53 protein-coding genes, 2 pseudogenes and 2 riboswitches (1 of these 57 cut by a window edge) are annotated in these 57,671 nt (G+C 36.8%); of the genes and pseudogenes, 22 read left to right on the forward strand and 33 right to left on the reverse strand.

The annotated features are described in order from the left end of the window. The first annotated feature begins 21 nt into the window (after positions 1–21). From V179_RS0115960 to V179_RS32500, 4 genes and pseudogenes are all read left to right on the forward strand, one after another. Positions 22–1,122 (forward strand): ABC transporter permease, encoded by a 1,101-nt coding sequence (locus V179_RS0115960; RefSeq protein WP_028392367.1) that lies wholly within the window; start codon positions 22–24, stop codon positions 1,120–1,122. Further along, the gene (locus V179_RS0115965) at positions 1,122–1,808 is read left to right on the forward strand and encodes an ABC transporter ATP-binding protein (protein ID WP_028392368.1); all 687 of its coding nucleotides are present in this window, start codon (positions 1,122–1,124) and stop codon (positions 1,806–1,808) included. Before V179_RS0115960 ends, V179_RS0115965 begins: the two co-directional genes overlap by 1 nt. Positions 1,809–2,218: 410 nt before the next feature. Then, positions 2,219–2,514: pseudogene (locus V179_RS31765) on the forward strand (D-serine ammonia-lyase); the annotation flags it as partial. 393 nt (positions 2,515–2,907) lie between these two features. Beyond that, on the forward strand, positions 2,908–3,258 hold the full coding sequence (locus V179_RS32500; protein ID WP_268745207.1) for an RsiV family protein: 351 nt from the start codon (positions 2,908–2,910) through the stop codon (positions 3,256–3,258). Between the two features lie 293 nt (positions 3,259–3,551). Here V179_RS32500 and V179_RS0115975 read toward each other — a convergent pair whose 3' ends face one another. The 3 genes from V179_RS0115975 to bioB all read right to left on the reverse strand — a co-directional run bounded on the left by V179_RS0115975 (position 3,552) and on the right by bioB (position 7,600). Next, a complete protein-coding gene (locus tag V179_RS0115975; protein WP_028392370.1) occupies positions 3,552–4,418 on the reverse strand; it encodes a YitT family protein in 867 nt (288 codons plus the stop codon). 493 nt (positions 4,419–4,911) lie between these two features. Beyond that, entirely contained in the window at positions 4,912–6,105 is a 1,194-nt protein-coding gene (locus V179_RS0115980; protein ID WP_028392371.1) for a NupC/NupG family nucleoside CNT transporter, read from the reverse strand. Positions 6,106–6,388: 283 nt separating this feature from the next. After that, a riboswitch (purine riboswitch) is annotated at positions 6,389–6,490 on the reverse strand. Between the two features lie 114 nt (positions 6,491–6,604). After that, the gene (gene bioB, locus V179_RS0115985) at positions 6,605–7,600 is read right to left on the reverse strand and encodes a biotin synthase BioB (RefSeq protein WP_028392372.1); all 996 of its coding nucleotides are present in this window, start codon (positions 7,598–7,600) and stop codon (positions 6,605–6,607) included. Between the two features lie 116 nt (positions 7,601–7,716). Between bioB and V179_RS0115990 the strand changes: the two genes are divergently transcribed. The 4 genes from V179_RS0115990 to V179_RS32505 all read left to right on the forward strand — a co-directional run bounded on the left by V179_RS0115990 (position 7,717) and on the right by V179_RS32505 (position 11,377). Beyond that, a complete protein-coding gene (locus V179_RS0115990; protein ID WP_028392373.1) occupies positions 7,717–8,277 on the forward strand; it encodes a biotin transporter BioY in 561 nt (186 codons plus the stop codon). A gap of 3 nt (positions 8,278–8,280) precedes the next feature. Continuing rightward, entirely contained in the window at positions 8,281–8,994 is a 714-nt protein-coding gene (gene bioD, locus V179_RS0115995; protein ID WP_028392374.1) for a dethiobiotin synthase, read from the forward strand. Continuing rightward, the gene (gene bioA, locus V179_RS0116000; protein WP_028392375.1) at positions 8,981–10,342 is read left to right on the forward strand and encodes an adenosylmethionine--8-amino-7-oxononanoate transaminase; all 1,362 of its coding nucleotides are present in this window, start codon (positions 8,981–8,983) and stop codon (positions 10,340–10,342) included. Before bioD ends, bioA begins: the two co-directional genes overlap by 14 nt. Positions 10,343–11,152: 810 nt before the next feature. Then, positions 11,153–11,377 carry an SDR family NAD(P)-dependent oxidoreductase gene (locus V179_RS32505; RefSeq protein ID WP_152534779.1) on the forward strand — a complete coding sequence of 75 codons (225 nt, stop codon included), beginning with the start codon at positions 11,153–11,155 and terminating at the stop codon, positions 11,375–11,377. A gap of 78 nt (positions 11,378–11,455) precedes the next feature. On the opposite strand, the gene V179_RS0116010 is transcribed toward V179_RS32505, so the two are convergent. Then, a complete protein-coding gene (locus V179_RS0116010; protein WP_051404981.1) occupies positions 11,456–11,812 on the reverse strand; it encodes a winged helix-turn-helix transcriptional regulator in 357 nt (118 codons plus the stop codon). A 129-nt stretch (positions 11,813–11,941) separates the two neighbouring features. Here V179_RS0116010 and V179_RS0116015 point away from each other — a divergent pair, with 129 nt between their 5' ends. Next, on the forward strand, positions 11,942–12,559 hold the full coding sequence (locus tag V179_RS0116015) for a nitroreductase family protein (protein ID WP_235179051.1): 618 nt from the start codon (positions 11,942–11,944) through the stop codon (positions 12,557–12,559). 525 nt (positions 12,560–13,084) lie between these two features. Here the strand turns inward: V179_RS0116015 and V179_RS0116025 are convergent. From V179_RS0116025 to V179_RS0116060, 8 genes are all read right to left on the reverse strand, one after another. Beyond that, entirely contained in the window at positions 13,085–13,543 is a 459-nt protein-coding gene (locus V179_RS0116025) for a DinB family protein (protein ID WP_028392379.1), read from the reverse strand. Between the two features lie 221 nt (positions 13,544–13,764). Further along, positions 13,765–15,450: a glycoside hydrolase family 13 protein gene (locus V179_RS0116030; RefSeq protein ID WP_028392380.1), complete on the reverse strand. Its 1,686-nt coding sequence runs from the start codon at positions 15,448–15,450 to the stop codon at positions 13,765–13,767. 30 nt (positions 15,451–15,480) lie between these two features. After that, entirely contained in the window at positions 15,481–16,302 is an 822-nt protein-coding gene (locus V179_RS0116035) for a carbohydrate ABC transporter permease (protein WP_028392381.1), read from the reverse strand. Then, positions 16,302–17,162 (reverse strand): carbohydrate ABC transporter permease, encoded by an 861-nt coding sequence (locus V179_RS0116040; RefSeq protein ID WP_028392382.1) that lies wholly within the window; start codon positions 17,160–17,162, stop codon positions 16,302–16,304. The genes V179_RS0116035 and V179_RS0116040 overlap by 1 nt, the downstream gene beginning before the upstream one ends. A gap of 85 nt (positions 17,163–17,247) precedes the next feature. Continuing rightward, positions 17,248–18,477: an ABC transporter substrate-binding protein gene (locus tag V179_RS0116045; protein WP_028392383.1), complete on the reverse strand. Its 1,230-nt coding sequence runs from the start codon at positions 18,475–18,477 to the stop codon at positions 17,248–17,250. Between the two features lie 75 nt (positions 18,478–18,552). After that, positions 18,553–19,563, reverse strand: a complete 1,011-nt coding sequence (locus V179_RS0116050; protein ID WP_028392384.1) for a LacI family DNA-binding transcriptional regulator — start codon at positions 19,561–19,563, stop codon at positions 18,553–18,555. Between the two features lie 671 nt (positions 19,564–20,234). After that, the gene (locus V179_RS0116055) at positions 20,235–20,807 is read right to left on the reverse strand and encodes a competence protein ComK (RefSeq protein ID WP_028392385.1); all 573 of its coding nucleotides are present in this window, start codon (positions 20,805–20,807) and stop codon (positions 20,235–20,237) included. A gap of 869 nt (positions 20,808–21,676) precedes the next feature. Further along, positions 21,677–22,597, reverse strand: coding sequence for an EamA family transporter (locus tag V179_RS0116060; RefSeq protein WP_028392386.1), 921 nt, complete (start codon positions 22,595–22,597; stop codon positions 21,677–21,679). 353 nt (positions 22,598–22,950) lie between these two features. Between V179_RS0116060 and V179_RS0116065 the strand changes: the two genes are divergently transcribed. Both V179_RS0116065 and V179_RS0116070 read left to right on the forward strand, forming a co-directional pair. Further along, a complete protein-coding gene (locus tag V179_RS0116065) occupies positions 22,951–23,169 on the forward strand; it encodes a DUF1659 domain-containing protein (RefSeq protein WP_028392387.1) in 219 nt (72 codons plus the stop codon). Positions 23,170–23,198: 29 nt separating this feature from the next. Further along, the gene (locus V179_RS0116070) at positions 23,199–23,417 is read left to right on the forward strand and encodes a DUF2922 domain-containing protein (RefSeq protein ID WP_028392388.1); all 219 of its coding nucleotides are present in this window, start codon (positions 23,199–23,201) and stop codon (positions 23,415–23,417) included. Between the two features lie 310 nt (positions 23,418–23,727). Here V179_RS0116070 and V179_RS0116075 read toward each other — a convergent pair whose 3' ends face one another. The 5 genes from V179_RS0116075 to V179_RS0116100 form a co-directional block, all read right to left on the reverse strand. After that, positions 23,728–24,540: an urease accessory protein UreD gene (locus V179_RS0116075; protein ID WP_235179122.1), complete on the reverse strand. Its 813-nt coding sequence runs from the start codon at positions 24,538–24,540 to the stop codon at positions 23,728–23,730. After that, positions 24,537–25,211 carry an urease accessory protein UreG gene (gene ureG / locus V179_RS0116080; RefSeq protein WP_034301257.1) on the reverse strand — a complete coding sequence of 225 codons (675 nt, stop codon included), beginning with the start codon at positions 25,209–25,211 and terminating at the stop codon, positions 24,537–24,539. Before ureG ends, V179_RS0116075 begins: the two co-directional genes overlap by 4 nt. Positions 25,212–25,454: 243 nt before the next feature. Further along, entirely contained in the window at positions 25,455–26,171 is a 717-nt protein-coding gene (locus tag V179_RS0116090; RefSeq protein ID WP_028392392.1) for an urease accessory protein UreF, read from the reverse strand. 10 nt (positions 26,172–26,181) lie between these two features. Further along, positions 26,182–28,224: an urease subunit alpha gene (gene ureC / locus V179_RS0116095; protein WP_028392393.1), complete on the reverse strand. Its 2,043-nt coding sequence runs from the start codon at positions 28,222–28,224 to the stop codon at positions 26,182–26,184. A 176-nt stretch (positions 28,225–28,400) separates the two neighbouring features. Continuing rightward, positions 28,401–28,709, reverse strand: a complete 309-nt coding sequence (locus V179_RS0116100; RefSeq protein WP_028392394.1) for an urease subunit gamma — start codon at positions 28,707–28,709, stop codon at positions 28,401–28,403. 553 nt (positions 28,710–29,262) lie between these two features. On the opposite strand from V179_RS0116100, the gene V179_RS0116105 reads away from it, so the two are divergent. Then, entirely contained in the window at positions 29,263–29,481 is a 219-nt protein-coding gene (locus V179_RS0116105) for a DUF1659 domain-containing protein (RefSeq protein WP_028392395.1), read from the forward strand. 29 nt (positions 29,482–29,510) lie between these two features. Then, complete coding sequence (locus V179_RS0116110) at positions 29,511–29,729, forward strand: DUF2922 domain-containing protein (protein ID WP_028392396.1); 219 nt, start codon at positions 29,511–29,513, stop codon at positions 29,727–29,729. A 126-nt stretch (positions 29,730–29,855) separates the two neighbouring features. On the opposite strand, the gene V179_RS0116115 is transcribed toward V179_RS0116110, so the two are convergent. The 3 genes from V179_RS0116115 to V179_RS0116125 all read right to left on the reverse strand — a co-directional run bounded on the left by V179_RS0116115 (position 29,856) and on the right by V179_RS0116125 (position 34,049). Further along, positions 29,856–31,208 (reverse strand): FAD-binding oxidoreductase, encoded by a 1,353-nt coding sequence (locus V179_RS0116115; RefSeq protein WP_028392397.1) that lies wholly within the window; start codon positions 31,206–31,208, stop codon positions 29,856–29,858. Between the two features lie 40 nt (positions 31,209–31,248). Further along, positions 31,249–32,622 carry a YjiH family protein gene (locus V179_RS0116120; protein WP_235179053.1) on the reverse strand — a complete coding sequence of 458 codons (1,374 nt, stop codon included), beginning with the start codon at positions 32,620–32,622 and terminating at the stop codon, positions 31,249–31,251. Positions 32,623–32,744: 122 nt separating this feature from the next. Beyond that, the gene (locus tag V179_RS0116125; protein ID WP_028392399.1) at positions 32,745–34,049 is read right to left on the reverse strand and encodes an aspartate aminotransferase family protein; all 1,305 of its coding nucleotides are present in this window, start codon (positions 34,047–34,049) and stop codon (positions 32,745–32,747) included. 491 nt (positions 34,050–34,540) lie between these two features. Here V179_RS0116125 and V179_RS0116130 point away from each other — a divergent pair, with 491 nt between their 5' ends. Further along, on the forward strand, positions 34,541–34,759 hold the full coding sequence (locus V179_RS0116130; RefSeq protein ID WP_028392400.1) for a DUF1659 domain-containing protein: 219 nt from the start codon (positions 34,541–34,543) through the stop codon (positions 34,757–34,759). A gap of 29 nt (positions 34,760–34,788) precedes the next feature. Next, entirely contained in the window at positions 34,789–35,034 is a 246-nt protein-coding gene (locus V179_RS0116135; protein WP_028392401.1) for a DUF2922 domain-containing protein, read from the forward strand. Between the two features lie 162 nt (positions 35,035–35,196). Here V179_RS0116135 and V179_RS0116140 read toward each other — a convergent pair whose 3' ends face one another. Together V179_RS0116140 and V179_RS0116145 are read right to left on the reverse strand one after the other, a co-directional pair. Beyond that, positions 35,197–36,222, reverse strand: a complete 1,026-nt coding sequence (locus V179_RS0116140; RefSeq protein ID WP_028392402.1) for a polysaccharide deacetylase family protein — start codon at positions 36,220–36,222, stop codon at positions 35,197–35,199. Between the two features lie 794 nt (positions 36,223–37,016). Beyond that, a complete protein-coding gene (locus V179_RS0116145; protein WP_028392403.1) occupies positions 37,017–40,103 on the reverse strand; it encodes an efflux RND transporter permease subunit in 3,087 nt (1,028 codons plus the stop codon). Positions 40,104–40,204: 101 nt separating this feature from the next. Here V179_RS0116145 and V179_RS0116150 point away from each other — a divergent pair, with 101 nt between their 5' ends. After that, the gene (locus V179_RS0116150) at positions 40,205–41,038 is read left to right on the forward strand and encodes a TetR/AcrR family transcriptional regulator (RefSeq protein WP_028392404.1); all 834 of its coding nucleotides are present in this window, start codon (positions 40,205–40,207) and stop codon (positions 41,036–41,038) included. Between the two features lie 105 nt (positions 41,039–41,143). Here V179_RS0116150 and V179_RS0116155 read toward each other — a convergent pair whose 3' ends face one another. From V179_RS0116155 to V179_RS29200, 4 genes are all read right to left on the reverse strand, one after another. Continuing rightward, positions 41,144–41,533, reverse strand: a complete 390-nt coding sequence (locus V179_RS0116155; protein ID WP_028392405.1) for an SRPBCC family protein — start codon at positions 41,531–41,533, stop codon at positions 41,144–41,146. A gap of 219 nt (positions 41,534–41,752) precedes the next feature. Further along, entirely contained in the window at positions 41,753–42,136 is a 384-nt protein-coding gene (locus V179_RS0116160; protein ID WP_028392406.1) for a DUF1761 domain-containing protein, read from the reverse strand. Positions 42,137–42,150: 14 nt separating this feature from the next. Further along, the gene (locus V179_RS29195; RefSeq protein WP_051404983.1) at positions 42,151–42,357 is read right to left on the reverse strand and encodes a hypothetical protein; all 207 of its coding nucleotides are present in this window, start codon (positions 42,355–42,357) and stop codon (positions 42,151–42,153) included. Continuing rightward, on the reverse strand, positions 42,333–42,863 hold the full coding sequence (locus V179_RS29200) for an AraC family transcriptional regulator (protein WP_084552388.1): 531 nt from the start codon (positions 42,861–42,863) through the stop codon (positions 42,333–42,335). The genes V179_RS29195 and V179_RS29200 overlap by 25 nt, the downstream gene beginning before the upstream one ends. Before the next feature lie 626 nt (positions 42,864–43,489). Here V179_RS29200 and V179_RS0116170 point away from each other — a divergent pair. Continuing rightward, positions 43,490–44,278 (forward strand): histidinol-phosphatase HisJ family protein, encoded by a 789-nt coding sequence (locus tag V179_RS0116170; protein WP_028392407.1) that lies wholly within the window; start codon positions 43,490–43,492, stop codon positions 44,276–44,278. Positions 44,279–44,470: 192 nt separating this feature from the next. Here V179_RS0116170 and V179_RS0116175 read toward each other — a convergent pair whose 3' ends face one another. Continuing rightward, entirely contained in the window at positions 44,471–46,777 is a 2,307-nt protein-coding gene (locus V179_RS0116175; RefSeq protein WP_028392408.1) for a glycoside hydrolase family 2 protein, read from the reverse strand. A gap of 207 nt (positions 46,778–46,984) precedes the next feature. On the opposite strand from V179_RS0116175, the gene V179_RS0116180 reads away from it, so the two are divergent. Next, a complete protein-coding gene (locus V179_RS0116180) occupies positions 46,985–48,217 on the forward strand; it encodes a helix-turn-helix domain-containing protein (RefSeq protein ID WP_034301262.1) in 1,233 nt (410 codons plus the stop codon). A gap of 348 nt (positions 48,218–48,565) precedes the next feature. Here the strand turns inward: V179_RS0116180 and V179_RS0116185 are convergent, their stop codons facing one another. Both V179_RS0116185 and V179_RS30770 read right to left on the reverse strand, forming a co-directional pair. Next, positions 48,566–49,903, reverse strand: coding sequence for an amino acid permease (locus V179_RS0116185; protein WP_028392410.1), 1,338 nt, complete (start codon positions 49,901–49,903; stop codon positions 48,566–48,568). 378 nt (positions 49,904–50,281) lie between these two features. Continuing rightward, on the reverse strand, positions 50,282–50,425 hold the full coding sequence (locus V179_RS30770) for a hypothetical protein (protein ID WP_152534746.1): 144 nt from the start codon (positions 50,423–50,425) through the stop codon (positions 50,282–50,284). 162 nt (positions 50,426–50,587) lie between these two features. Continuing rightward, a riboswitch (cyclic di-AMP (ydaO/yuaA leader) is annotated at positions 50,588–50,731 on the forward strand. A gap of 156 nt (positions 50,732–50,887) precedes the next feature. On the opposite strand from V179_RS30770, the gene V179_RS0116195 reads away from it, so the two are divergent. Together V179_RS0116195 and V179_RS0116205 are read left to right on the forward strand one after the other, a co-directional pair. Next, positions 50,888–52,714: an APC family permease gene (locus V179_RS0116195; RefSeq protein ID WP_028392411.1), complete on the forward strand. Its 1,827-nt coding sequence runs from the start codon at positions 50,888–50,890 to the stop codon at positions 52,712–52,714. Positions 52,715–53,024: 310 nt separating this feature from the next. Further along, positions 53,025–54,224 (forward strand): MFS transporter, encoded by a 1,200-nt coding sequence (locus V179_RS0116205; RefSeq protein WP_028392412.1) that lies wholly within the window; start codon positions 53,025–53,027, stop codon positions 54,222–54,224. A 178-nt stretch (positions 54,225–54,402) separates the two neighbouring features. Here V179_RS0116205 and V179_RS28120 read toward each other — a convergent pair whose 3' ends face one another. The 3 genes from V179_RS28120 to V179_RS0116220 all read right to left on the reverse strand — a co-directional run bounded on the left by V179_RS28120 (position 54,403) and on the right by V179_RS0116220 (position 55,835). Next, the gene (locus tag V179_RS28120; protein WP_051404985.1) at positions 54,403–54,708 is read right to left on the reverse strand and encodes a nuclear transport factor 2 family protein; all 306 of its coding nucleotides are present in this window, start codon (positions 54,706–54,708) and stop codon (positions 54,403–54,405) included. Between the two features lie 139 nt (positions 54,709–54,847). Next, entirely contained in the window at positions 54,848–55,042 is a 195-nt protein-coding gene (locus tag V179_RS0116215; RefSeq protein ID WP_028392413.1) for a hypothetical protein, read from the reverse strand. Between the two features lie 208 nt (positions 55,043–55,250). Further along, positions 55,251–55,835 (reverse strand): LysE family transporter, encoded by a 585-nt coding sequence (locus V179_RS0116220; protein ID WP_028392414.1) that lies wholly within the window; start codon positions 55,833–55,835, stop codon positions 55,251–55,253. A gap of 117 nt (positions 55,836–55,952) precedes the next feature. Here V179_RS0116220 and V179_RS0116225 point away from each other — a divergent pair, with 117 nt between their 5' ends. After that, the gene (locus tag V179_RS0116225) at positions 55,953–56,507 is read left to right on the forward strand and encodes a helix-turn-helix domain-containing protein (protein WP_028392415.1); all 555 of its coding nucleotides are present in this window, start codon (positions 55,953–55,955) and stop codon (positions 56,505–56,507) included. 242 nt (positions 56,508–56,749) lie between these two features. Here the strand turns inward: V179_RS0116225 and V179_RS0116230 are convergent, their stop codons facing one another. Next, positions 56,750–57,235: a GNAT family N-acetyltransferase gene (locus V179_RS0116230; protein WP_028392416.1), complete on the reverse strand. Its 486-nt coding sequence runs from the start codon at positions 57,233–57,235 to the stop codon at positions 56,750–56,752. A 190-nt stretch (positions 57,236–57,425) separates the two neighbouring features. Between V179_RS0116230 and V179_RS28125 the strand changes: the two are divergent. Continuing rightward, positions 57,426–57,671, forward strand: a pseudogene (locus tag V179_RS28125) (IS1595 family transposase); its annotated part runs 426 nt beyond the window's last position; the annotation flags it as partial.

Genomic DNA, 57,671 nt, shown 5'->3' on the forward strand with positions numbered 1-57,671 from the left:
TGAATGGAGATGAACAGAAGGATGTTTCTCGCTTTAAGGGAAATGAAACACGCTAAATTACGCTATGTATTAATAGGATTCATTATGGTATTGCTTATCTGGTTGGTCCTGTTTGTTTCCGGATTAGCCAACGGACTGTCGTCAGATAACGCATCGTCCATTCAAAACATGAACACGAATTACTTAGTTCTCCAGCAGGATTCAGACAATCGCTTAACTCGTTCCACCTTATCTGATAAAAATCTGCAGGATGTGCGCCAATATACCGAAGAGGGTGAGGCTACACCACTTGGCGTGCAAATGACAACCATCACGAAAAGTGGGGCTACAAAAAAATTGGATGTTACGTTTTTCGCAATTGATGTAAACAGCATGCTTGCTCCTACAATAAGCGAAGGAAAAATGATCAATCAAAGAACAGCCCATGAAATAGTAGCCGATCGCTCCATACAACTTGAAGGATTAAAGCTCGGAGATGAAATAGAAGATTTGGCATCAGGAGAAACTTTTAAAATCGTCGGTTTCACAGAAGGTCAATCTTTCAGTCATACTCCTGTTGTCTATATGAATTTCAACGGTTGGTCGACCATTTCACATCAACAAACTCCGAATCAGGAAATATTTAATACGATTGCTTTAAACATTTCGGCAAATCAAGCGAAACAAATTGAGAAAAATCTACCGAACGTTGACGTGATTAGTAAAGATCAAGCCCTTCAAGGTATTCCAGGCTATAAAGAAGAACAAGGCTCACTGATAATGATGATTGCATTTCTATTCGTAATTTCTGCTTTTGTATTAGCCGTATTTTTCTACGTTATGACTATTCAAAAAATGAATCAATTCGGTGTCTTAAAAGCAATTGGCGCCAAATCAGCGTACTTGGCACGAACCATTATATTTCAAGTACTATTCATTACGATTGTAAGTTTACTAATCAGTATCTCACTTACTATTGGCGTGTCATTCATTTTACCAGATAGTATGCCTTTTAACCTTAGTACTTCATTAGTATTCGGTTGCTCGATTCTTTTCTTAGTAGTATCGATGATCGGCGCGTTACTATCGCTATATCGGGTATCGAAAATTGATGCAATCGAAGCAATTGGGAGGGCTGTATAATGGAAGATTTATTACTTCTCGAGCAGATCAGTAAGGTTTATGGCGATGGCGATACGTCTGTCAAAGTATTGGATGATGTATCATTACAAGTAAAAGCGGGTGAATTCGTCGCCGTTGTCGGCCCATCTGGATCTGGAAAAAGTACCTTTCTTTCCATTACAGGTGCTTTATTATCGCCAACGAGCGGGCGGATGATGATTGGCGGTAAGGAGATTCACAAGCTTTCTCCGAAAAAAATGAATCAGCTCCGATTAGAAAAAATCGGCTTCATCTTTCAATCGTCTAATTTAATTCCCTATTTAACCGTTCAAGATCAATTGCTACTCATTCCCGAGTTAAGTGGAATGCATCATACAAATGCAAAAAAAAGAGCCCATAATCTACTTGATCGACTTGGCTTAATGCATAGAAAGAATCATTACCCAGAAAGCTTATCCGGCGGTGAGCGGCAACGTGTTGCCATCGCTCGCGCCTGGATGAATAACCCTGATATTATTTTAGCAGATGAACCAACAGCAAGCCTTGATTCCGAACGAGGACGAGCTGTCGTGCAAATGCTCGCAGATGAAGTGAAACTGCACCAAAAAGCAGCGATCATGGTTACCCATGACAAGCGCATGCTTGATTTATGTGATCGTGTCGTCTATATCGAGGATGGAATACTGTCAGAAAAGAAAAAAAAATAGAAGACTAGTAGCAAAGCGGGTGGCCTCAAACGAAGGGTCAGACACCATACCCATCAAGTTAAGAAATTCATTGATCCCCAAAACTAAAAAATTTTATCTTCCCATGGAAAACTATGGGAAGATAAAATTTCTCGTTTTGGGGATCCTTCAAAATATTTGTTTGATGGGCATGTAACAGTACCCCTATATGAGATTCATAATCGGGTGGCAGGTTATCTTAATGAGATGAATGAAGATATTGGTGATTGTGCCTTAGCAGATCATCGAGATCACGTACACTGCCAGATTTGTTAAAGCAGGTAGGTTCAGGAGCTAAAAGGCTTCTTTTTTTTGTTGAAGAAAATTATTAAAATTTGTTATAAGGTCAAGGACGTTCAATAGAGATTTCGGGCGGCAGCACTACATCATGTAATCCAAATATCGAAAAATTTCAATCGGGAATTAAAAAATCCCCCTTACTCAAGAAGATGTAAGAGATGCAGAGGAAAGGTTGAAACGTTTTGCTCCATATATAGCCAAGGTTTCCCCTGAAACAAAAGGGACAAATGATAACATAGTATCTCCTTTAGTGAGAGTCCCTGCCTTGAAACAATCCTTCGAACAGAATTATCAACAACCTATATTAGGGGAATTATTACTAAAATGTGATAGTCACCTTCCTATCTCAGGAACTAGTAAAGCAAGAGGTGGGATTTATGAAATTATAGGAATTGCAGTTGCAGCTATTTTATTTATTTCGAGTGTGAACACAAGTTCAACTATTGCATATGCTTTTTCTGATATTCCGGTTTTAGGTAAAATGGTAAACTTAATTACGTTTAGAGAGTATAGAGTTAATGAGGATACTTATAATGCAAATATTAAAGTGCCTGCAGTTACCAACTTAGACAATAAAGATTTAGAAAAAAGTTTAAACGAAAAATATTTAAAAGAAAATGAAAAATTATATCAAGAATTTTTAAAAGACATGGAAGAAGTAAAGAAAAGTGGAGGTGGCCATTTAGGTATAGAAAGTGGTTATGAAATTAAAACAGACAACAAACAACTTCTTTCAATCGCTAGGTATAATGTGAATACGGTAGGCTCTTCATCAACGACAATGAAATTTGATACGATTGATAAAAAAAATCAAATTCTAATAAATCTACCAAGTCTATTTGAAGATGAGGATTATGTGGATGTAATTAGTGAAAATATAAAAGAGCAAATGAAATCACAAATGAAAGCGAACCCTGAAGTGTCATATTGGGTAAGTGGGATCGGTGAAGAAATATTCGATCCATTTGAAAAGATAGTTAAAGAGCAAAACTTTTATATAAATAATCAAGGGAAGTTAGTTATTTCATTTGATAAATATGAGGTTTCTCCTGGTTATATGGGTGTGGTGGAATTCATTATTCCAACTGAAGTCATCCAAGATCAATTAGTGAGTAATGAATATATAAAATAGGATTTGTTTATCATTTTATTGATTTTACAGTAATTTGGCATAACAATCCTGTTACATTTATTGTTATAAATAGTATAAGTCCATTGAGGTGTTATTAATGACCAAAAACGGACCGAATATCATAGATTGTTGTTTTTGTATCATCGTACCCACCCAGATAAAATTGATACTCTAATTATACAGAAAAAAGGTATAATCTCTTCACATTATGAAGGATTACACCTTTTTCTATTAGGAGGGTTTTTTCAGTGCCCTCTGTTTTTGCTTGGTCCTTGGTCCTTTGTTCTTTCATTTTAATGAGCCGAACTTTTCCTAAAGTTACTGCCTGAAACATCAGCAACATTCTCTATGGCGATTAGGGCTTTCGGGTCTATTTCTTGAGCAATGGTACGTAAATTAGATAATTCGATCCGAGTTACTATCGTATATATGATCTTTTTGGGCTCATTACTATAAACACCCTCACCATGAATATACGTGATGCCGCGACCTAATTCCTGTATTAAGGAATTTGCAATTTCTTCTGGCTTATCAGAAATAATCGTTACTGATTTTAATTCTTCCATACCTTCAACGACAATATCAATCATTTTATAAGCAATAAAATAAGTAATAATCGAGTACATAGCTGTTTCCCAACTAAATACTAATAAGGCAGCAAGGACAAAAATAAATAAATTGACAATCATGACAAATTGTCCGACTGATACAGGTCGTTTCTTACTTACAAGAATGGCAATAATTTCAGTACCGTCTAAAGCACCACCCGTTCTAATAACTAAACCAACACCTGCTCCTAATATGACTGCACCTACTACCGTTGCTAAAAATAAATCATTGGTAAACGGCTCAAAATGATGTAAATAAGATGTAAATATCGATAAAACAATAACACCATATAAAGTATGAAGGGTAAACATCGTTCCTATTCGCTTATAACCGATATAAAGAAAGGGAATATTGAAAATAATGAGAAATATACTCATGTTTAAACTAGTTAATTCGGCTGTGATTATCGAAAGACCAATAATCCCACCGTCTAAAATAGCATTAGGAACTAAAAATAATTCAAGCCCGACAGCAGCAATAATAGCACCAATTGTAATCATAATTAATTGTTTAACTTCTTTTACTACCCGTTTTTTCTTTGTCAATCCCATCTAAATCAAGCCTTTCCTATTTAAAATACATGATTAATCATACATGAAAAAAAGCCAGAATGAAAAAAAGAAAGAACTATTAGTTCAAAAAACAAGTCTATTATTGGTAAAAATCGTTCGAAGATGAGGGAATCAAACATAATAGGGAGCACAATTCGGATACGCAGTTATTCTCGGTACTTATCAATCATGCAACTATCACCTTCATCCTTTGGAAGAATAATGTGAAGCTTCGATCAGCGGGGTCTTGACTTTCCGTTATTGCGGGATAAAGTTGGATAGAGTACGCCATTTCACTCTATTTTTTTGACAGAAACCAGGTACAACGAAGATTGTAATTGAAAGAGGAATCTCTACATAATAAACGAGAATTACTTCCTGTCACTTTCTTTTTCCTAAAAAAAAGGGATGCCCATAAAAAGACCAGGCCCACATCTACCCTTGGATAGACTGTGAGGTCCGAGCTTTTGGGACATCCTCTTGTACTGCTTTATTACCAAACAAATAAGCCGACAATCATGGCACTTAATAAGGATACCGCAACGCCGCTTACGAGAAGCTTCCAGACGTTTTTACCGATAATCGCTGATTTTCCTTCTGATAATACCGAATTATATGTTCCATAAATCATACCTACTGTACTAAAATTCGCAAATGACGTTAAGAACGTCGTGGCAACCGCAATTGTATGAGGAGGCAGTGTATCTAAGTTTTTCTTTAGATCCATCATGGCAACAAATTCATTCGTGGCCAATTTAATTCCCATTAACTGCGCGACATACATGGCATCATGTCCTGTCAAACCAAGTAAAAAGGCAAATGGACTAAAAATGACTGAAAAGATTTTTTGAATCGTCAGACCATCTACAATGACACCCAAAATCCCATTAACGCCAGCCGTAAGAGCTACATAGCCAATCACCATGGCTAAAATAACGATAACCATATTCATACCAATTAACATACTATTCGAAATCGTGGAGAAGAAATCCTTTTTCTCCTCTTTTGGTGGTACATAAATAATATCTTCTTCTTTTGGCACATGGATTGGATTTAAAATACTAACTAAAATGAGTGCATTTAAACAGTTTACAGGTATCGCTGTAAAGACATATTCTGCCGGGACCATTGATAAGTAGGCACCAATAATCGATCCACTAATACTACTCATACTCATAATTCCAAAGGTAAGCAAACGATTGTCCTTTAAAACAGAGAGCTGATCGCGAATAACCGCTAATGCCTCTGTATTTCCTAAAAACATCATTTGAATCGAGAAAAAGCTCTCAAGTTTAGGCAAGCGTGACACTTTAGAAATCACCCAGCCAACTTTATCAATAATCCAAGTTAAGATGCCAAAATAAGATAGAATATCAAAGAACGTAACAACAAAAATAATCGGTAACAATGCACTAAAGAAAAAGTCTACAGTTTCATTCGCCATAACCGATGGGAAGACAAAGGCTATTCCTTCACTTGCACAGGCAATTAACCACGTAAAGAATGAGGCAATTTTAGTAATAACCCAGCTCCCTATTGTTGTTCCTAACATAAACCATGTAATAAGCAATTCGACAACGATCAGGGAAACAACGGGTCTCCATTTTACTTCTTTCTTATTCGGAGAACATAAAAATACAACGCCTATCACAACAAAAACGCCTAAAAGATTTAACAAAAAGTACATGAAAGCAGCTCCTAGATGTGGATTTTTACAAGAGTAACAGCGTATTCGCCTGAGATCGCAACTATATCTTTTTTTATGCAATTCGTTAAAGGCTAAGGTGCTGGATTTTGCTGTGTAGCAACACTACTATAATTATCTACAACTAAAAACCCTTTATACGCCAAACAACAAAAAAGCCCTTACTTTTCATTTATTCTGATCAACAGAAAGAATGAAAAATAAGAGCTTAAAGGAAGAGAACTATGGATTAGACAAAACATATCTACTACAAATTTCTTTCCATCTACATTTCAAACTTTCTTGTAGTCTAGTATTTTACGGCTACTAGGTAGAGACGATCAGACCATATTACTGATAATATACAAGAAGTATTTTTGTAACGTTTTTCAATTGTTATGAACAAATAGTACGTGTTCACTTATAAATAATCAATACTTTGAATGTTATTCGGAATAGCAAAATTCGCGGGAAAATTCATAATCATTTTAAAAAGAGTCTATTACAGAGCACATTCTTCGATTTCAAAACCTAGTTCGGCAATCATTCTCCAATCATCTAATGGTTGTTGACCTTCTGTCGTTAAGTAATCCCCAACGAAAATGGAATTAGCTGCAAACAAGCCTAGCGGCTGAAGAGAGCCAAGATTCACTTCCCGTCCACCAGAAATCCGAATTTCTTTCGCAGGATTTACAAATCGCATCATCGCAAGGATCTTTAAACAGTTTATCGGTGTTAAATCTTTCTTACCGCTTAATGGTGTTCCTGTAATGGCCACGAGAAAGTTACAAGGTATCGAATCAGCATCTAAATCACGCAATTCAAAGGCGATATCTACTCGCTGCTCATCATTCTCCCCCATTCCAAAAATAGCACCAGAACAAGGAGATATTCCCGCTTCTTTCACTTGCTGTACAGTATCTATTCTTTGGTCATACGTATGTGTAGTACAAATCTCCTCATACTGATCACGATGTGTATTGAGATTGTGATTGTAACGATGTACCCCCGCATCTGCTAGAGCTTTCGCATGATCTGGATTCAAGAACCCTAAACAACAACAAATCTTTAAATTTGTCGTTTCTCGAATCTCTTTTACTGCGTCAACAACATGTGAAATTTCTTTATCAGTAGGACGTCTTCCAGAAGCAACAATACAATATGTACCCGCTTTACGATAAATAGCCTCTTTTGCACCTTGAATAATTTTCTCCTTCGTTAGCCAGGCATATTTGTCAATCGGTGTTTCTGCAACGATTGACTGTGAACAATATCCACAGTTTTCAGGACAGAGACCTGACTTTGCATTAATAATCATATTCAATTTAACTTTATTTCCATAGAAATGATGACGAATCTTATAAGCAGCATTCATTAATTCTAAAATCTGTGTATCTTCTATTTGCAAAAGAGACAGGGCTTTGTCTTTACTCACAGCTTCCCCACTTATTACTCGCTCCGCTAATTGTTGTAGCTCCATTTCTTTTATCATATCCATTTCTCCTCTTTTCTGTAGAATCTCTATAATGTTAACCTAAAAATAAAATTGGTTGACATTTGAATTATAAATCATGCAGAATAATATTCAAGTAAAAAAATAAACGAGGTGAAATAATGAAAAATACAACCATAGCGTTCGCAGCATTATTCGCTGCCTTAACCGCAATAGGGGCATTCATTAAAATTCCTATTCCCTTTATTCCTTTTACACTACAAATTTTATCTGTCTATCTTGCTGGTGCCCTATTAGGGCCTAAGCTTGGCAGTTTAAGTCAACTTTGCTATGTGTTAATCGGATTAGTCGGATTACCAATCTTTACAGAAGGAGGCGGACCCAGCTATCTTCTAAAACCGACATTTGGCTATTTAATTGGGTTTATATTGGGAGCCTATACAAATGGCTGGTTCATTCAAAGGTTTAATTTAAAAAGAGTCTATTCTATTTTCTTTGCGAACATAAGTACCCTCCTCGTTGTGTACTTTTTTGGATGCATTTGGCTTTATGGAGCAATGAAATGGGTGATTGAGAAACCTCTTTCTCTTCATGAAACATTGTTATTTGGTTTCTATTTACCTGCTCCTGGTGATCTACTATTAGCTTTTATGAGTGCTGTCATCATATCTAAAGTTCGTCCAAGATTAAAACATATCATTATTAAGCAAGGAGCTGCATGAAAGATGGGCAAATCATTCTTTATTACAGGAACAGGCACTGATATTGGCAAAACGATTGCTACTGGTTTTTTATATTTCACATTAAACAAGCTTGGCTTGAAAACAACTGTATTTAAACCTTTTCAAACTGGGTTAATTGAACAAACACAAACTTATCCAGACTTAGACTGGTTCTCGTCAGTCATCGGCGTTAGCAATGCCGGATTCTATGCCTTGGAACCTGAAGCTTCACCCCATCTAGCGATTAAGCTACAAGGTGCCAAAGTGAACATCGAAGCGGTTTTGCATAGACTGAAAGAATTAGAACAAACGAATGATATCGTCTTAGTCGAAGGAGCTGGAGGTTTAGCCGTTCCTTTAATTGAACGAGAAGATGACTTTTACATGACAAAAGATTTTATTAAAGAAGCGAATATGCCTGCTATTCTTGTGAGTCCAAGCGGTCTTGGTTCGATTCATGATGTATTAACAACTAACCAATATGCTAACCATTATGACATTCCTATTCAATTATTACTTTTCAATAGATTTGAAGAAACGAACCCCATTCATCTAGACAATATCGAGACCATAAAGCGAATCGTTCAGTTGCCTGCTTTAGCTATTCCTTTTTTTGAAGATCTCAAAAATGAATTAGAAATCTATTCCGAAAGTTGGATTCAATCCGAATCATTCAAGAAACAAATCAAGGAGGTTTTCATTCATGGAACACGATGAGATGCAAAATTTAGAAAACTGGGATAAAGAATATGTCTGGCATCCATTTACTCAAATGAAGAATTATCAACAAACTAAACCGCTGATTATCGAAAGAGGACAAGGTAGCTATTTGTATGATATTGAAGGCAAGGAATATTTAGATGGCTATGCTTCTCTATGGGTAAATGTCCATGGTCATAATGTTCCTGCATTAAATGAAGCACTGATCCATCAAGTACATCAAATCGCTCATTCTACTTTATTAGGTTCTGCCAATGTTCCATCAATTCTACTAGCAAAGAAATTAGCAGAAATCACACCAGGGAACTTATGTAAAGTCTTCTATTCTGATACAGGTTCAGCTTCCGTTGAAATCGCCTTAAAGATCGCTTATCAATATTGGCAAAATACCAATCTTGATAAATATAAAAATAAACATACATTTATCTCCTTAGACGATGCGTATCATGGTGACACCATCGGTTCCGTCAGCGTAGGTGGTATGGATTTATATCATCGTATCTTTGAGCCATTGCTCTTCAAACGTGTCTCATTACCAACCCCTCACACGTATCGAATGACAGAATTTGATCATGCCGAAGATGTTAAGAATTTCTGCTTACAGCGGTTAGAAAGCTTACTTCAAGAAAAAGCTGATGAAATAGCTGGTATCATCATTGAGCCTTTAGTACAAGGAGCAGCGGGAATAATTACTCATCCATCTGGTTTTTTAAAAGGTGTAGAAAACCTATGTAGAAAATATAATGTTCTCCTTATTTGTGATGAAGTGGCAGTTGGCTTTGGGCGCACCGGAACAATGTTTGCCTGTGAACAAGAAGAGGTAGTACCTGACATATTATGTGTAGGAAAAGGGATAACTGGTGGCTACATGCCCCTCGCAGCTACGATTACAAGTCAAAAAATTTTTGATGCTTTTTTAGGAGAAAAAGAAGAGCATAAAACGTTTTACCATGGTCATACATACACTGGTAACCAACTAAGCTGTTCCGTTGCACTAAAAAATATTCAATTAATGGAAGAAACAGCATTAATCAAAAAAGTTCAAAAAAATGCTTCATTCGTAAATGAACAATTACAAGACTTATATAAGCTAGACATTGTAGGAGACATTCGGCAACGAGGATTAATGGTTGGGATAGAGATTGTACAAGACAGAGAAACGAAAACCATTTTCCCCATTCAAGAAAATAAACTTGATAACATTGTCTTAGCTGCACGGCAAAAAGGACTGATCATCCGCCAATTAGATCAAGTATTAACATTTATGCCTGTTTTAGCGATGAGCCAAAATGAGCTAGAAGAAGCCATTAAAATAATCTATCAATCAATTTTAGAAAATATGTAACTTGCTCGTTTAATAGAAAATTCAGTAGTCTAAAAACTACCAATAAACATATAGTGCATTCCCCAACAATTTCCTTGAGTTAAACTTATATTGCAACTCTAAGGCTTAAGACACGAAATGGGTACATTCGAGTAGAATCTAGAGTGTCCCCATTTGAAAATGTTAAGTGACAATAATGTTGTTTAATATACGCCAGTCATGCTCAAAAATCGGACGCTTATCTGTAATAACGATAGCGTCTTTCTTTATGTAAAGGGCCATATTGATTAATAAAGGCTCTTTTTTTAAAGATTGTTGTTTTTAGCAAATAACAAATTCGAGCAGATGTTGATTGTAGTGAAAGATGCGAGACTCCTGCGGGAAAACGTGTTGAGGGAGACCCCGCAAATGCCGAAGCACTGAGGAGGCCCCTGAGACCGCCCGCGGAAAGCGAGGACCTGTAACGGAAGTCAACCCAGGATAGTAGAGTAAATATTATTTAAAAGCAACAAAGTATACGAAAATAGCCTTAATAAAAGAACATACAAAAGTTGTGATATTTGCTATTCAGTATTGCTTATAGTACTTTTTGTCTGATACTCCCCCGTATGTTAAAAAATATCATTCAATTAGATTGATTTTGCTAAGTAGTTATTTAAGTAAAAAGGAGATAATTAAAAGAAGCAAACCTTTAATAGTAATTGTTGGGGCAGGTCCTGGGGTAAGTGCAGGCATTGCAAGTAAATTTGGTAGTAATGATTTTAAAGTAATTCTTCTTGCAAGAAGGGAGGAATCATTAGACTTTCAAATTGCTGAACTTCAGAAGAAAACATATCAACATATGGAATCACTGCTGATGCATCAGAATCAAACCCATTAATAGCTGCATTTGATCAAATAGAATCAGACTACGGAGTACCAGACGTTTTAATCTATAATGCAGGTGCCAATACGATAAGCACCTCTTCAATTTTGAATCAACAAGATTTATTGAACGATTTTAATGTGAACGTAGCAGGTGCTTTGACTATTCTCAACAAGTTATACCAGAAATGATTGAACGCAAAATAGGAACAATCCGCCATTAAAGGGCACCATTCTGGAAGATGGTGTCCTTTTTGGCACCTTTTATGCTCACTTTCCTCCTTTCAAATACTCTTCTTTTTTCCCCGCCCAGTTCATAATCGCTTTGAATACCTCTATGAATTCATAACCGGGAGGAGTCAGTTCGTACTCCACTTTTTTCGGTGCTTCCGCAATGACATGCTTCCTCAGCAAACCTTCTAGTTCCAAATCTTTCAACCGCTCCGATAGCAGCCTGTCCGAAATCCCGTCAATGGCATTAAGCAATTCGTGGTAGCGCTTCGGTCCTTCGAATAATTGATAAATAATGATCCCCGTCCAGCGTTTTCCGATAAATTCAATCGCGAGCCGGTACGTATGGCACGATGATTCAATGATTGGCTCCCGCTCTTTTGCATTCCTGTTCATTCGCCAAAACCTCTTTTTCTACTTTTCTTAATCATACCATATTGCAAAATACTTGACAGATTGAACTTACTAAAAGTATGCTGGAATTGCACTTACTAAAAATTAGTTCAAATAATAGGAGGAATTCAATTGTCTGAAACGATTTCTACCGTAATTAAAGAACGGCGTTCGGTCAGAAAATACGATCCGAACTTTAAAATCGAGAAAGAAGAGATTCTAGAGATGCTGAAGGATGCAACACTGGCACCTTCAACAAGCAATTTGCAGCCGTGGGAATTTATTGTATTCCTGAATCCCGAAGAGAGGAAAGACTTGCGGGCGATTGCGTACAATCAGGAGCAGATTGTAACGGCTTCAGCCGTCATTGCGGTATTAGGAGATAAAGAATTTCATAAAAATATTGATCCAGTTTATGACAGCATGTATGAGGCAGGGTATATTGATAGCGCTAGCAAAGAAGTTCTCGTCGGTAATGCAAGAAAAACCTATCCATATGCACCTGAAGAGACACGTAAGAACTTAGCAACGTTCGATTCCGGACTGGCTGCAATGCAATTTATGCTGATTGCCAAGGAGCGGGGCTATGCTACAGGGCCAATGGGCGGCTTCGATAAAGTTAAGTTCTCGGAGCGCTTCAATGTATCTGACCGCTATTTCCCGATTGTCCTGATTACGCTAGGTAAATTAAACGCGCCAGCTTATCAGACAACACGCCTCGCGATAGAGGATAAGGTAAAGTTCATATAACACTTCTTATGAGTGCTAGGTTCTAATTGGATTCCGAATTGTTTTTAGAACCTGGCACCTTTCAATGTTTGCACGATATCGAGTAATTCTTTATTCGCCTGTTGTAATTGAGCGATAGATTTTGCGTCAAACCAATCTAATTTGATTATTCGTCCTTCTGCGGAAGTGCCAGTTAAGATAATAACATATTTCTCATCCTCCATATTATTGAAATGGGTTGGATGAATAGCTAACAACCAACAATAAAATCAAATGAAAAAGAAATCATTACATCTTTAAAGACATAAAGTAACGGCCATACCAGGATCAAGAAACCCATCATTATTATTAAAGAAATCGAGATATATTTCGCCATAAAAATGCTTCATAGAGTATTAGTTACATTTTATTTTAGATACTCTTTAAATACGAATCCATTTCTTTGAACGTATTTAGATCGCTTATCAAAATTAAGTTCTCTAATAAAATGATTCTGCTATCATCAAAAAAAACCGGCTAAGAATGGATTCTTAACCGGTTAAATCATTATAATGAAGCTTCAATCAAACGCTTCATAGTTTGAACTTGTCCTAAGTGGAGTGATTCATGAAACGCTACGAAATTGGCTATTTCACCAACAGAAGTCATGCCTAAAAATGGTTCTGGCAGCAATTCTTCAAAACGAGCATCTGGAATTTCCTTAAGGCGAGTAAGCTGTTCCTTCAACTGTTCAATTAATGTTTCAACAGTCGGGACTTCACCTTGCCAATCACTTGGCTTAGTACGGGTTGCAAACAACGCACCATAGCTAGCTGGTAGACTTCCGTTTTCCGGGAAGCCTAATAAAAGGGCCTCTGCCGATACCAGAACATGGCCAATATGCCAATGAATCGTATTATTAAAACCTTCTGGTTGTACGTCCACTACCTGATTCGATAATGTCTCCGCATTTTTAATGAAATATCCTCTTGTTAGTTCAAATTGTTTCTTGATTAAGTTGCTCATGGAATCTCTCCTTTTATCACTATATATATAGAAGTATAACGACTACGATTTTCCAAGGCAAATTTTGTGATTTTAGAAGGTATTACGGGACAAATCTTTATTAGCTATCCTTTAGTTGTGAGTATCTTGATATGCTCGGGACCAATGAATAAGCTGAACTTCTTCCAATGATTTATACAACCGTTGATTATCAAAAGTAGACACTGCTACTTTTTTTACTCCTAATATCCTTTATACACTCTTGATTCATATGGTCTTAATGTAAACGATGTTCGTTTCGCTTCTGTTTCTTCTAAATCATAATTGCTAATGAGCAGCTCATTAGGTGTAAATGTATAATCCTCTGGCATAACAAATTCCGCTTGCTCTTCACTGAAGTTCGTCACAATAAGAAGCTTCTCATCGTGATATGTTCTCGTGTAAGCAAAGATCTGTTCATGTTCAGCCAAGATTAGCTCATATTCCCCATACACGATGATTTCATTTTCTTTGCGCAACTCGATTAACTTACGATAATAGTGGTAAATAGATTTTGGATCCTGTATAGCCTGCTTGACATTAATTTGCTTATAGTTCGGATTTACTTTGATCCATGGCTGACCGCAAGTGAATCCGCCATGATCTGAATCATCCCACTGGATAGGAGTTCTTGCGTTATCCCTTCCTTTTACGTAGATCGATTTCAATACCTCTTTTTGATCCATATTGCCATCTATTACTTTTTCTTTGTACATATTCAAAATTTCGATATCCCTGTACTCATCAATTGTTTCAAAACAAACATTCGTCATGCCGATTTCTTCCCCTTGATAAATATAAGGAGTTCCTTGAAGCATATGAAGGAAGGTTGCCAGCATTTTAGCCGATTCAATCCTGTATTCCTGGTCATTTCCGAATCGAGAAACCATCCGGGGCTGATCATGATTGTTTAAATACAAGCTATTCCATCCGCCCCCCTGAAGACCAGTTTGCCATTTCGTGATGTTTTCTTTTAAATCAAGAAGGTTAAGTGGCTTTAGATCCCATTTTCCATTAGGGCCTGAATCGAGATCCATATGCTCAAACGTGAACACCATGTTCAATTCCCCACGGTTTTGTTCTGTATAAAGCTTTGCCTCTTCAGCATCAACCCCTGGCATTTCACCGACTGTCATAATGTCATATTTAGATAGAACTTCCTTATTCATTTCCTGTAAAAACTCATGAATACGAGGGCCATTCATATAATACTGACCGCCACCCACATAGGCTTTTGCCTCTGGATTCGCCGCATCGGGAAGGCCAGGCACTTTAGAAATAAAGTTAATTACATCCATGCGGAATCCGTCGATTCCTTTATCTAACCACCAAGCCATCATTTTGTATACTTCATTCCGAAGTGTAGGATTTTCCCAATTTAAATCGGGCTGTTTCTTACTAAATAAGTGTAAATAATACTCATCAGTATCTTCATCATATTGCCATGCCGAACCACTAAATGCAGATTCCCAGTTGTTCGGCTCTTTGCCATCTTTACCAGGACGCCAAATATAATAGTCGCGATATGGGTTATCTTTTGATTTTCTAGATTCTTCAAACCAAGCATGTTCATCTGAAGAATGGTTCACCACTAAGTCCATAATCAACTTCATGCTCCGTGAATGAATTTCATGTAATAATTGATCCCAATCTTCCAAGGTTCCAAATTCATCCATAATATCTTGATAATTACTAATATCGTATCCATTGTCATCATTAGGGGATTTATAAACCGGTGATAACCAAATCACATCCACCCCTAGTTTTTTTAAATAATCGAGTTTTTCAATTATGCCTTTAATATCGCCGATTCCATCTCCATTACTATCCTTAAAACTTCGAGGATAGATTTGATAAATAACACTTTCTTTCCACCATGACTTTTCCAAGTTTTTCACTCCAATATGCTAGAATACACTTTATTTAATTGAGCCTCTCATAACTCCACTAATGATCCATTTTTGAGCAAAGACATACACTAAAATCATCGGAGCAAGAGCCATTAAATAGGATGCGAATGCTAAATTATAATCCGTACTAAATTGCGATTGGAAAATGTACTGTACAAGTGGCAATGTCGCCATGCCTTGGTCACTTAAAAGCACGAGCGGGAGCATAAAGTCATTCCACGCACCAAGACAAGTAATAATAGCTACTGTTGCATTCATCGGAGCCAATAACGGGAAGATGACCTTCCAGAATACGCCCCATGTACTTGCACCATCCATAATGGCTGCTTCTTCTAATTCAACCGGTATGGACTTTATATACCCGATATAGATAAATACATTGAATGATAAATTAAATACAACATATAAAACAATTAAACCAACTAAATTATCCATTCCCCAGGCACTTGTTTGTTTAACTAACGGGAGCATAATAATGGGAAACGGGATGAACATGGCACTAAGAAAATAAAAGTACAATGTTTTATAAAACTTCTTATGCAGATTTCTTGCAATGGCGTAAGCAACTAAGGAGTTGGTTAGAACCGTAAAAATCACCACAAAGAATGTAATAAAAAAACTATTCTTAAAGGCATTGAAAAAATTCGTCATTTCAATGGCTTGTTTAAAGTTATCAAATGACCAGGACTTCGGAAGTACAAGTAAATTCCCTGCCATTTCTGGAGGTGTTTTAAAAGCAATCGTAATCGCTAAATATATTGGGAAAAGAATAAAAAGTGAACCTAAAATTAAGAGAACGGTAATTATCCAGTTTGTTTTCTTGCGAGTCATTAGTTGGCCGCCTCTCTTCTATTTAAAATTTTGAGTTGAATAATAGAAATGATGACAATCACGACAAAGTACACGACAGCATTGGCAGACTGATAGGCGAATTGGCCACCTTCAAATCCTCCGCGATAAATCAGCAAAGATATCGATTCAGTTGATTTACCAGGTCCTCCTCCTGTCATAGCGACAATTTGGTCAAATACCATTAAATAGTTTTTCATCGATAACACCATATTGATCGTAAAGAAAGGAGCAATCATTGGAAATGTAATCTTCCAAAACTTCGTCCAGATACCTGCTCCATCAATACTCGCTGCTTCATATAAGTCCTCTGAAATCGTGACCAGCCCAGCTAAATAAAGAAGGGTATTAAAGGCTACACCCTGCCAAACGGCAACAATGACGATTCCAATCCAGGCTAAATCCGGATCACCAAGAATATTTTTAGATAGTAATTCTGAACCCAGTACTGTTCCGATTTGTGGTAGGAAATGAGCAAAAATGAAGTTGAAAATGAAACCAATGATCAGAATACTTAAGATATAGGGTAAGAAATAGATAGCCCTGAGCGTCTTTCGAAATTTAATCTTAGAGTTAAGGCCAATAGCAATGAGTAAACTAATAATATTTACAACAATCGTAGTAACAATGGCGAATTGAAAGGTAAAAATATAGGCTGCTCCTGCACGGCTGTCCTTAAAGACATTCAGGTAGTTCTTTACCCCAACAAAATTCCAACTCCCATACCCTTTCCAATCGGTAAAGCTATAAAAAATTCCTTGCAAAGCAGGGTACGTATGGAAAATAAAGAAAAGAGCAAGAGCAGGCAAGGCAATAGCCATGAATACATGGTTTTTCTTCATATGATGACATCTCCTTTTTTAGAAGATGAGAATGACTCAAAAAGGGTTTGCTCCTTTTTTATGGGCCATCCTCATAATCTAGGAATCAACGACTCTCCACTTTTTCCCATTCTTTATCCATTTTCTTCAGGAAGATAGCTTTATCTTGTTTAATTAAGAATTCCTGAACGAGGTTTTCCGCACCCATTCCCGCCGGATAGTAATGATCAGGGTAACTCGTAATTGTACCTGATTCAAAGTTTCCTTTTATCCCTTCAAAAACAGGATCTTCTTGGTAAACGTTCGCAATAGCTGAGAAAGCCTTCTGCTCATTAATGTATTTTTGAGAGATTTCTTCTTTCATCATGAATTCAATAAATTTCATTGCTTCGTCCTTATGTTTCGATTCCTTATTCATCGTCAGTAAGACATCAACACCAGAAACCAATTTATTCTGTGCTGGATCATTATTGACAGGCATTGGGAAAACACCAAGCTCGATATTCGGATTCGCTTTTAAGATTTCAGGGATCGCCCAGTTACCCTGGATATACAAGACTGCCTCCCCTTTTGAAAATGCATTATTTCCGTCCCCGTAAGCAACACCCATATTATCTTTGTGACCATATGAGATAAGCTTCAACATTTTATCAGCAACCTCATCATAGCTTTTGACAAATGAGGTTTCGCCTGCATTTTTCTTTTCAGCAAAGTCTTCGCCCGCAATGTTAGCACCTAGAGAGTTCCAACTAATCATTCCAGTCCATGCATCTTTTAATGTGAAATAAATAGGTGTCTCTCCGGTTGCTTTTACCTTTTCAAGTAATTCAATAAATTCATCCCAAGTAGTTGGAACTTCAAGCCCAAGCTCAGCAAATTTTTGTTTATTATAAATAACAGTGTTTGCATTGGTTGCATATGGAAGACCATATACTCCTTCTACTTCTGGTCCAACCAAACGGTCTATCATATCAATATATGAAGGTTGTACAGTTTTAACTAGCTCTGAGTCAGTGAAATCACTTAAAACTTCAGCACGCGCCAACTCACCATATGTGGCATTACCAGCAATAGACATTAAATCTGGTAAATCATTTTTAGTTAGACGCGTTTTTAATACCGTTTCAGCTTCTGGCGGTGAATTAAATTCTATTTTAATATCAGGATTTTCTGCCTCGAATTCTTTTATAAGTTCTTTATATGTATCAATACTCTCTGATTTATTCGAAAAAAGCTCTAGCTTAACACCATCACTTGAATCAGAAGATGAACAGCCAGTTAGAATGAAAGTTCCTAAAGCGATTGTTGCGATACTTGTAGTTATTTTTTTATACATAAAATTCCCTCCAAATATGAGATTGATAATTTTCACTCTACGTAAACGTTTACGTAAAAGAGTAAAAAGAAAAGTTTAACGCTTTTCTCTTACTGTCTCCCTTTCCAAAATTTCATGTGGTAAAATCCGATTCTCAACAAAAATATTTCCAGATTCAAGCATTTCAAAAAGCATACTTGCTGCTGTCTTCCCCATTTTTATCAATGGTTGTCCAACAGTGGTTAGCGGTGGAATAGCCATTTCTGCAATACTTAAATTATCATACCCAATTATCGATACATCGTCAGGAATCTTTATCCCATGTTGATACGCAAAAGACAATGCTCCAAAGGCTATTTCATCACTAGCCGCAAAGATAGCGGATATTTCAGGTGATTGCTTCATAAGCTTTTCCATACCATCTAATCCATCTTGAAAGCCGAATCCCTTACTATAGATAATATTATCCTCTGTAAAAGCGATACCCGAATCTTTTAGAGCCATTTTAAATCCCATTATTCGTGGCTTACCAGCAATTAGGTCATCTTTGCTACCGCTAATCATCCCTATCTTATTATGCCCTTTATTAAGTAGGTATTTGGTTGCTGAATAAGCAGCATGCTGATCATTCACTTTTACATAAGGTACTGGGTAAGCATATGATTCTGTAGATAAGAGTACCATGGGAATGCCCATTTTTCTTATATAATTGTAATACTCTTCTTTTAAGATGGCGCTTACAAAAATTATGCCATCAATTCTTTTTTCATTTAATAACTGAAGGTACTTCATCGTTTTCTCACCATCAGCCTCTGTATGACAAACAATTACACTTGAGCCAAGTTCATGGGCCATCGTTTCAATACCATTTAAGAAGTCTGTTACCAACATACTTGATAATTCAGGGAATAGCACCCCAATTGTATGTGTCTTATTATTGATTAAACCTCTTGCTACAGCATTTGGTTCGTACCCCAGTTCTTCAATAACATGTTGAACCTTCTTTTTCGTTTTTTCCGAAAAACCAGGTTGGTTATTAAGAACTCTAGAAACAGTTGCGATAGAAACCCCTGCTTTTTTTGCGACATCTTTGATGGTATACGCCATACTCCCACCTACTTTGTAAAATAAAATCAAGTAACGAAAACGTTTACGTGATTATAATACCATCTTTTGAAAGCCTTTTCAATATAATCATATAAATATATTACCCATCACCCGATTGCAAGTTTATCATGACAAGGTAGCTATCAAAACATCGCAAATTTGATCATCCTTCATGTACTCAAACAACTCCTCAAAAGGTTTCCTCTCGCGTTTATAATCTATTTCCTTCATTTAATGCTCTTCTATCCCATTCTTTCTATCACTTCTAGGACACATCATCGAACAAGTAGTTTTAAAAAAAATCCTATAATATAACTCTCTTCCTACCTCAATCAAAGAAAGAAGAGTAAATTCATTGTTACTTCTATGTATACAACTAGTATCCAAACTATTTGGGCTCATCCGATTAAACATGATATGATAACAAAATAAAACTTAGCGGAGGTTTCTATGAAAAAAAGTTGTTAAGGTAGTTGCAGCAATCATTGAGAACGATCAAAATGAAATTCTTTGCGCTTAAAGATCTCCTGAGATGTCCATATCAATAGTCATGGCAGCTCCCAAGTATTCTTTATTTGTAAGATTTCATACTAAAAAGTGGAACAATAGTAAACTATACTTAATTTCCCCTACAAAAAAACAGCCGACTCCAAAAGTCAGCTGCCTCTATCTCATTCTTCTTTCTTCTTTTTCTTCACTTGGAAATTATATTCTCCCTTTTCTTCTACTACTTTAAAGCCACTACCTGGTTCAAATAATAATGTCCTGCTTTTTTCAATCAGGTTGCGTTCTTGCAAAGTAGTCTGAAGTTGAGCTGCTCTGCCACGGCGTTTTTCAATTTGTTCGCTTGTTAGGAAAATAGAAAGGCTATGTCCATATGTTAATTGTAAAGTAGTTTCTTTTTTAGAAATCTCCTTTACATCAATAATTTTTGAGTTAACGACCCAGATTTTCTTTTTACTATTTGATAGGTGGAAAGGAGCTAAAATAATCCCTTGGTGGACATTTAACTCAACTGGCAGAAAGTATTTATCGCCAAGAATCGAACGCGCCCCTACTATGGCACCAGCTAAATTTCGAGCATAATAGTTAAACGATTCTTCGAGGACATCTTGAATGGGCTTTTTAACAAAGATAAATCTTTTTCCTTCGATTACTCGTGTATGTTCATTTCCTTGCTCGTCATATTCAGAGAACAAGCATACTGTCTTTTTGTTTATAATATAAAATTGTTTCAATAACATCACTAACACTCCTTATTTAGGTAATTGATGATCCGTACATTTTTTTGTGCCGATTTTCGTTTACCGTTATGTTCGTTCACTAACAATACATCTCATCCATATTTTCTTAACAATAAATGCCTTCTTTCCATGCACTTTTCTAACGACCTCTTCTTTACTAATGAAATAAAAAGAGTATACTAGACGATAAGACAGAATTTATTTCTGCTCGAAATGCCCATGGACAATATCTTCCAGGATCCTTGTTCATGGGTTCTTTCCGATGTTTTTCTATTTTTACATGGTTCTCACCTCCCTTAAGCATAGTGACAGTTTCGCAGTTTTTTCATATTGCATTATTCATCAACCAGAAAAAAATCTGATATTTCTTCTTCCAAGTTCACAATCACTGGTTAAATAAATATTTTCTTTAAAGGCAGAGATTTAAAGATCAAGACTTTTCTCCTAAAATATATCTTGACCCCTCCCTCAATTAGGTATCTTTACCTATTATTATATTAAATTCATTTTTTGTAAAATTATCTCAAATTATAAACAACTAAATTTTAATTTGATTATTAATTATTTTATTTTTTTGTTCTCTAACTCTTGACATTTTTCCAATTTTAATATAAATTATTAATTTTCTGTATTCAATTCTTGATTTTTTTATAGAATGTATCGTTTTTTTCAACTAATTCTCTATATATTTTTACTTTAAATCCCAAAATTATTAATGATTTGTAAAATTTTTCTTTTTTTCACGAAAACTTCTTTTTTACTAATCCCACAAAAAAAGCTTGCAGAGAATGTCGAAGTTTGACCACTCTGCAAGATTTTTTATTTTCACATAAGCATTTTAGCTGACGTCATTTAAGTCAGTTTAGTTCCTAAGAAGTTAAACGTAAAACAAGAATTCCCACAACAGTTACGATAAGTCCAGTTATTTCACGTTTACTTAAGTTTTCTTTCAAATAAAAATGTGCATACAATATGACGAGCGCAACGCTCATGGCACTAATAGCGGAAACAATCCCGGTCACCCCATAACGAAATGCCGGAAGAAGAAACATCATGCCTGCTATATTGGAAATCCCAACAATCATTCCCCAGCCTAATGTTCTTTTCAAAGTCCAAGGAAGTATATTGTTCTGTTGCCTTGGCTTACTCAGTTCTTCCACGTTCTGATTATTTTCCTCAACAGTGGATTTCTTAACATGACTCTTCCTATAGGAAACGATCCAGGAAACACCAAATAATACCGTACCTGTTGCATACATCATGGTTAATGCAGGAAGCGTCTCTGCACCAGCAATGGTTGACTGTTTAACAGATACATCCGAGAATCCGAAGAAAAGCATAGTTAAAATTCCCCATTGTATACCTCTTAATTGATTAAGCTTTAAATCTTGTGAATATTTAATAAGAAGGAGACCAAGTAATACAATAAAGAACGCAGTTAATTGCCAAGTAGAAAGAACCTCTCCCCACAATATGTAGGCAACTATCACGACTACAAGCGGTGGCAATCCTGAAAATAAAGCAATAATAGAAGCCTTCCCGACTGCATATCCTTTATACATTGAAGCGTTTGCAATAAATGAAAACAATCCTATTAACACTCCATACCATGCACCGTTTGACCAAGGCTGTTGAACGATCACATTACTAATTAAAGCAATCAAAGTACCAGATATGTAGACGCCTAAAAGTAATAGATTACGATCAATCGGTCTTTGTGACGTCCATTGATAAAGAATTCCCCTAATGCCGAAGCAGATAGCCGCAGCTACTGCGAAAAAAAACCACATGCTGTTCTCCCCCAATTCTCTCTAACCGTGCTACTCGCCTTCCCCCTTCTGTTAGTAAAATAATAACGGCTAATTGAAGAAACTTTTTCGTTCCTCCTTACAATCAATCAGTACTCCCCATCTATTTCCATTCAACCATAAGGGAACAGAATTATTCTGTCAATTTAATTAGTCAATACACCGAAAAACACCGTAAGACAAGGGATCCAAGCTACCATTGAAGCGAATTCCTTTAACGCTCTAAAAATTTAGAATTCAATCTAGCAATCTAGAAACCTAGTTAAAAACTTTTTTCTCCGATGCTACTTTTTCCGTTTTAACACTTATAAAGAAAGTGAAAGGAGGTGAGCAACTTGGCAAACGAAATTCTTGAAGCTGTAACGATCCGCTTAGAGTTTGAAACAGGCTTGGACGAAGAAGGTATGCCAATTGTAAAGCGTAAATCATTTTCCAATGTAAAAACAGATGCTACGTCAGATAATATTTTAACAGCAGCTGAAGCGATCGCAGGATTACAGATGCACCTTCTCTCAAAAGTCGCTCAAATTGGGACAACTGTTCTATCTCATTAATATTCTTAGGAAAGAAAGGGGTGAAGAAAATGGCAAAAACACTGGAATTGTTGTTTCTAACAGAGGGAGGTAAATCAGCGAGCCTTTCCGTCGCTGATCCAATTGAACCGGTTGACATTGAAAAAGTGAAATCGGCTATGAATGAGGTTATAGCAAGCAATGTGTTCACAACAGCATCCGGATCATTCATTAGTGCGAAAGGGGCAAGAGTTGTCGAGCGTAATGTGAATGAGTATGAAGTGAATTAATTAAATGAGGAGAATATCTCTTAAGGGCCAGACTTCGCACTCTAAATCAGTATGTAGTGTATCTTACACTTTTTTTATACTGAATTTAGTTGTTGCAGGGGTCTGATCCATTTCTTTTGTATTACCCGCTCTTTATACAATCTACATCATCATTGGGTATCTAATGATGATGTAGATTGCAAGCATCACAGAACCGAACGTGAAAGTCTCCCTTCATTCAGCTCTTTTTATCCATTTGTCGGGCGTATCCATATTTGCCAATGATAAAACTTTTTTGGGGCAACGGCTTAGCCTATCATCATATTCTTATTTATTTCAACACATCAAATGGATGCAAGTGGAAAAGTTCTAGGCGAAAATAGTCCCAGCATGTTTTCATGACCTTTTGTAAAGTTTGCGTGGAATGACCTAGCACACGGATCACGATTCCCCTATTTTGCAAACGACTTGCCCCACCATATCCATCGAACGCTTCACTGTCCTTAAGAATCGCATTTTGTATATGTTGCAGGTGTTCTATCTTAATGTGATCAGATAGTATCCACAACGTACTGATATGGGTAAAATCCCCCAAAATGCCATTTTCTTTTAAATTCGATTCAGGTATAAGACGAATCGAATCCCACACTTGTAATTGCTCATCCCAGTACACCTCAAAACTTGATTGGAAGCATTGATATTCAAAGATCTCATTTCTGCCAACTCTACCGGCTGTAATAATCTCCCCTATAATCGCTTGCGCTCCTTCAGTCATATAAATGGACATTTTCCCGTCATAATTCGATCCTTTAAAAGGAATCATCGGTTCCGGTATATATTCAAACTTGCTGTTTTTCCCCAATTGAAAAACCTGATTCTGCCGGCATTCCTCTTTCGTTAAAGACGGGTGTATCTCTGTTGCGGACGCATCGGTTAAAAATAAATGTGCGCCTTCCTTTAACAGGCAAGAAATTTCTTGCCGGTCTCCATTAAATAATCCAGGAGAGCTCGAGGCTAAATAAACGATACTTTCACCGTCTTCTCCTGAAAAATTCACTACCTTTAAGGGGGGACGGCGAGAAGAATCGGTTAGATAATTTTTTTCTCCCACCACGCTAATGGTGCCTTTCCATTCTCCTGTCATTCCCACACCGCAGATTTTCCTCCTCGCCCACAATATTCTTTCACTATCCAGTTTGCAATCTCTAACACGCCTATACCTTTTTTCACATTCGTAAAAAAGGTCCATTTTTCATTTCGTTGTTTTTGACAATCCAGTTCCATTGAATGCAAATCTACACCAACATAAGGAGCCAAATCAATTTTATTGACAATTAAGAGATCTGATTGCTTAATCCCGGGTCCACCCTTTCTTGGAATATCCTCCCCTTGGGCCACATCAATGATATAAAGGAAACCATCCGCCAATTCCTGACTAAACGCTGCAGCAAGGTTGTCGCCACCGCTTTCTATAAAAATCAAGTCAAGCTTGTCGATTTTCTTCGTTAGTTCTTCTGCCGCTTCAAGATTCATCGAAATGTCTTCCCGAATGGCCGTATGAGGACACCCACCCGTTTCGACTCCGATTATATGATGCTCAGGGAGCACTCCACTCTTTTTCAAAAACTCGCCATCTTCTTTCGTATAAATATCATTGGTAATGACACCGACTTGATAGCTTTCTTTTAAAACAGACGCCAATGCCTGAACAAGAGCTGTTTTTCCCGAACCAACAGGTCCTCCAATCCCAATTCGCATCGGTCGATCCCCTTCAAACTCTTGATAATTCCAATTAAAATCATGGTGATGGCCCATTTTTTTCACTCCTCTATTTTGAAAGTATGAAAGACATGGAGACGGGTTTTGCAACTATCTAATTTAGCCCTCTACTTAGCAGGTATACTTCTTTTATTATAGAAAGCCCCCAAATGTCCGGGTCCACACCGCCACCATCTTGATTAGGCGAATGTAGCGTGCTACAGGATTGATTCATCATGATAAATAGCGGCGTTTTAACACCATACAGGTTTTGTATGTCGAACAAAAGCAGATCATTTTTCACGACATAAATAACCTTGAGTATAGTGTTTCATGCCGCATTGCTTCGATTTCTTGAATAATAGAATTATTGAATAAATCATCTTCATCTGGAGATGACTGGATAATTTTCTCTGCTTCTTCTACTAAAAAAGGATACAGTTTTTGCAAAATCATTTGTGCGCCAGTCTGACCAATCACAGTAAGCCTTATGGAGCTTTGTAATAAATTATTGACACTTACATAAAGATGTGTGAACACCGATAATTCAGCTTGAACCTCTAGATAAGCAGTGATCCAGCCATGTACAATCGCAGCATTTCCATAACAAAGCTGGCTGTCAATCCAGCGAGCGTACTGTTTGAGCCCCGATTGTGGATATAAAGTTTGAACAATCGTTAAATAACGTTTTCCTATCTTGATTCCACCGTTTCGCGATTCCGATGACATTTTACTTACTGTTAATTTCCGATCTAACCGTTGAATATATTTCTCGGTGTATGCTGATTTTCCTTGATTAAGGATTTCTTTTTGAATTGCTTGATATATCAGGTAAACCACAACTCCTTCTGTAGGGGCAAGACTCCCAGATACATAGGACTTTAACCAGCTATAAAGTTCAATGGGCTTGTCTATTTTTTTTTCTTGAAAAGCTGTTTCTAAACCGAATGAATGGGAAAATGCCCCAGTTGGAAAAGCCGAATCAACAAGTTGAAAAAGAAAAAAGCCATTTTCCATCATCAGACCCCTAAAATAAGAAATAGCGTTGACCCATTGGAACACGATCAACAGGGGGATTATGTACTGGCACTCCATCGAGGTATACGACGAATGTTTCCGGATCGATTACAATGTTCGGTGTCTCATTATTTAGAATCATATCTTTCTTGCCAATCGTACGGGTATTACGGATTGCAACTACTTTTTTTTCAAGACCTAGTGACTGTGCAACATTTCGATCAATCGCAGCCTGGGACATAAATGTAACCGAGATGCTTTTTGGCGCTTTCCCAAAAGAGCCGAACATCGGGCGATACGTTATCGGTTGGACTTCTGCAATCGATCCATTGCCGCTTCCGATGATGCTAGTCACAATACATCCTCCTTTTACTACTGTATCTGGTTTGACTCCAAAAAATTCAGGTTTCCATAGGACAAGATCCGCCATTTTCCCCACTTCAATGGAGCCAACGACATGCGAAATACCATGCGTAATCGCGGGGTTTATCGCATACTTTGCCACATACCGTTTGACCCGAAAATTGTCGTTGTCACCCTGTTCTTCCTTTAAAGGACCACGCTTCGCTTTCATAATGGATGCTGTTTGCCATGTTCTCAAAATCATCTCACCCATATGTCCCATCGCCATAGAATCCGATCCCATAATACTTAACACGCCAAGATCATGAAGAATTCCTTCTGCTCCCTGCGTTTCTGGTCGAATTCTCGCTTCTGCCATCGCAACTTGGGTGGGATCTTTCCTATTTAAATGATGGGCTTCAAAGACCATATCCAAATTGGATGCGGAAGTATTAATGGTGAATGGTCGAGTCGGCGTTGTCGATCCTGGCATCACATAACTTTCTTTGGCAATTTCCATAATATCGGGTGCATGTCCTCCACCAGCCCCTTCCGTATGGTAGGTGTGAATGGCCCTTCCGTTGATCGCCTTAATGGTACTTTCAACATGCCCCGATTCGTTTAATGAATCGGTATGGATGGACACTTGAACATCGTAATAATCGGCTACCTTCAGACAACTATCAATCACGGCTGGCGTAGCTCCCCAATCTTCATGAATTTTGAATCCAGCCGCACCATTTAAAATCTGTTCCTCTAAAGGCTTAAGCGACCATGCGCTTCCCTTTCCCCATATCCCAACGTTAACTGGAAATGCTTCATACGCTTCTAACATTCTCTGAATATTCCATTTTCCTGGGGTAATATTGGTCGCCTTTGTCCCAGTCGCAGAGCCTGTTCCGCCCCCAAGCAGCGTTGTGACTCCACTTTGTAAAGCTATTAAGACAATCTCAGGCGATACTTGGTGAACATGAGAGTCAACTCCTCCAGCTGTCACAATCAATCCCTCACCTGCAATGACTTCTGTTGATGCCCCAACAATCATATTCGGAGCAACTCCATCCATGTAATCTGGATTTCCGCCTTTACCAATTCCGTGAATGTGCCCATTTTTTATCCCAATGTCCGCCTTAATAATGCCCCAGTAATCTACAATAAGAGCATTGGTGATGATAAGATCAAGGGATTCCTTCCTTGTTGCACGAGCAGACATCCCCATTCCACTACGGATCGTTTGTCCCATGCCAAATCTTAATTCCTCACCATACACGGTATAATCCCTTTCCACTTCAATCACAAGATTCGTATCAGCTAAACGAACTTTATCCCCCACAGTCGGACCATATTTATTGGCATAATTTTTCTTTGGAATGCTTTTCTCGCTTACAGTTGGGGAAGCTATACTTTTAACAGGCCCATTTATATATCCTCTAAAACCATAAACTTCCTTACTCCCGCCAATTTCTACAAGCTCAACCACTCTTATTTCTCCCGGCGGAAATTGCACCGCTTCTCCAGCCGCAATATTCAATCGCATCCCTTTGGCAAGATCTCTATTAAATTCCAATCCCGGATCCGTCTCGTAGAAATGATAATGCGAACCGACAAAGATTGGACGATCTCCTCGGTTTACCACTTCCATCATCCGAGTCTCTCTTCCTACATTAATAGGGACAGATCCCTTTTTCAGGAAGAATTCACCTGGTTTCAATACACATTCCTCCTCTCCGTTATGATAAAGTGAAACTTCAATCAGTAGGGGTTTTCCCACTGATTGTTAGTTGAACCAATCGGGCTTTTACGGGCCCCCATCTACACTTCTTCGATTCCTCTAAGCTTTAAGGTGGGGGTCTTACTGCCCGTTAATGCGGGATAAATCGTTCTTCATCAGGGTTGAATAGGGTCATGAATAACAACCAGTTGTGTCCCATCTGGGAAAGTGGCCTCTACATTGATCTGTTTAACCATGAAAGCAACACCTTCCATTACATCTTCTTCTCTTAGAATTTTACTGCCAGCCTCTTCTATTTCAGGAACCGTTTTATCACCCCTTCTGGCCATTTCCATCATTTCATAAGTAATCAACGCCACTGCTTCTGGATAGTTCAGTTTCAAACCTTCAGCCCTTCTTTTTTTTGCCAAATTCGCAGCAACTACAATGAGCAACCCATCCTTCTCACGTTCTGTAAGGTACATCTTGTCCCTCCTCACACTCTAACAATTAGCTATACAATCACTTACTTAGTATCCGAACTCTGCATGAAGATTAGGATTTTGTAAAATAAGCCCTTTTTTCAAATGTATGATACCGTTTATTTAAAAATGTATGTAATCATAGATATGCATTTATGGTCCGAATTAATCTAGAATAAATAACATCAATAAACAAGGTTTTTATTAACCAAAAAGCCCTACAAGATCACGTATAATCTTGCAGGGCTAAAGTCATTAGTTTTCTACCACTTCTTTACGGCTTTCTTGAATAACTTCGATGAGATTTCATAAAAGATTGGGACAACAATTATTGTTAATAACGTCGAATTTGTAAAACGATAACTGTAAACAACAAGGTCTTTAGAGATTAATCCGCCTGATCCGCAGCAACTGATTAAAGGTAAGGTTTTCAGATATTAATTTTAACAAAAATCAGAATTTAATCTTCCAATCAAGAATCCCGTATAAAAACTTTCCCCCAATGCTACTTTTTCCGTTTTAACACTTATAAAGAAAGTGAAAGGAGGTGAGCAACTTGGCAAACGAAATTCTTGAAGCTGTAACGATCCGCTTAGAGTTTGAAACAGGCTTGGACGAAGAAGGTATGCCAATTGTAAAGCGTAAATCATTTTCCAATGTAAAAACAGATGCTGCGCCAGATCATATTTTAGCAGCAGCTGAAGCGATTGCAGGGCTACAAATTCACCCTCTCTCAAAAGTCGCTCAAATTGGGACAACTGTTCTATCTCATTAATTCTCTAAGAAAAGAAAGGGGTGAAGAAAATGGCAAAAACACTGGAATTGTTGTTTCTAACCGAAGGCGGTAAATCAGCGACACTTTCTGTTGCTGACCCATTTGAACCGATTGACATTGAAAAAGTGAAAACGGCTATGGATGACATCATTGCGAGCAATGTGTTCACAACAGCGTCTGGATTATTCATTAGTGCGAAAGGGGCAAGAGTTGTCGAGCGCAATGTGAATGAGTATGAAATGAATTAATTAAAAGAGGCTGAGGCTGTCCTATACTTAGGACAGCCTCAGCCTCTTTATGCGATCTACATAATCATTTGGGTATTTTATTTTTCGATTGACAACAAGACGATCTGTCCCCATGCTTTCCAAAAACTAAAAGATTTTCCCAGGGTTTAGTATTCCTTGTGGATCAAACAGTTGCTTTAGTTTTTTCATCATGTCATATGCTTGTCCATGTTCAAGTTGTTGGTATTTTCTTTTCCCAATTCCAACTCCGTGTTCACCTGTACATGTTCCACCTACGGCAATCGCTCTTTTTGCTAATGCTTCGTTCGTTGACTCAGCTAGCTCTCGCTGCCCTTCGATAGTAGGATGGAATAGTACAAGTGTATGAAAATTGCCATCACCAATATGTCCCCACACGCCGCCTTTTAAACCAGTTTCATTAATCAACTGTCTAGCATATGTTAACAATTCTGGTAAGCGAGAAACTGGCACACATACATCCGCCCCTACTTCATCAATTCCTTCCTCCTGTAGGAATGAAAATGAAAGTTCCTTTCGGGCACGCCAAATTTCTTGCATTTCAACTGGATTACTTGAAACTTCCCAATGATTGCAGCCAAGGTCCTGTAATAGAGAATGAACGATGTCCACCTCTTGATGAACCGTACGCTCAGCTCCAGCAAACTCCAAGAAAAGGGAATGTTCCTCAGGAAAATCGTAGCCGTTTTCGCGGTTGATGACGATCATGCTTTCCTTATCAATGAATTCCATCCGCAAAATAGAAACACCTTTTAATAAAATGTTCTGTGCTGCTTTTGCACAGCTTTCAATCGAGTTCAATGTACACCTCGCCATTACCGTACATTCAGGAAGACCATACAATTTCAACGTGACTTCAGTAAAAATCCCTAATGTGCCTTCTGAACCGACAAAAAGATTCGTTACAAGATAGCCTGATGAAGATTTCTTTGCCTTTGTTCCCGTATGCATCACCGTACCATCTGCTAACACGACTTCTACATCAAGAATTTGGTCTTTCATCGCACCGTAGCGCACACCCGTTGTTCCGCTCGCATTCGTCGCAATCATGCCACCAATTGATGCATCTAATGCTGGATCAATTGGAAAGAAAAGACCGTATTCTTTTAAATACTCATTCAGTTCAACTCGAGTGATCCCTGGCTGAACCGTTACCGTCATATCTTCAGGAGAAAAATCAAGAATTCGATTCATCTTAGCAAAGTTTAGGGAAATGCCTTTTTTAACTGGAATCGCTGCTCCTTCTAAGCCAGTGCCGATTCCAAAAGGTGTAATAGGAACATTGTTGATTCGAGCAATTTCTAAAACAGCTTCAACATCCTCACGACAAGTCGGAAAGCATACAACATCCGGCAACACTGAGTCATGTGGTGATTCATCTCGACTATGGCGAAATAATTCATGTTCTTCCTGACTTACATGATCTTGTCCTAGTTTGTCAATCAATTGTTGGATATACACTCAACATTCCTCCGTTCTACTTTCATAGCCTTGCTCCCTATTAATAGATTAGATGGGCAATGAGTACAATAATCGGCAGCGAAATAGCTGTTCGTAGCATAAAAATTACAAGTAAATGCCAAAATTTAATCGGAATTTTCGACGTAAGTAGAAGTGTTCCCATTTCCGTCATATAAATGATCTGAATTAAGGACAACGCTCCAATCACAAAACGAGTAATTTCCGCATCAATGCTAGATGCCAAAATCGCTGGAATGAACATATCAATAAATCCGATAATCGTAGCTGGTGCGGCAGCAGATGCCTCTGGAAGCTGCATAAGCTCAAGTATTGGCACCATTGGTTTTGAAATAATTTGAAAAACAGGTGTATATTCTGCAATGATTAAAGCAGTTGTCCCGATTGCCATCACTTGCGGCATTAAAGCAAACGCTATACCAAGAAAAATATCTCTCCCTTGCTTTAGCTGATCAGTAAACGACCCAGATTTCTTCGCTTGGTTTACGGCTTGTATAAGCGCCCAACGAACTTTTGAGACATGTTCTGGAGCTTCTTCTTGGTATGAATTTTCCACATAATATGTGTTCGGTATCTTTGTAATAGGGGGAATCCTTGGAATAATGATTGCACTAACTAAACCTGCAATCACAATTGTTAAATAAAAGATCGGAAATCGATAACCAACGCCGAGCATCTCAGCAATCACTAAACAAAATGGAAGAGAAACAGTCGAGAAACATGTCACAATCGCAGCTGCTTCTCGTCCAGTATATGTACCGTTTTCAAATTGCTCTCTTGTAATCACAACACCAACATTCACATTGCCAATCCATGAAGCTAATAAATCAATCGCCGAACGTCCTGGTAACGTGAAGAGAGGTCTAATAACTTTTCTACTAAGCGTTCCGACAAACTCCATAATCCCAAAATTAATTAAATAAGGCATGAGAAAAGCTGCGATGCAAAACCAAACAATAAGCTTTGTCAACAAACCAAACGTCACTTGTCCAGTAATGTCGGAGTAAACAAGAGACCATCCTGTATGAAAATACGCCATATAGGCATAAATACAGCCAACGGTTCTTGTAATGGTCCACCCGATGGACACATCAAATAACGACTGTAATGTCTGTGAATTACGAATAAAAGCTGGCTTAAATACAGCAGATAAAATGGTCAACAGTGTTGAAATCGTAATAATCGTTACGACTACAATTGGAAGCCACGCTGATAACAAATTGATGAAATATTCTGTAATAATACCTAATGGGATATTAAATGTATCTTCTGTTACGATCGGGAAAAGAAAAATAAATGCTCCAAATAATGAAGGTAAAATAAATTTCATTATGCCCCTTTTATCTAATTGATCAGTACTTTCTTCTTCTATCAAATATGGTTCCTTCAAGCTCAAGGGAACCCCCTCCTCATTCATGATGTTATCTGTTCTATTACACTACATTGTAAGTTTCATATTTTTACAATGTTAGGAGAGGAGATTTTCGTTATTCTTCAAATCTCCTCTCCTTGCTTCTCCTATAGTTCGCTTAATGCTTCATCGAGCATTCGAATCCCGTCATCGATTTGTTCTTTGGTCACATTCAAAGGAGGGAGCATTCGAATCACCTCACCCGAATTTCCACAAAGATAGAAGAGAACTCCTTTATCTAAGCAGCTGTTTAATACGTTCATGACCAATTCCCCATCCGGCTCACCAGTTTCTCGATTTTGCAGTTCAATACCAATCATCAAACCGACACCGCGAATGTCCTTCACTACATCATATTTTTCCTTTAAACTTTCTAAACGAGATAGAGCGTATTGACCCATTTCCTTCGTATTTTCTAATAATCTTTCTTCCTTCATAATTGAAAGGGAAGCAAGTGCCGCTGAACAAGCAATCGGATTTCCACCAAAGGTTGTCCCATGGGAACCTAGCGGCCACTGTAACATTAGTTCTTTAGAGGCGACAGTCGCGCTTAACGGCAATCCAGCGGCAATTCCTTTTGCTATCGCCATAATATCTGGTGTGACATCAAACGTTTGAGCAGCAAACCATTCACCTGTACGCCCGAAACCAGTTTGTACTTCATCAAAAATCAGTAAAATACCATAACGATCACAAATTTCACGTACTTTCTTTACCCATGCTTTTGGCGGGATAACATAACCACCTTCACCCATCACCGGCTCTAAAATCATGCAAGCAACCTCTTCAGGATCCACCTGATGGCTAAATAATGATTTCACATCTTTCTCAAGCTTCTCTGGGAAGAAAATTTCAGGATCCTTACCTTCTGGCAAATATTCTGGAAGCGCGTATGGAAGTTGATAAGCCAACATCGACGGCTGCTGGTATTTGCGATATTTACTTTTGGATGTTGTCACACTTAAAGCTCCCATCGAACGACCATGGAAGTTTCCAGTAAATGATAGAACGTATGGGCGCTTTGTGACATGTTTTGCTAGTTTTAAAGCCCCTTCAATCGCTTCTGTCCCACTATTTGCGAAGAAAAAGTTGTCTAAATCTCCAGGTAGAATTCCTTGAAGCTCCTCAGCTAATTTTAAAATCGATTCATAGATAATGACACCAGATGGGCCGTGAACTAAATGATCTGCACTTTCTTTAATCGCAGCAACTACCTTCGGATGGCGATGACCAACGTTTTCTACTGCAATACCAGATGTGAAATCTAAATATCGCTTGCCATCCGCGCCGTAGTAATAGCTCCCTTCAGCTTTTACTACTGGTAAATTTGGGTGATCCTTCGCCATACTTGGCGCAAGATAATTCCCAATTGAGTCAACTAAACGTTTCCAACTATAATCTGTCTTTTCCATTCTTATAGAACTCCTTTTTAATAAGAAAATTGTATTCCTCTGCTAAATCATCATTTATTTTTACACAATTACGACATTTGCAATAACATGCAATACTTTGCATGAATATTAAACATTATATAAGAAAACAAATGATGTTGGAAGAGTTTTTTTATTCGAAATATTTATTTTTATTATTTCCCTTTAAATAACATAAAGACCACCTTAGATAACAAGTCAGTTCGATATATTTTCTTTTATTTTAAAATAATAATTCCATTGAAAAAGAGTCGACTATGGTGTTAGCAAAAACAAAAAAACGTTCCTTTGGTTCATTCTGTCAATTTAATTGTAAATAGACATAGGCTTAAAGCTACTAATGAAGCGGATACCTTAAAGGGCTCTAAAAATTTGACATTCAATCTGGTCATCTAGAATCTCGTTATTAATTTTTCCCCGTTGCTACTTTTTTTGTTTTATCACTTATAAAGATAGTGAAAGATGGGAGCAACTTGGCAAACGAAATGCTTGAAGCTTTAACGATCCGCTTAGAGTATGAAACTGGCTTGGACGAAGAAGGCATGCCGATTGTAAAGCGTAAATCATTTTCCAATGTAAAAACAGTTGCTACGCCAGATCATATTTTATCAGCAGCTGAAGCGATCGCACGGCTACAAATGCACCCTCTATCAAAAGTCGCTCAAATTGGGACAACTTTTCTATCACATTAATTTTCTAAGGAAAGAAAGGGGTGAAGAAAATGGCAAAAACACTGGAATTATTATTTCTAACCGAGGGCGGTAAATCAGCTACACTTTCCGTTGCTGACCCAATTGAACCAGTTGACGTAGAAATTGTGAAAACAGCTATGGATGACTTCATTGCGAGCAATGTATTCACAACAGCGTCCGGATCATTCATTAGCACGAAAGGTGCAAGAGTTGTCGAACGCAATGTGAATGAATTTGAAGTGAATGAATTAAATGAGACCGAAGCTGTCCTATAAGTAGGACAACCTCGGTCTCTTAATACGATCTTATATATGACTCTAATCTAATTTGGATCTCATGATTCGTTTTTTTTCTTAAACTTTTCGTGTTATTTCTAAAAGCTTTTAAAAAAATTATAAAAAAGTAAAACATTTAGAAATCAATAAAACCCAATTAAATCATTTTAACTGTAAAGGACTCATCGAATGATTGAGTGGTCGCATTTCATAATCGTTATCATGATAATACTTCAACAAACGTTCCAAATGGTCAAGGGTCGAAGGTTTCTCATGCAATAATACAAGAAGTGGTTCCTTGCCTGTCAGCTGCGCCATTTTCTGTTGCACTTTTTGGACATATTCGCCATTTCTTAATTTCCAATCCAAAGAGTCGATATTCCAATCCCAAAGTAAAAATTTTTCCTGATCTGCCGCCGCTTTAAATGGGGGTGTAATATATGGTTTAGAACCATATGGGGCCCGAACTAATTTTGTTTCAACACCAGTCAATTCCCACACACAACCAATCGCCTGCTTCATCTCGGAAACAAAACTTTCTGGGGAATGATACACTTTTGATACATCATGTGTAACTCCATGTACCCCCACGGCATGTCCCTCTCGAACCATTGCTTTGACAGCTTCTGGATGTTTTCTCATATTTGGTTCCAACATGAAAAAGGTTGCCTTTGCATCGTATTTTTTTAAAAGATTTAAAATGTCTAATGAAACTGGATGTGGGCCATCGTCAAAAGTTAAATAAACAACTTTTCCAGTTTTCAACTTATCATTTTCATTCAATGTACTGTTAGCAGGAATTTTTTTGGCATTCTGCTGATCGGCTGCCGAATCTTGTTTCAAGTCATTAGTCTGATCTTCCTGAACTGACTCTTCATCCATCGGCTTGGAGTCATTAGATTTTTGTACTTCATCTTCTTTCACCGGCTTCTTCTTCTGTACTTCTTTTGCCTCATCTATATCGTGGTGACTTTCACGCTTTTTGCTATTATGAATGATTTTATGTTCAGAAATATTGCTCTCTCCAACAACAATAGCTTGCGAAATGTTTTTTCCGGCTTCAGCGGCCCATTCATCGATTCCATCTATAATGAAATAGAATAATAGCAAAACGAATAGAATTAGGAATCCAACTGATATTTTCCCCAAACGATTTAATTTATGCCGTCCCTTTGGCGCTACTTTCACTTAATATCATCCTCTCTATCTATCTATCTAACTATCTATCTCTAATCGTCACCTAAATACGTGATTCATTTCTCTATAACCTTCCTATATCTTTCATAAACGCCTCACAGTCAGAGTTAATTTCCTATAGATCACCAATATGCGTTTTTTTATAAAATAATTTCACTAATTATTAGTTTGATCACGGGTTATTTGCATGGCTGTTTTTAAAGGAATAGGTATGCACTTAATCATGTGGAAGATGCTCTATTTGTCTATTGCATCATACTTGTTACAAATATTATTAATCATCTATTTTGAGAGGAAGAATTGCTTTCAATTATTTATCAAATCGAAAAGGGCAATGAGGGGGCGGGAAAAACATAGCTCACAATAAATTAATTATGTCCAAAGCTCATTACACCCAGGGCTCTAAAGACTGAAAAGATTCCTATATAAGTAAACGTTAAATAATGTTGGCAATTGGAATATAGGCGATTGTTAAAGCGAAAACATTTTGCCGGTGAGCCATTTGTTTTAATTATCATTAATCTTGCTTTCTGGAATGTTATTTTTTTATTTCACGAAAGATTTAAAAGGTTGTTTATTTGGTACATTGTAGGAATAATGATTGACATAATGGAGTTTAAATTGTGATTAAAAGAAAGACATAGTGTTCATATATAAGGAGCATTGCTAACATTCATTCATATTGGAAGTAACTTTATATGAAGTTGAAGAATAAGTATTCGTGTATAAGGTCTCAGCTAAACAAAAAGCCCTACAAGATAATATTTCTTGTAGGGCTAAAACCTTTAGTTCTCTTCTATTTCTTTACGGTTTTTCTTGAATAGCTTAGATAAGATTTCATAAACGATTGGTACAACAATTAATGTTAATAATGTCGAACTTGTTAAACCACCGATTACGGTAATTGCAAGACCTTTGGAGATTAAACCGCCACCACCGCCTGAACTAACTGCTAATGGAATTAATGCACCAATCGTAGCGATTGCTGTCATTAGGATTGGGCGTAGACGTGTTGCTCCAGCTTCTAGAATCGCTTCACGCATATTCATACCATCACGTTCCATATGAATGATCCGGTCCACTAGGACGATCGCGTTCGTTACGACGATACCGATTAACATTAATAGACCCATCATAACAGAGACAGAGATCGTTTCACGACCGATTAATAAACCAACAAATGAACCTATTACCGCAAATGGTAATGAGAATAGAATCGCAAATGGCGCGACACCTTCACGGAATGTGACAACAAGGATGAAGTAGACAATGGCAACTGCTGCAGCCATGGCTACACCAAGTTGTGTAAATGTTTCGGTCATGTCTGCCGTTACACCAGCAACGTCCATAGTAACACCTTTAGGTACATCTAATTGATCAATCTCTTTATCTACTTTAGATGTTACTTTGGAAATATCATCGCCAATGATTTTTCCTGATACGGTTGCGTAGTATTCACCTTTACTACGTGCAAGTGTATTTAAAGTTGTACCTTTCTTAACCGTTACAAGCTCAGAAAGTGGCATTGTATTGCCTTGTGCTGTCGGTACTGGTGTTGCTAGAAGATCATCGATTGATTTTGGTTGTGCAGCTTGTTCCTGCTGAACGATAACATCTAATGTATCCCCATTTTTTTCAACCGTTGTTAACACATCTTGTGTTTTTGCTGGGCTTAACATCATGACGAGTTGCCCCGTTGTTAAACCATACTGCAGTAATTCATCTTGCGCTACTTTGAAAGTATATTCAACATACGCGTCTTCAGCACTTGAAGAAACATCTTTTAAACCTTCCGTTTTCTTCATAACGCCTTCTACTTGTTTTACCGTTTCATTTAGTTTATCAAGATTTTCACTATAGAATGAGTAGCTTACTTCATTTGTCGATCCCGACATAGATGAGAAGTTCTGGCTCTTCCATTCGCCTGTTTGACCAATATTGGTCACATATTTTTCAATTTCTGTGCGAACCTCTGGGAAGTCATCCATTTCCGGGTCAAAGATTAGGTACATTAACCCGCCTCCTGATCCGCCACCCATCATCGCTGACATCGCATCGCCGCTCTCCGTTACAGAAACTTGAACAATATCAATATCATCACGTTTCAGTAACTTCTCTTCGACAACTTGAATGTTTGCTAAAGTATCTGCCTTAAGCTCGCCTGCTTTAGGTGTGTACGTTAAGTACATGACTTTATCCTCTTCACTACCCATAAAGCTAAAGCCGATTAATGGCGTTAACGCCAAACTACCTGCTAAAAGAACAATAGCAATTAGCGAAGTAATCACTTTATGATTAAGAGTTCGATTAAGGACTCCTTTGTACCATTTCGCTAATTTTCCAACCTCTTTATGGCTGCTTTCTGTTTTCTCACCATACAGCTTCTTCTTAAATAAGAAGTGGGATAAGGCAGGAACGATTGTAATCGCAACAATTAACGAAGCAAATAGCGCAAACGCCATTGTTAATGCGAACGGCATGAACAGCTCACCGACCATACCACCAACGAAAATAAGTGGCGCGAATACTGCAACCGTTACTAATGTAGATGACATGATTGGTTTGAACATTTCAATTGTTGCTTCACGTACAAGTGCACGACCTGTTAATTTCTCTTCTTTTAAATGTAAACGACGATAAATATTTTCTACAACTACGATGGAATCATCAATGACTCGACCGATGGCAACCGTAATTGCACCAAGCGTCATGATATTTAGTGTAATATCCATCCAGTTTAGGATCATTAAAGCCATAAAAATTGAAACTGGAATCGATACAATCGAAATAATCGTCGATTTAAAATCACGTAGGAATAGCAAGATAATTAAAACGGCAATTAAGCCACCAAATACCGCTTTTTCAATCATCGTTGAAACGGATTGTTCAATTGGCTTACCTTGGTCAAGTGTGACATCGATCGTCAGACCATCGAACTTTTTCTTTTCTTCTTTCACTAACTTCTTCACACTGTTCACAACATCAACTGTGTTCGCTTGTTGCCCTTTAACAATTTGAATCGCAATAGCCTCTTTACCATTTGTCCGTGAAACAGATTCTACTTTACCAATTACATCAATTGTAGCGATGTCTTTAAGTTTTACAAATGGTAACGGTTGTGCAGCAGATGGTGTTACCGGAATAAGCATATTCTTTAATTCATCAGCTGTCATGAACTTGCCGTCGATTGCTACCGCTTGTTCGCCTTCTTTAAACTCATAAAGCCCTAATGAAACAGCCATGTTACTCGCTTGAATCATTTGCTTAACTTGATCTTCCGTTAAGCCATATTCAGCCATTTTTTCTTTGTTATACGTAAGGTCTACTTCTTCAATATGCTGACCAGTAATCGTTGCAGACGCAACACCATCGATTTTCTCGATTTTTGGCAGTAAGCTTTCCTCTACTGTTGACGTTAATTCAACAATATCCTCTTTTGAACTACTTACACTTAGGGCAACAACTGGCATCATATTCATGCTTATAGCTGTAGTTGTCGGCTCTTGTGCACCTTCTGGTAATTTCACTGCGTCTAACGCAGATTGTAAGGCACGTTTCGCCTCATCCATATCCACACCGTATTCGTATTCCACTTGAATACTCGCCATGTTAGAATAGGAATTTGAATAAACGGATTTCACGTTCTCAAGGTTTTCTACTGCTTTCTCTATTGGCATGGATACGTCTTCCATTACTTTCTCTGGCGTTGCTCCAGGATATACGTCCATGACCATTAAGTATGGAATCGATATGTTTGGAATCGTCTCCATATTCATTCTTGTACCTGAATAAATACCAGATACTGTAACAATAATAGTAAGCAGCCATACTGCAAGTTTATTCTTCAAGACAAAGTTGACTAACCCTTTCACTTAAACACCCACCTTTAATTGACTTATCAAGTTCATTTAATTATAATAATGACTACTCAGTCATTTGTCAACGATATGGTATCAAGGAGCGAGATAATCAAATGATGAAAAAGCAGTTAATTATGGAAAAAGCGTTGGAGCTCTTTGCAAATCAAGGGATAGAAGCCACATCCATTCAGCAAATTACAGAACATTGCGGAATTTCCAAAGGCTCTTTTTACTTAGCTTTTAAGTCAAAGGACGAGCTGATTTTAGCCTTGATTGATCATTTCATGATGCAAATCACCTCCAATATTGACTATACGGTCAGAAACACAAATGATGATAAAAAACTCTTATTCGAATTTTATTACACAATGTTTCATACTTTTTATGAGCATTCTGATTTCGCCAAAATTCTCATCAAAGAGCAAGTTCAATCATTTAATGAAGAACTCATCGTAAAAATTCATTACTATAACAGATTAAATGAAAAAATTATCTTATCGATGATTGAACGTTTATATGGTGAAGAGGTCGAGCCGATAAAATATGATTTAATTTATAATATTAAAGGCTTTATGAGTACTTATTTACAGTTATTTTTATTCTATAACGCACCGTTAGATTTTGACTTATTGTCTCAATCACTTGTGGAAAAGACAAATTTACTAGCAAAACACACTACCATCCCATTTTTTTCACAAGATTTGATCGAAATGATTAACCAGCCAATGAAGGAAGAAGTAACGAAGGAACAACTGATCGAAATGATTGAACAAAAAATTGAAGAAATAGAGGAATCTATTGAAAAAGAATCATTAATTCTCCTAAAGCAACAGCTAATTGAACCAACTCTAGTTCCTGCTATTGTGAAAGGGTTACTAGAAAATATTCGAAATCACCCTCATTGTAAATGGATTTCGTATTTACTTCGTCGCTACTATGATTTTTAAAAAAGAACAAAGGCATCATGTATGAACTTTCATGTATGATGCCTTTCTTATCTTATTATGATGTCTAAAGTAACTCGATGAGGTCTTCCAAAAAAGTTGAAAATTTTAAGTAAAATATTTTTCTAATGGTTGCCAATAATTTTCTTTCCAACCGTTTGAAAGATGATCTCCTTGTCCCTCTGGATATCCTGTATGCTCTAATACGATAACCGATTCAGTTCCATTCTCTATTAGTTCAAACTTGACAACTGAATATTTCCCTTTTTCCCAATTAGCAGCACGCCAAGCTTGAACTATTCTTTTGCCTGGGACGAGCTCAATATTTCTTCCTTGAATCATGCCGCCAAATAACGAAAATGGTCCACCTGCTTGTGCATCGATTTCAGTTGGTGCTCCTCCTGTTACCTGACTGAATTGCTGAGCATTTGTCAACGCTTCGAAAACACGATCACAAGTGGCGCTAAACTTTACTTCTTGATGGATCGTATGTGACAAAATCTCCATTCCTCCTTATCATTTATCTATCTTTTCTACCTCACACAAATTATCCTAAGATTTCTTCCTCTTTGGCTCGATCTAAAGACATTTTTAATAAGAGTACCCAATCGGCATTGTATACATTCATAATTGCGAAATAATTAAATGTTTTTTTGCTAAAAAGACGAGTGTCTCAGACCCTATGAGACACCCGCCTAGTTTAAGATGGAATTATTTCTATAGCAGAAGACCGTGCAACGCTCCTAGCAACGTAAATATGATAAGGTGATCACCAATAACAATAAAAAAAGCTTTTTTCGTTACAAGTCCAAATAATGAGTTTTTCAAATAAACAATCGTAATTAGTATCCCAATAATAATTCCAACAGCTGATCCTTCTAACAATCCTTCAGCGCTAGAGGCTTGGACAATTATAGCAACAAATAATGAACTAATAAAGGCAACGATAACGGACACAACATATTTCAGTGGCCCTTCACTTTGCCCTCCCTCTTTTTTCTTCCCTAGTACTATCGAATAATAGATCGTTCCATATATCATGTATAAGAATCCGCCTGCGATAATTGCCAAATAATGAAGTTCACTCAAACTAAATAACATAAAATTCCTCCAGTTTATTTTGGTTCAATGGCTAAAGCTATTGCACTGATCTCGCAAGTAAGAGTTAATGTGCCCCCTACTTCTTCAATTGCAACAAGTTCAATCGGATTTCCTAAATATTTGTAGCCACTCTTGGGCAGCCAATAGCTATATAACTCTGAGTAACATTCGATCAGTTTACTGCGTTCACGATAACTTACAGGTTCTTCAAATTCATACAATACATATTTCCCACCACTAAATGGATATACTTCTCATCCTCATGTCTTAAATCTTCACCTTGGGGAAGGGCTATGCGACAGTCATAGCGACTTTTTTCTGGAGGTGTGATATACGGATTGTTTCTTGGAACACCGAAGATCATTGCATTTTGTTTGATTAACCCTCGCGCACTTGACCATCGATAAATATCTTCCCACACGTCTGGAATTCCATTTATATATGAGCCAATATTATGTCTGTTAACAGTTAAACATGCCGAAAAATGTACGATTTTCACTTTTGATAAATCTAGCCATTTAAATGTAGTATAAGGGTTTTGATCATTTTCTACTTTCGTATTTGTGCTTATAAGTTTAGATTTCTTGCTATCATACTCTCGAGGGAACCGATCCAAATAAGCACCATCTCGCCACTTTTTAGGACTAACATTAAAATATCCTTTAAATGAATAAGTGAAGTATGACAAAGATGAAAAACCGCAAATATATGCAATTTGAGTAATCATCTTATAACCATATCATGTTCCATAGTCCTTGGATCTGAAATGAATAAAAAAGCTGGAAATAATACTCTATGAGAAATTTGAGATTGAAAGAGTTTTAGCTTAATTCGAGGGTAAATCCGATATACATACAATAAAAGACACAATCCCCAGCCATTTGGATTGCGTCTTATTGTTGATAAACAATTATAGAAGAATTGCTATTGTTTTTCTATCAGATGGATACATCAAACTACCCCCATCGATTGAAGTTTCACTTTTTACCACCTTTAACTTGATTTAGGTATGAACATCTACTGAAGTATGTAAGTAGTAGTGCCACGGCTACTAATAACTTCAAAACCCTTTAGCTCTCATGTTTCACTAACACAATACCATGCTTTAACTTTCCAGTATATACACCGATATTTTTCAAAAATCATTTCAACAAATAAACCATAAGGTGTAATCACAAATATTGTACTTATCAGACATCCGCATTCTTTCCCTTGCACTATTTCCTAATGACTCATTATTCAGTTCCTCACCCAATAAATACAGATCCTTCATTGCCACTCACTGTTTCTTTTGCTAGAATCATGTATCATTCATACCTTTAGAAAAGTCATGAACCGAGAGGATGCCCTGCAATGCACTTAATAGATTATCATCACCATACAAATCATTCGTTTGATTCTACCGCTTCCATGAAAGATGTGTGTAAAACCGCTATTGAAAAAGGAATCAGAGAAATTTGTTTCACGGAACACTTTTCTGTTAACCCCCTTGCTCCCACTTATGGTCATATGAATTTCACTCATTATTTTAACGAGATCAAGGAATGTCAAGAAATATACGGTAACCACTTGGTTATCAAAGTTGGAATTGAACTTTGTGAGCCACACCTGCTTAAACAGGAATATGAAGCAGCACTGTCACCATTGGATTTAGATTTTATCTTAGGGTCTGTACATAATATTAACAACCTTAAATTACGTAGATTTTTGGAGAATAAGGATGCCTATTTAGCATATCAAAGCTATTTTGAAGAAGTGTACAAGATGGTTTGTTCAGCGGATATAGATGTGATTGCACATTTAGACTTACTCAAACGCTATGCCGTCAAAATGGTTGGCATGTATCATTTTGAGGATCACAAGGAGATATTAGAAGCGATTTTAAAGAAGGCAATCGAACGAAACATCGGCATTGAAATTAATACTTCAGGACTTAGAGGAAACTTGAAGCAAGCTCTTCCTTCGATTGAAATAGTAAAACTTTATAAAGAATTAGGCGGAGAAATTCTAACAATCGGTTCTGATTCTCATTTTGCGCACGCCGTTGGCTCGAATATCGAAGATGCTGTTGCTATGGCGAAACAATGTGGTTTTACCTCCATATTCACTTTTGAGCGTCGAAAGCCGATTGCGATAAAGTGAAACTTCAATCAGTGGGGGTTATACTGCCCGTTAATGCGGAATAAATCTCGTAAAAGTGGAAAAGGAGTTGCCCTTGTTAGCAACTCCTTTCCACTTATACACTTTCCATGTCTCTATCTTACAAGTTGCTAGAAGTGAACTGTTACTTATAGATGATAATCCACATATCTACCTCATGTAATTACGCTTCAATTATGACTTTTTAATTTGTGTTAATTCTTTATTAAGTCGATACATCAATTTTTCATTAAACAAGTCTTCGTCCATAGATGCGATGAAATCTACTTGCATTCCTTGTGCCATACCAAACATTGGATGTTCTGAGAAATTACCTAAATATTTTTCAAGCACAGCTTTCGCTTCTTCATTTTCCATAAGATCTTTAAATGTGTCAGCTGTTGAATACACATCATCAGTAATGTGAATTTCTTCTACTTGCACTTCATCATCACCTAGATCAGGCATTTGGAACCAGTTTGCTACTACTCCACCTTTTTCCTCTTCAGGAGCCTCATAACTCGGGTTAGGCTCAGCCACTTTATTAAACTTCGCCACATCTTGTAATTCAACGCCATCATGGTTAGCAATAACTTTAATCTCATTCACACCATCTTGTAATTCAACCTGTTCAAAAGTAAAGATTTTATGACCTGACTTCATTTCTAATTCTTTGCCATTTACGTATAGCGTAAGCTCTTCACAATTCGAATACACTTTCACAGAAATGGTGCGATCAGCACGATCAATATAGCGTTTGCTTGTAATATGGACGAATTTTTCATCTGCCCAATAAGCTTTATACATGTAAAACGCGTCTTTCTTAATCTTACGATCGTATGTGATCAATCCTTTGTTATTTCTTCCTTTAACGCCACCTTCATCTCTTATATTGGCACCAAAATCAAACATATTCCATACATATGTTGACCAGAGGTAAGGACGTTCCGAGAAAATTTTCCAAACTTTTTCGTGATAGAGCGCATGGTATTCTTCCGTATAGTCTTTTACTTTAGGATCATTGCTGTGATATTGTAAAATACCTTCTGCTCCGTATTCTGAAATCCCTACTTTCACAGTAGGATTCGTCTGATGGAATCCATCAAGCCAGCCAGCAAAATCTTCTGCTTTGCCTTGATACCAACCGTAATATTTATTATAGCCAACGATATCTGTCATATAGTTATATTCATCTTTATCAGGCACGAACATCACATTCGCCATTGTCGTTAATCTTGTCGGATCTTCACTTTTCGTTAACTCATTTAATTCTTTCACAAGCTTTCTAAGTTCCGGTCTTTCGCCACTAATTTGGATTTCATTTTGAATTCCCCAGAACATAATCGATGGATGGTTAAAGTTTTGTCTAATTAATTCAATCATTTGCTGTTTAGCATTAATACCTTCTAATTCTGTTTTTGACATAACAGAGATAAATGGTATTTCTGCCCAAACAACCATACCTTCTTGATCACACAGATCATAGAAATATTGGTCATGCTGATAATGAGCCAACCTAATAGAAGTAGCTCCTACTTCTTTAATCAATTCCATATCTTCTTTATGTTCTTTTTCAGTTATTGCCCAACCCATATCTTTGCGATCTTGATGTCTTGAAACGCCATTTAAGGCAAGATGCTCACCATTTAAGAAGAACCCTTTCTCAGCATCTACTTCAAAATATCTTACACCGAAAGGAATCGATAGTTCATCTACAGTATCGTTGAAACTCTGTAAAGATACTTTCGCTTCATACATATACGCATTTTTTCTACCATTCCATAGTGTTGGGTTATCAATCACTACTGGCACTTCGACTTCTTTTGTTTCGCCTGAAGTTAACACGACTTCATTTGCCCCGTAAGCTACGGTTTTTCCGTCTGCATCTACTAAATCGATCCATAGTCTTACTTTTTTATCTTCTTTATGATCGTTGACTACTTTAGATTTAATCGTTAATGAAGCTTTTTCTTCGCTTACTTCTTCTTGAATGATATAGATTCCTTGTGAACCATAGTCCATCACATCAAAGTGAATATGATTAGAAATCACTAAATTTACATCACGATAGATTCCACCGTAAAAGGTAAAATCGGCCATTTGTGGATAGACATCATCAACAACTGTATTATCTACCTTTACAGCTAGCGTGTTCTTCATTCCAAATTGAATCACATCACTAATATCAAATCTAAAAGTAGAATAACCACCTTTATGTTGTCCCATATGTTGACCATTCACATAGACATCCGTAATACTGTTAGAACCGTTGAATTCAATATATACTTTGTTTCCTTCTGCTAATGTATCTACAATAAACTCTTTTCGATACCAACAAGCCCCTTTATAAAAATCAAAGCCATTTGCTCCATCAATAGCGTTCCATGTGTGAGGTACATGAACAACTTCCCAGTTCGCATCATTATAAGCTTGGTCCATTGCTTGTACTTCATCTTGCTTTATAAATTTCCATTCATGATTCATATTAAGTATTTTTCTCATTTGTCTTCCTCCAACTGGTATTACCAACTTTAATCGGGAAACGATTACATTTACAACAAAACCAATAGCCATCTTTTAGATAATCCCGAATGCTTGCCTTCATTATATGATAAGGGTAAAATTTATTATCGTATTATTTTGACACTATTAGCACATTTATAACTTTATTTTGAGTGTTTGATAACTAATGAAAGGAACAGTTATGATATGTCAGAGGAATCCAAACTTTTTTTTAAAGATTTCAATAAAAAATGTACGATATTAAACGTGATTACGAAAATGGATGTTCAGTTAATCGACCAAGATGGAAATCCAACATTACAGCTCATTCATCACCACATTCCAGCTGTCCTACAAAACTTTGACAATGAGTATATTACAATTAACGAGACAATGAGACAGCATGAAGCAAATAGTTACTATTATTATGTAAATTCATTTGGCCTTGAGTATATTGCAGCAGGTATTTGGAGAAATGGCATATTATACGGTTCAGTATTAATAGGCCCGTTTATTTCAAGTATACCTAGCATTGGATTTGTTAGTGATATTTTATCTAAAAACAAGCTACCTGTTAGTGAACGAAAACAGCTCGAAGAATTCTATACTTCGTTAACCGTTATTAGTAGTATGGACTCTACTAGCATCGGCGATCTACTTGTTAATATATGTACCCATGAACATATTGATTCACAACTAATCGCCTCAGATATCATCACCCCACCACTCAATAAAGAAAAATTAAAAACTAATATTACTGAAAGTAAAACGATGATTGAGGCTAGATATCAATTTGAGAAGAGATTAATGGATGCAATTGCAAGAGGAGACAAGGAAGAAATCGCTCGGATTGTCAAAGAAAGTAATAGCCTTATCCATATTTCTGATCGAATCCCTGAAAGTCCCATTAGATCGGCCAAGAATATGACATTAGTTATGAACACAGTGTGTAGAAAAGCTGCTGAAAGAGGAGGAGTCCATCCCATTTATATTCATACTATTTCAGAAAAATTTGCTATCTTGATTGAAAGAGCACCGAATCTACCCCATTTAAAAAAATTGGCCATCGTGATGCTAAATGAGTACTGTGATCTTGTCCAAACATTTTCAACACGTAATTATAGCTCCCTCGTCAAAAAGGCAGTTGAATATATTCATTTACATCTAGAAAACCCTTTAACGCTTCATGATCTCGCTGCTACTTTACATGTGAATCCTTCGCATCTTTCTCGCAAATTCAAGGCAGAGACGACTATGAATATCATCGATTATATCAACCAAAAAAGGGTGGAAGAAGCGAAGTTGTATCTACAAAGAGGAAATGTATCGATTACAGAAATTGCTTTTATGGTCGGATTCAATGACCTTAATTATTTTAGTAGGGTGTTTAAAAAAATGACATCATTTACCCCATCGCAATATATGAAACGGTTCACTTGAAAGAGCTACTCTATAATTTTAAGGCATTGTATAACAAACTAAAAATCCTAAAACTGTTTATGCTGAGCAAATGAACAAATTAATCTATTGCGATTGAAATATTTCGCACCATCTTTAATTTTTTTGAAATGACTTTAAATGCGAAAGCCCAGGGATTCATTGAATTCCCTGGGCGGTTAATTTTATCCCGCTTTAACGGGCAGTAAAACCCCCACCTCAAGGCTTAGAGGAACCGAAGAAGCGTAGGTGAGGGATAACTGCCCGTAAAAGCCCGATTGGTTCAACTAACAACCAGTGGGGGATGAAGAAAACCCCCACTGATTGAAGTTTCACTTTATGAAGTCAGCTTTACTTGTTTTGTTTCTTTATAAATGAAAAGATGGAAAGTAACCCCACAACTATCAGACAGACTGTGGTACCAATCACATTTTGTTTATTAAAAATAAAAGCAATAAAGATAAGAGTTAAAGCCATGATTGCAAATATCGTTGTGTATGGGTACCACTTCACACGGAAAAACGGTGTGTCTGTGTATTGTTGACGAAGCTTCAATTGTGCACAACAAATACTTATCCATAATAATAAGACGGTACAACCAGGGATCGTCATAAGGTAGCTTATTACCTGATCAGGAGTCATGTAGGATAAACATACACCAACTAATATGCATAATGTAGTTAACACGATTCCTTTAAGCGGAATTCCCTTTTTGGTTGTTTTTGAAAATGCCTTAGGGGCTTCCCCAGTTTGAGACATAGAAAACAAAGTTCTTGATGTCGCGTATATCCCTGAATTTGCAGCAGACAGTACAGCTGTTAAAAGTACGAAATTCATAACATGGGCAGCTCCTGGAAGTCCTGAGATACTAAATACCTGGACGAAAGGACTTTCTACTGTTGATACTTTGTACCAAGGTATAATGCCACAAATAATAAGAATGGGTAAGATGTAAAATAAGATGACTCGCCATACGGTTCCTTTAATTATTTTCGGTAAGACTTTCTTCGTGTCTTTAGTCTCTGTGACAGCTATACCAATTAATTCAGCACCTCCATAGGAAAACATGACAACCAAAAATGCGCTTAATGTTCCGCCGATTCCATGCGGGAAAAACCCGCCATGTGCCGTATAATTAGAAAGTGAAACTGGAATGGAACTCGGGAAAATCTCTAGAAGAATTAAAGAACCCAAAATGATAAAAGCAACTAAAGCAATGATTTTAATACCTGCAAACCAAAACTCGAGTTCTCCGTAGTATTTTACTTGAAACAAGTTTATTCCTACTATTAGGGCCGTACAAATTAAACTTAAAAGCCATAATGGTACAGATGGAAACCAATATTTCAAAAAACTGCCAGACGCTAACAACTCAACAATGGTCACAATAATCCAGTTCATCCAATAGAGCCATCCTACGATAAAGGAGATACGAAATCCAAAAGCTTTATTGATTAAATGTTGCACGTTTAAATTAGGATAAACGGTAGCCATCTCTCCTAAAGCTGCCATTACAATAAATAACAATAGTCCCCCTATTAAATAAGCTATTACAACACTTGGACCTGCCATATTTAAAGTATCTGAGCTCCCCATAAATATTCCAGTTCCTATCATTCCTGCTAATGCAATAAACTGGACATGTCTTGGCAATAAGCCCCTACTTAAATCTTGATGATTTTCCCCCACGATGTTCATACCTTTCTTTCATTTGTTATATTTTCCATTGTTCTAATTAATATCTGTTTAATATTACATCAAAATCAAATCGCATTTTTATATTTTAGCGCTTTTTAGTGTTAAAGTAATTTTATATTAATATAACATAATGTAGGAATTACAATCTAAAGTGGAGTTGGTCCCCTTCATTATTAATCGAAAGTAAACTATTAAATCTTTCCCGCTATTCCAAGAGATTTAATAGCGATAAATGGTCAAGCACCTCAAAAATAGACACACTGAAATAAAATAATCTTTGTGAATCCGCTTTCTAAAAGAATGAAACACATAAGATCATAAGATCATAAGGGAAATTATAGCTGCATATTTAGGGATTTTTTACAACTTCTATTCTTCTATTTTATTACTCAAATCGTTCGTTATTAGATCCTCATCTTTTTCCTTTATAGGGAAACCAAATTCTCGGTTAATCTTTCTCACTACTTCATTTAAAAACTCATCTGATAATAAGGGATTATTTTCTTTAAACATGTCATTCCTCCACACTATCTTGATATATTATTATGTAGTGTTCACACAGGGAGGAATATCATTCATTTTGAAGAGAGAGCTACCCTTATAGTACTTAATAAACTTTACATTTTTTTCATTTACTTTTTTTACACGCGGGAGTATGATAATCTCCAGTTTCAAATTTCTAAATTGCTGAAGCCATATGGTACGGGGGAACCGTTATTGTGGGTTGTTACATAACCCAAGGGGTGAATCCTTTTAAGGTAGGGCTACTCAAGGTCCAAATCCGACAGCTAACCTCGTAAGCGAATATTGAGAAGGAAGGTGAAACTTGTGAGAAGAAAATTGATGTCTACAGGTCTATTCAACTGTGACTTGTAGGTATGTTCCCATTTTATTTATGTAAACGCTGCTATTCACCGAGATAATTATTTCAATTACAGGGAAATATACGTTTATAACAATTTGGTGGTGAAAACAATGATTTCTTCAATAAAGAGGTTTTTAATTGGACGGCCGCTTAAATCAACTGAATTAGGGGAACAGAGGCTTAGCAAAACAAAAGCATTAGCGATCCTTTCTTCCGACGCATTATCATCGGTTGCATATGGTCCAGAACAAATATTGATTGTCCTTGTCACAGTTGGTGCTACAGCATTTTGGTATTCGATTCCTATCGCCATAGGGGTATTAATTCTATTAACGGCTTTGATTTTGTCTTATCGACAAATCATCTTTTCTTATCCTTACGGTGGAGGTGCTTATGTAGTATCGAAGGAAAATTTAGGTATGAATCCAGGGTTAATAGCGGGCGGTTCTTTGTTAGTGGACTATATTTTAACTGTGGCAGTAAGTGTGTCTGCAGGTACCGATGCCATCACATCTGCTTTTCCTGCATTACATTTTTATAATGTAGAGATTGCCATTATTTTTGTAATCTTTATTACCCTCTTGAACTTACGAGGTGTAACCGAATCTGCTTCTATTTTAGCCTATCCAGTCTATTTATTTGTTTTAGCGGTATTGATATTAATTGGAGTAGGTGTTTACCATATCGTTTCGGGGCAAGTTTCTCCTGCCTTGCATACACCAATCGGTACACCGGTAGCAGGAATTAGTTTATTTATCCTCTTACGAGCTTTCGCATCAGGTAGCTCTGCATTAACAGGGGTTGAAGCCATTTCCAATGCTATACCGAACTTTAAAAATCCAGCCCCTAATAATGCTGCTAAAACACTGATGGCAATGGGGGGATTTCTGGCTGTTTTATTTACAGGAATCATATTCTTAGCTTATTACTATGGAATTGCTCCTAACGAGAAAGTAACTGTTGTCTCTCAAATAGCCGAAGATACATTTGGCAGAAATTTTATGTATTACTTTATACAAGGTACTACTGCTTTGATATTAATCCTTGCAGCCAATACGGGATATTCTGCTTTCCCTTTATTAGCCGTTAATCTTGCTAAAGATAAGTTTATCCCAAGAATATTTACCATTAGAGGTGACCGTTTAGGCTATTCGAATGGAATTATGATACTTGGATTCGCTTCTATCATCTTAATTATTGCTTTTAAAGGACGTACAGAACATCTTATCCCACTTTACGCTGTCGGTGTATTTATTCCATTTACATTATCCCAAACGGGAATGATTGTTAAATGGATACGCGAAAAACCTAAAGGATGGATCACAAAACTAACGATTAATACAATTGGTGCCCTGATTAGCTTTATTGTTATGCTCATGTTCTTTTTAACTAAATTTGCACAGGTATGGCCAGTCTTAATTTTTTTACCTATTATCATTTTCGTCTTCTACCAAATTAAAAAGCATTATGAAGCAGTAGGTGACCAACTTAGGGTTGCAACTTCTGAGCTTTCCGTACCAATTGAAGGCAATGTAATGATTGTACCTGTTGCTGGCATCACTCAAGTAGTAGAGAACTCATTAAACTATGCTAAATCTCTCTCGCCAGAACAGATTATTGCCGTTTATGTGGCTTTTGAAAGAGAAGATGAAAAGAAATTCGCAGAAAAGTGGAAAATGTGGCAACCTGATATTAGACTTGTGACACTGCATTCTTATTACAGAAGTATCATTCAGCCACTGACCAAATTTATTGATATCGTTGAACATAAAGCAAGTGAGTCGAATTATCAAGTTACAGTCATTATCCCACAATTTATCCCTAAGAAAGGCTGGCACAATATTCTTCATAATCAATCAAGTTTACTGATTCGTACAATCTTGCTTTATCGCAGAAACGTAGTGATCACTACTGTGCCTTACCATCTAAAAAAATAAAACTGTTAAATGGGTAATGATTTTTAGGTGGCTTCCCTTTCAAGAAAAGCCACCTTTTCTTGAATCTCAAATTGTACGGTATTTAAATTGTATTCATCCAATAATAGCCCACTAATTCCCATAAAAGTCTTTTCATCTCCTTAATTCCAATATGCAGATGATATAATCCGACTAAATTATCCATGTTAGACAATCCTTTCTAATTGACAACAATCCACTAAAAACTATACGATAGTTAGCGTCCCTAAAAATGAACCATGCCAAGCTAATGGTTGGTATGAGTAACTATTGAAAGAGAGAGAGGCTATATATGTCAACAGAACAACGTAAAAAAATGATCGTTCTTATGATCAATATGTTTATAGCAATCGGAAGCTTCGGTATTATTATTCCCATTTTACCAGCGTACTTAGCATCCATTAATCAAGGTGGAGTTGCTGCTGGACTCATGATTGCTATTTTTGCAGGAGCACAACTTATTTTTTCACCAATTGCCGGAAAATGGACGGATCAATACGGTCGTAGAAAGATGATTATCTATGGGTTAGCTGGTTTGACTCTGTCTATGTTTATCTTTTATGCCGTTAATTCTATTTGGTTGCTTTATGCATCTCGTGTTGTCGGTGGAATAGGTGCTGCTTTACTTATCCCGGCTATATTTGCTTATGTAGCTGATATTACGACATTCGATCAACGCGCAAAGGGAAATAGTTTAGTTTCAGCCTCTATGTCACTCGGGATTGTCGTTGGGCCAGGGATTGGTGGATTTTTAGCTGATTTTGGTTTAAAGTTCCCCTTTTTAATTTCAGCTCTTGTGTCACTTGCTTCTGTTATATTTTCAATTTTAGTTTTAAAAGAAAGTGAAACGAAAGAAACAGCACAAGCTACGAATATGGCTGATGAAGAGTCCATGGCTCGTCAAATTGTCATGTCAACTAAGAAACCTTATTTCATTCCGCTTATTATTACACTCGTATTAAGCTTTGGGTTAATGGCCTATGAATCGATCATCGGTTTATATCTCGACAATCAATTTAGTGCAACCCCTCAGGAAATTGCCACGATGATAACAGCTACAGGTATCGTTAGCGTTATCGTCCAACTATTTGTCGTGGATCGAGTTGTTCGTCGCTTTGGAGAAATTACAGTATTAAATATTTTTATCGGCATTACAGCAATCGGATTTCTACTTTCTCTCTTTGCTTCAGATTATGCGTTTTTCTTTGGTATTTCACTCATCATCTTCCTCTCTACTTCCATCCTTCGACCAGTCTTAAACACACTGATTTCTAAGATGGCAGGGAACGAGCAAGGCTTTGCGATGGGAATGAATAACGCATACATGAGTATTGGCAATGTGCTCGGACCGACACTTGCCGGATTGATGTATGATATACGAATTATGTATCCATTCGTATTAGGTCTAGTTCTCTTAGTGATTACATTATTCATTACGATGGCTTGGCAGAAGCGCTCTGTTCACGCGAAGACATTGTCGAAACAGTCGTAAAGCTGATTAATATAAAAATATAAGTGGTTGATCCAATAAAGGGCTGATTTCACACGCTATCTACCATTTGCGGTGTCATGCAAACGATGTGTAGTAGATGTGAGTTCTGATCCTTTCATTATGGCGCAACCACTTATTTTTTACGATATCTTTCAAATAATTGTATTTCATAAATTGATCATTCCGAGCTTTTTATCGTACCTTGATGAAAAACCATCTGCCATCTGCCATTTATCTGTTTCCATACCGAGCTCCTTAAACTTTCTTTCATTCTCGTTTTATCTTTCAAATCATACATCGTTAACACTGTATCTGATGTTAAACGTTTAATCTCAAAATTCAATATATACATCTGTGGTGTGGCAAGGCCTTCCATGCAATCCTGTTTATTTTTCATCTTACCAGAACTTGTAAACTCAATAAAATCATCTGCCAATAACTTATCAAGTTCTATTTTCGATTGACGAACTTCTGGTGTTAGCAATTGTACTTCTAAATCATAAAAGAGCTTTTAATGCATTACTACATTCCATAATTTAATATCTCCTCGTATATAACAGATTCCGATTGCTTTTTTACACAATTGGGCTATTGTATGTTATGAAACAACAACACTATTATTATCAAACTCTCTCTTTTTTTAAAAAATTGGATAAAAACACCATTATTAATCCAATTCCAATATAGATGATTGCTGTTACTTGACCTGGGATAAATGTAGAATACTGAAATGCACCGGTGATAGGAGCAATGCCAAACATAAAAAATAAATAACCTCCCCAAAATAATAGTTTTCCCCATAACGAATGTTTTTTCATCTTTTCCTCCCCTTTGTATTTTTTTAAAGTATTTTATTTTAAGTAACTTCTGTTATAGCGAAGGATTAAATCGTTATTCTTATACGTCACAAGTTCTTCCACTTTGATTATACTATATATTCCCAATTTCAACTTATAACATCTTTTCAACGATCAACAAAAAAAAGAGCTGCCGCAGCAACCCTTTAAAAAATTTGAGCACCCTATATTATCCTATAAGAATTGTAACTGCACTATACACTAATAACAAAGCCATAATCAGATTAAACTGACTTCTATATTTTGTTAGGAACATTTGAAACAAGGAACCGAACATACTCCAACACATCGTACTTAGAAAACCAACAAAAGCCAAAAATATTGAAAAAGATAATAAACTGAAATTTGAACTGTGATAAGGAAGAATAAAAGTTGAAATGGCCGTTATGCCGTATAAAATACCTTTCGGGTTTACGAATTGTAAAAGCATACCTGAGTAAAAACTGTTATACTTATCATCTTCATCCTTCTGATCCTGATTTTTACTCATAACGATTTTTATCGCCAAATAGACCATATAAACCGCAGCTAGAATTGTCATCGCAAATTCAATTTTGGGAATGAAGTTTTTCAACAAAAGGTTAAAATAACTACTCAATATCATGATAACAAAAAAACCTGCACCTACTCCTAAACAAAATTTAAGTGTCTTTTTAAAACCGGATTTATTCGCAAATAACATCGCCATAATATTATTAGGACCTGGTGTAAAACTTGAAATAATAACATAAAGCAAAAATGATAATATCGGCATAATCTTGTCCCCTCCGAAACGTATGTTATAATGACTAAAACGAACACTATAAAGACTTATAATTACTTTTTATTGTACAATACGGTCGTTATATTGTAAATATAGGAGGTGTATTTCATGGAGGAAATCAATCTTATTATTGCAAAAAATTTAAAAGCTTTAAGAGAAGAAAAAAAGTTAAGCCTTGAGAAGGTCGCTGATTTAACGGGAGTAAGTAAAACAATGATTGGTCAAATCGAAAGAGGCGAGTCAAGTCCGACTATCACAACGATCTGGAAAATTGCCCATGGCTTAAAGATCTCATTTTCCGCTTTAATCAATAATCCGCAGCCAGATACAAAAGTTATTTTAAAAAGCGAAGTTCAAGTATTATCTGAAGATAACGGGAAGTACCGAGTATATCCTTATTTCTCTTTTCAAGAAGATAGACGCTTCGAAGTATATTCAATCGAGATAGAAAAAGGTGGGTTTCTAAGTGCTGATTCGCACGGCGAGGGGACTGAGGAATTTTTAACTGTCTTTGATGGTGAATTAACTGTCAATGTCAATAACATTGAATACAAAGTAAGCAATGGTGATTCTATCAGATTCAAAGCTGACAGACCTCATTGCTACCATAATTCAGGGGAAGTATTAACACGATTAAGTATGACCATTTATTATCCAGCTTAAAAATAAGTTGTCGCAAAAGGAAGAGTTCCTTTATGCGACAACTTATTTTTACTCCTCACGAGTTTATTTGCGGGGTGCGAAAACTGAAAAAACATGGTAAATCATTGGCTTATTCTTCACCACTTAATTTGCTGAGACAATTCGCATATATTTTCCTTCGGGGGGTGTCCTTTATTCAGCTTTATCAAGGTCTTTTCTTCCGCTTTCCTAAGAGCTTTTCCTTCACCAGCTTTATATAGACTTTACACGTTTAAGACCATTCTAACTGTCTTTAAGAGATGACCATCAAAGTTATCATCAAATTCTGCGACTACTTCAAACCCTTTAGCTTTATAAAAGATTTTTCCAATTTTATTCTCTTTTTCTACATTTATAAAAATTGCTTTGACACCGGCTATGTTTTTAATGCCCTCATTTAATAAAGCAGTACCTATTCCTTTCCCTTGATACTCAGAGAATAAATAAATGGCTCCAAGTTCAGTTTCTCCTCCTCCTTTTACCGGAGAATAGTTTGCAAAACCAACGATTTTCCCTTTAACTTCTGAAACAAAAATAATAGATTGCTCTAGACGTGCTTGCATCATCTCATCACTGTAAGCGATTTTTAAGAAACCTTCCTGAATTTCGTAAGGGATGATGCCTTCATAAGTAGTATGCCAACTTGTTTTTGCGACTTGTTGAACCTGCTTTATGTCTTCTTTTTGCATTGGGCGAATTGTGAATTCCATATATATCAACCTTTCTGTTTATTAATGAATACTAATATTTCCATACATCATAACATTCATTTCGTTATATTAGTCACTTTTCACTGACTTCACAACTCAATTTCTATCCAGATAATTGTCAATCAACTTTATGTGGTTTTTTATTCAATAGGCTCTGTTAAAGGTTGATGTTGAAAATTGATACCTTTCAATTGTGGGAGTCACTTGGGTCACATTATTTTATTGGAGACAAAAGTTGTTATCGGCTCTTAAACAAATGGATTTTGAACAATTTGATGGTATCGTTGAAGTTGACGAGACTTATTTTTTGTATTCTCAAAAAGGGCAACGTGGCATTAGTGAACGTAAACCACGTAAGCGAGGCGGCAAATCTAAGCACAGAGGGATAAGCAAGGAACAAGTCTGTGTTCTAGTCGCTAGAGACCGAACAAAAGCA

Source organism: Bacillus cihuensis (genome assembly GCF_000504145.1).
Taxonomy (GTDB): Bacteria; Bacillota; Bacilli; order Bacillales; family DSM-1321; genus Peribacillus; species Peribacillus huizhouensis.

Bases quoted from the DNA above. Each gene is read 5' to 3' on its own strand.
- V179_RS0115960 (WP_028392367.1), top strand. From the start codon at position 22: ATGTTTCTCGCTTTAAGGGAAATGAAACACGCTAAATTACGCTATGTA.
- V179_RS0115965 (WP_028392368.1), top strand. From the start codon at position 1,122: ATGGAAGATTTATTACTTCTCGAGCAGATCAGTAAGGTTTATGGCGAT.
- V179_RS32500 (WP_268745207.1), top strand. From the start codon at position 2,908: ATGAAATTTGATACGATTGATAAAAAAAATCAAATTCTAATAAATCTA.
- V179_RS0115975 (WP_028392370.1), bottom strand. From the start codon at position 4,418: ATGGGATTGACAAAGAAAAAACGGGTAGTAAAAGAAGTTAAACAATTA.
- V179_RS0115980 (WP_028392371.1), bottom strand. From the start codon at position 6,105: ATGTACTTTTTGTTAAATCTTTTAGGCGTTTTTGTTGTGATAGGCGTT.
- bioB (WP_028392372.1), bottom strand. From the start codon at position 7,600: ATGGATATGATAAAAGAAATGGAGCTACAACAATTAGCGGAGCGAGTA.
- V179_RS0115990 (WP_028392373.1), top strand. From the start codon at position 7,717: ATGAAAAATACAACCATAGCGTTCGCAGCATTATTCGCTGCCTTAACC.
- bioD (WP_028392374.1), top strand. From the start codon at position 8,281: ATGGGCAAATCATTCTTTATTACAGGAACAGGCACTGATATTGGCAAA.
- bioA (WP_028392375.1), top strand. From the start codon at position 8,981: ATGGAACACGATGAGATGCAAAATTTAGAAAACTGGGATAAAGAATAT.
- V179_RS0116010 (WP_051404981.1), bottom strand. From the start codon at position 11,812: ATGAACAGGAATGCAAAAGAGCGGGAGCCAATCATTGAATCATCGTGC.
- V179_RS0116025 (WP_028392379.1), bottom strand. From the start codon at position 13,543: ATGAGCAACTTAATCAAGAAACAATTTGAACTAACAAGAGGATATTTC.
- V179_RS0116035 (WP_028392381.1), bottom strand. From the start codon at position 16,302: ATGACTCGCAAGAAAACAAACTGGATAATTACCGTTCTCTTAATTTTA.
- V179_RS0116040 (WP_028392382.1), bottom strand. From the start codon at position 17,162: ATGAAGAAAAACCATGTATTCATGGCTATTGCCTTGCCTGCTCTTGCT.
- V179_RS0116045 (WP_028392383.1), bottom strand. From the start codon at position 18,477: ATGTATAAAAAAATAACTACAAGTATCGCAACAATCGCTTTAGGAACT.
- V179_RS0116050 (WP_028392384.1), bottom strand. From the start codon at position 19,563: ATGGCGTATACCATCAAAGATGTCGCAAAAAAAGCAGGGGTTTCTATC.
- V179_RS0116055 (WP_028392385.1), bottom strand. From the start codon at position 20,807: ATGTTATTGAAACAATTTTATATTATAAACAAAAAGACAGTATGCTTG.
- V179_RS0116060 (WP_028392386.1), bottom strand. From the start codon at position 22,597: ATGTGGTTTTTTTTCGCAGTAGCTGCGGCTATCTGCTTCGGCATTAGG.
- V179_RS0116070 (WP_028392388.1), top strand. From the start codon at position 23,199: ATGGCAAAAACACTGGAATTGTTGTTTCTAACAGAGGGAGGTAAATCA.
- V179_RS0116075 (WP_235179122.1), bottom strand. From the start codon at position 24,540: ATGACAGGAGAATGGAAAGGCACCATTAGCGTGGTGGGAGAAAAAAAT.
- ureG (WP_034301257.1), bottom strand. From the start codon at position 25,211: ATGGGCCATCACCATGATTTTAATTGGAATTATCAAGAGTTTGAAGGG.
- V179_RS0116090 (WP_028392392.1), bottom strand. From the start codon at position 26,171: ATGGAAAATGGCTTTTTTCTTTTTCAACTTGTTGATTCGGCTTTTCCA.
- V179_RS0116100 (WP_028392394.1), bottom strand. From the start codon at position 28,709: ATGTACCTTACAGAACGTGAGAAGGATGGGTTGCTCATTGTAGTTGCT.
- V179_RS0116110 (WP_028392396.1), top strand. From the start codon at position 29,511: ATGGCAAAAACACTGGAATTGTTGTTTCTAACCGAAGGCGGTAAATCA.
- V179_RS0116125 (WP_028392399.1), bottom strand. From the start codon at position 34,049: ATGGAAAAGACAGATTATAGTTGGAAACGTTTAGTTGACTCAATTGGG.
- V179_RS0116135 (WP_028392401.1), top strand. From the start codon at position 34,789: ATGGCAAAAACACTGGAATTATTATTTCTAACCGAGGGCGGTAAATCA.
- V179_RS0116150 (WP_028392404.1), top strand. From the start codon at position 40,205: ATGATGAAAAAGCAGTTAATTATGGAAAAAGCGTTGGAGCTCTTTGCA.
- V179_RS0116160 (WP_028392406.1), bottom strand. From the start codon at position 42,136: ATGTTATTTAGTTTGAGTGAACTTCATTATTTGGCAATTATCGCAGGC.
- V179_RS29200 (WP_084552388.1), bottom strand. From the start codon at position 42,863: ATGATTACTCAAATTGCATATATTTGCGGTTTTTCATCTTTGTCATAC.
- V179_RS0116170 (WP_028392407.1), top strand. From the start codon at position 43,490: ATGCACTTAATAGATTATCATCACCATACAAATCATTCGTTTGATTCT.
- V179_RS0116175 (WP_028392408.1), bottom strand. From the start codon at position 46,777: ATGAGAAAAATACTTAATATGAATCATGAATGGAAATTTATAAAGCAA.
- V179_RS0116180 (WP_034301262.1), top strand. From the start codon at position 46,985: ATGTCAGAGGAATCCAAACTTTTTTTTAAAGATTTCAATAAAAAATGT.
- V179_RS30770 (WP_152534746.1), bottom strand. From the start codon at position 50,425: ATGTTTAAAGAAAATAATCCCTTATTATCAGATGAGTTTTTAAATGAA.
- V179_RS0116195 (WP_028392411.1), top strand. From the start codon at position 50,888: ATGATTTCTTCAATAAAGAGGTTTTTAATTGGACGGCCGCTTAAATCA.
- V179_RS0116205 (WP_028392412.1), top strand. From the start codon at position 53,025: ATGTCAACAGAACAACGTAAAAAAATGATCGTTCTTATGATCAATATG.
- V179_RS0116215 (WP_028392413.1), bottom strand. From the start codon at position 55,042: ATGAAAAAACATTCGTTATGGGGAAAACTATTATTTTGGGGAGGTTAT.
- V179_RS0116220 (WP_028392414.1), bottom strand. From the start codon at position 55,835: ATGCCGATATTATCATTTTTGCTTTATGTTATTATTTCAAGTTTTACA.
- V179_RS0116225 (WP_028392415.1), top strand. From the start codon at position 55,953: ATGGAGGAAATCAATCTTATTATTGCAAAAAATTTAAAAGCTTTAAGA.
- V179_RS0116230 (WP_028392416.1), bottom strand. From the start codon at position 57,235: ATGGAATTCACAATTCGCCCAATGCAAAAAGAAGACATAAAGCAGGTT.